This is a genomic window from uncultured Eubacterium sp. (assembly GCF_934561735.1).
Lineage (GTDB): Bacteria > Bacillota > Clostridia > Oscillospirales > Acutalibacteraceae > Eubacterium_R.
In genome coordinates, this window is sequence record NZ_CAKTGT010000009.1 from 1 (window position 1) to 55,502 (window position 55,502).

Genomic DNA, 55,502 nt, shown 5'->3' on the forward strand with positions numbered 1-55,502 from the left:
TTGTTCTTATAACATACCAAGAACAATTGGGTTACTACAAAAAGGTAGAAAACCGAAAAGCTCTGACGGCTCCTTTTTGGAGCCGTTATCTTTTTCTATCAAAAAGGAGAAACATTATGAAGTACGGTATCGGATTGGATTGCGGAATTGCATCTGTTGGCTATTGTGTAACAGAACTTGATTCAAATGATGAGCCTAAAAGAATTGTTCGTCTTGGTTCGAGAATTTTTGACAAAGCCGAGAATCCAAAAGACGGCAGTTCACTTGCAAAGCCGAGGAGAGAGGCGAGGGGACTTCGCCGAAGAATAAGACGCCATCAACACAGGCTTCAACGCATTAGGCATATGCTTGTAAGTGATGGAATTGTGACTCAAGATGAACTTGATACAATGTTCCAAGGTCAACTGTCCGATATATATGAAATAAGAACAAGGGCTCTTGATGAACCGATAAGCAATGTTGAGTTTGCAAGGGTGCTTATTAATCTTGCACAAAGAAGAGGCTTTAAGTCAAACAGAAAAGTTGACGAAAACACAAAGGATAAAGAAACAGGTAAACTCCTTGGAGCTATTGAAAAGAATAGGGAAAACATTGCTCAAAACGGCTATCGCACAGTCGGCGAAATGCTGTATAAGGACGAAAGATATTCAAAGTACAAGCGTAACAAAGGCGAGGACTACCTCAACACGGTGTCTCGTGATATGATTGCCGATGAAATAAAAATGATTTTTTCTGCTCAACGCAGTTTCGGTATGCCTTTTGCAGCGGAAGAAATTGAAACAAAATACACGGATATAGTTATGTCGCAAAGACCGTTTGATTTAGGTCCGGGCGAGGGTAACGAAAAATCTCCGAGTCCGTATTCAGGCAACCAAATTGAAAAAATGGTTGGCAGATGTACTTTCTTCCCTGAAGAATATCGTGCGGTAAAAGCAAGCTATTCTTTTCAGCTTTTTTCGCTTTTGCAGGGAATAAACAATATCACCTTGATTGATGACGGAGGCAACGCATTTTTTCTTTCGCAGCAGGAGCGTAATGAATTAAAGGAATATTGTTTTAAAACTAAGTCGGTTACTTACGCTTCAATAAGAAAAAAACTGAAGATTTCGCCTGATTTCAAATTTAAGAACATTACTTATACCGAAAAAGGCGTTGAGGAGTCGGAGAAAAAGACAAAATTTCAACATCTGAATATTTATCATCAAATGAAAAGCATATTGGGCGATGCTATGAATTCGCTCTCACATGATGAACTTGATGAAATCGGCAGAATATTTACATTCTATAAAAACGATACAAAGATTATTGAAGCACTCCAAAAAACAGACATAGACAAGGGTCTTTATCCCGCACTTTTGAATCTTCCGTCATTTAGCAAAACAGGGCACATCAGTGTTAAGGCGTGCAAATTGCTTATTCCGTTTTTGGAAGAAGGTAAAACATACAACGAGGCTTGCGAATGTGCAGGTCTGGATTTCAAGGCACACGGCAATGCCGAAAAGCAAATGTTGCTTCCGCCAAAATCAGATGAACTTGATGACATCGTTAATCCTGTTGTAAGGCGTGCGGTGTCACAAACCGTTAAGGTTGTAAATGCAATAATCAGAGAAATGGGAGCTTCGCCTACTTATCTTAATATAGAACTTGCACGAGAACTTTCAAAGAGCAAGAAAGAGCGAGATGAGATTGAGAAAAATTATCTGCTTAACAGAGCTAAAAATGAAAAGATAAAGAAAGAGATTGTTGATAATTTTGGCTTTGAGCCAAAGGGTCAGGATATTGTTAAGCTAAAACTCTATCATGAGCAAGACGGAATTTGTCCGTATTCATTAGATCCTATTAAATATGACAGATTGTTTGAGGTTGGATATGTGGATATTGACCATATAATTCCGTACAGTGCTTGCTTTGACGACAGTTACAACAATAAAGTTTTGACTTTCTCTTCCGAAAACAGACAAAAAAGAAATCGTGTTCCGCTTGAATATTTGGCTGAAAATAAAAAATCGGATTATCGTGTTTGGGTAAACAGCAATATCCGAAATTACAGAAAAAAGCAGAATTTGCTTAAAGAACATTTTACCGAAAAGGACAAAGAGGACTTTAAGCAAAGGAATCTTAACGACACAAAATATTTGAGCAGAGTTCTTTATAATTACATAAATGACAATTTGATTTTTGAGGATTTTGCAAACGGCAGAAAACGACATGTTATTTCTGTTAACGGTGCCGCAACGGCTTATATGCGTAAATGTTGGGGTATTGACAAAATCAGAGAAAACGGTGATTTGCACCATGCTGTGGACGCTGCGGTTATTTCTTGCGTAACTCAAGGAATGGTGAACAAAATTTCAAAATATTCGTTTGACAGAGAGACTATGTTTGATGTTGATTATCGCACAGGAGAGGTCAAAGAGCGTTTCCCGCTTCCGTATCCGAACTTCAGGAAAGAACTCGAAGCAAGAAGCGAAATTGAAGATGAAAAGCGACTTAAAAGTGTGCTGTTGTCATTTTCAAATTACAGCTATGACGATGCCGAAAGTGCAAAGCCTGCTTTTGTTTCTCGTATGCCTCGCCGAAAGGTTACGGGCCCTGCACATAAGGACACAATTCGTTCGGGCAAGGTTGACGGATATAAAATTTCAAAGGTTGAGTTGACATCACTTAAACTCAAAAACGGTGCTATCGAGAATTATTATAATCCCGAAAGTGATACTTTGCTTTATAATGCACTGTTGCAACGACTTGTTGAGTTTGACGGAGATGCAAAACAAGCATTTGCAGAGGAGTTCCACAAGCCAAAAGCAGACGGAACGCCGGGTCCGATTGTAAAGAAAGTGAAAATTATTGAGCGTTCGTCGTCAAGCGTTAAGGCAAGAAATGAAAACAAACTCGGAATTGCAGATAACGGCTCAATGATTCGTATAGATGTATTCTATGTTGAAAATGACGGCTATTATTTTGTGCCGATTTATGTTGCCGATACTATAAAGCCGACATTGCCTAATTTGGCTTGTGTTCAGGGTACAAAGCCGTGGAAAGAAATGGACGATAAAGACTTTGTGTTCTCGTTATATCCAAATGATTTAATTCGTATAACGGCTAAAAAAGATATGAAATTCAATGTGGCTAATAAAGACAGCACTTTGCCGGCAAATAAATATGGAAATGAGTTGTTGTTGTATTATGGCGGAGCAGATATATCCACCGCAAGTATAAATGGAATAACTCACGATAACTCATATAAGTTTAAAGGCTGTGGTGTTAAATCATTGGTTAATATTGAAAAGTATACCGTTGACCCGCTTGGAAATGTTAACAAGGTAAACAAAGAAAAGCGAATGTATTTTAATTAATTATGGCTTACAGAAATATTTTTATTGCCAACGAAGCAAAATTGAAATTAAGAAATAATCAGTTGATAGTTTTCAATGGCGAGGAACTTTCGTTCCCTATTGAGGATATTCGTTCAATCGTGGTCGACAATCCGTACACTTCGCTTACGGGTAAGTTGATGGCAAAACTTGCTGATGACGGAGTATGTGTGATTATATGCAACGACAAGCACATTCCGTCTTGCGAGCTTTTGCCGATAGGCTCATATTGTCGAATGAACAAGCGAATAAACCTTCAGTTTTCTCAATCGAAGCCACGGCTTAAAAAGATTTGGCAAAAAATTGTGCAGGCAAAAATCAATAATCAAGCAAAATGCCTTGAACTTAATGAAATTGATGAGGCACAAACTCTGTATTCGATTTCAAAAAATGTTGCATCGGGAGATACAACAAACAGAGAGGGCTATGCTGCAAGATTGTATTTTAAATCGCTTTTTGGTGATGATTTTAAACGAGATGACGAAACCGGCATAAACGCCGCACTTAATTACGGATATGCGATTTTGCGTTCGTTTATTGCCAAAACAATTGTTGCTTACGGGCTTGAGCCGTCACTCGGCATACATCACAAAAGCCAGCTTAATCAATTTAATTTGGCAGATGATATTATTGAGCCGTATCGGCCGATTATTGACAATTTTGTTTATCAAAATTATGTTGACTGGGGCGAAGAATTCTTTACTCCGCAAAAAGCCGAACTTCAACTTTTGCTAAACTGTGCGACCGAAATTGACGGCAACCGTCACAGCGTGGCAAATGCAATAGAACTTACAGTTCAAAGCATAATTTCTTCGTTTGAAAATGAAGAAATTGCATTGAAATTACCGAATTTGATTGATATATCATATTTTAATTATGACTAAGTTTATGAGGATGATTGTATTCTTTGACCTGCCGGTTACAGAAAAAGCCGCACAAAAGGCGGCAACTAAATTCAGAAATTTTCTTATCAATGATGGCTATTTAATGGTTCAGTATTCAGTTTATTCAAGAGTTTGCAATGGATATGATGCGGTTAAAATGCATGAAAAACGGCTGAAACAGCATTTGCCGCCAAACGGCTCGGTGCGATTGCTTACTATTACCGAAAAACAGTACGAATCTATGCAAATTTTGCTCGGCGAATATATCCAATCGGACATTCCCGTTGCATATGAGCAGTTAACTTTATTGTAAAAAAGAGAAAAAGCGCAGCAGAAAATTAATTCTGTTGTGCTTTTTTATCTCGAATTTTTCTCGAAATGCCCTAATTTACTGTGCCTTTTGTTCCCATATTATAACATACCAAGAAAAATTAGGGAACTACAATTTCCTCGAGAATGGTAGTTATCATTCATCGATTATAACATACCAAGAAAAATTAGGGAACTACAATCTCTGCGATACAGTTGGCACTACGCCGAACAATTATAACATACCAAGAAAAATTAGGGAACTACAATTATTGTAAATTGTCTTCCGGAAATGTCACTATTATAACATACCAAGAAAAATTAGGGAACTACAATGCCTCGAATACCTTATCTACCTCACTAAGCATTATAACATACCAAGAAAAATTAGGGAACTACAATGTTAAAGGATTCCATTGCCCAATTCACAAATTATAACATACCAAGAAAAATTAGGGAATTACAATTGTTTTATTTGTCATAGGTTAGCGAAAAAACTATTTTGTGCCTAATGATAGTATTTTTTCAATTACTAACTGTTCGCACCATTCAGGACATTTACGGGTGCCGTTTTCCCAATTCTGTAAAGTCCTTAAAGGTATTTTTGTAAGTTCGGAAGTTTTGGCTTGCGTTAATTTAACCGATTTTCTCGCCTCTTTTATTGTCATTTGTCTAACTCCTTTCGTTTATACTATAATTTATCCAAATCAATAAATTTAGTCAGGCTTTGGTTTTTGTTGAGAATTTGCCGAGGAGTTTGGTGCTCAGCAGCAGGATAATCGGGAAGATTGTGGCGACGAGGATGCCGACTTTTAGGTTATCCTCTGCCATTGACGACACGAAGCCGACAAGGCTTGGGCCTGCACTGCATCCGAGGTCGCCGCCGAGTGCGAGCAATGCAAACATTGCCGTGCCGCCTTTGGCGAGCATTGCCGATGAAATCGAGAATGTTCCCGGCCACATAATTCCCACGCAGAAGCCGCAAATCGAGCAGCCTATCAGCGACAGTGCCGGTATCGGTGAAAGTGATACAACTAAATACGCTCCGATACACACAATGCACGAAACAGGGATTAATTTCTTTTGCGGAATTCGGTCGCCGAATTTGCCGTAAAGTGCTCGTGATGTGCCCATCAGCAATGCGAACGAAAGCGGACCTGCAAGGTCACCGACCGTTTTGGAAATTCCCAAGCCCTCTTTTGCAAAAGTTGACACCCATTGCGAAATTGCCTGCTCGCTTGCACCTGAGCAAACCATCATTATAAACAGAATTATGAACACCTTTGATGTGAACAACTCTTTTATGCTCATACCTTTTTCGTCGGTATCAATAAGATTTGCTATTGGTACTTTTGCAAAAACAATGCCGTTGATTATTGGTAATATTGCCCAAATTACAGCTACAATTCGCCAATTTTCGATGCCGAAAATATTGAAAAACACGGTGCTTAACAGCACGACCGCCATATGTCCCCAGCAGTAAAACGAGTGCAAAAGGCTCATTGCTTTTTCCTTGTTATCGGTTGGGCACGCTTCAACTATCGGGCTGACCAAAACCTCTAAAATTCCGCCTCCGACAGCGTAAATCATAACCGAAATCAGCAGTCCGACAAACGGACTTGGTAATACAAACGGCAGTACGGCAAGGCTTGCCAAACCGAGTGCCGACAGAAAATGTGCCAAAACCATTGATGTGCGGTAGCCGACTTTGTCGATTGCCTTTGCCGACAGCAAGTCAACCAAAAGTTGAACCGTGAAATTGAAAGAAATCAGCAATGTAATTTGCGACAGCGGAATGTCGAATTCTTTTTGAAAAGTAACAAACAGCAATGGCGCAAAATTGTTGACTATTGCCTGAACTATGTATGCTGTGAAGCAAGCGTTGACGGTTGACTTGAAATTCTGTTTCATATTTTTACCTTTTTTTTAAAAAATAATGCGTGAATTTGTCATACACACATCAATTCTATTATATCATAAAAAAGGAATTTTACAATACTTTTATTAGTTCGCAATACAGGGTATAATGATTGTAGGGAGAAAAGATATTTCTCTCACTATTGTTCGAATGGAGGCATAAGTATGATTAACATTACAGCAAGAGGCTTCGATTTGAAGCAGGGCGCAAAAGACGGCATTGAAAAGGAACTCAAGAGAATTGAAAGAATGCTGCCGGATAACGCAACATTTGATGTTACGCTCAGCAAGGAGCGTGGAGAATACGAATGTGATATTACGGTGAAAAATGTCGGCTCTTTCATCAGAGGTGAAGCAAGAGCAGACCGCATTGAGCCGGTTGTTGATATGGCGGTTGATGATTTGAAGCGTAAACTTCGCAAACTCAAGACCTTCTTTGTTGACAAAAAACGCAAAGGCGGAATTGATGAAATCGCAACTGCATTTGATGATTTGGATGAAGATGTTACAATGGACGATTTTGACCAAGTTTATTACGATTCGGTCGATGTCAACAGAATTAAGCACATCACACCAAATACAATGACGGACGATGAAGCAATCGTTCAGATGGAAATGCTCGGACACACATTCTTCGTGTACATCGGCATAGACGGCGAAACAAAGATAGTTTACAAGCGTAAAAACGGTTACGGCGTTCTCGTTTGTGACTGATTCATAATGATTAACTCAAAAAATACGATGTCCGTGAGGGCATCGTTTTTTTGTTGACTTATGATAGCATTTGTGCTATCATAAGTATAGATTAGGAAAGAAAAAAGAGAAACATAAATATGTTCAATGTTGAGTTTTATGAAAATCAAAGTGGCGAAAGTGAACTTTGGAATTTTTTAGAGGAGTTGCGAGATAAATCCGCAACAAGCAAGGATTCTCGCATACAATATAAGCAAATAGTTTTTTATATTGAATTGTTACAAAATAATGGTACAAATTTGGGGGACAATATTACAAAGCATCTTGGTGACGGAATTTGGGAATTACGACCGGGCAACAACAGAGTTTTTTATTTCTTTGCACAACAAGATACTTTTGTCTTGCTGCATCATTTTAGAAAGAAATCACAAAAAACTCCTAAAAGAGAAATAGAAAAAGCAAGGGCAGAACGAACTGATTACCTTAACAGAAGAAAGGGTGGTTGATATGAAAAATTGGAACGATTACAAAAATTATGCAAAAAGCGTTGACGAGCAGGCTAAAAGTGATATTGAACAAATGGAAGAACTTGCCTCAATAGTCGGTGCAATAATTGATAAAAGGAATGAACTGGGCTTATCTCAAAGGCAGTTGGCTGAAATTTGCGGAATTCCTCAATCCTCGGTTGCACGAATTGAAACATTAAAAACTACTCCGAATTTGGATACATTATTAAAAATAATGCAACATTTGGGATTGAAATTAACCGTGTCTGTTGCATAAAAAAACGATGCAGTCACTCGACTGCATCGTTTTTTTGTTTGTGTATTTATTTTGAAGAAATGATGAGTTTGAGGACTTCCTGTGCGGCGGAGCAGGCAGGGCAATCGCAGAATTTTTCGCCTTTTGCCTGAAGTTCTTTTGCGTGTGCAAGGAATTCTTTTGCGGTTTCTTCACCGAATTCCTCTGTTGCCTGCGGTGAAGCCATAAATTCAACCATTGCGTCAACGGGGATGATGTCTGCCTTAATTTCGTCAACAAGTTCTCTGAACTTTTTGTCCTCTCTTGTTGTGCCGACTGCAACGAGGTATTCCTCGGCTTTTTCTTTAAGTTCCGCACAGCAGGACGGTGCGGCTGCCATTTCTCTGATTTTGTCGATAATTTGATATTTAAGCTCTTGTGTCATAATGATTACTCCTTTTATACTTTATATTATAATTGTAACATTACATTTATCGGTTGTAAAGGTTGAAAATCATTTTTTACTTTGGTATAATAAAATATAAATTATATGAAAAAGGGGAATTGTTGTGAGAAAGTTAAAGAAGTTAACGGCTGTTGTGCTCAGCGGTGTTATTGCCGCAGGCTTTGTCGGTTGCGGTGCGTCAAAAAATCAAACTGCCGCAGTGCAGGAATTATTTACGGACAGCACAAAAATTTCGTACAGTCTTGACTATAAAGAATTAAAAGAGAACAGTAAGAATAAAACCAAAACATGGCGTGAGGGTATGGTTTCGGGCAACGGCTTGCAGGGATTTATCGAGAGTGGTTCGCCATACGAGGACACATTTATTTTTCAAAATATGCACTTCATTATGCCTAACAAAAATATTCGTACCTGTCCCGATACCTCAAACGAACTTGAAACAGTTAAGCAAAGCATCGTTAAAGGTGAAGATATAACGGACGATGCGTCTTACGATGAAGTATACAGCTTTCATCCGGGCGGCCAACTCCGTATTTCTATGGACGGCAAAGGTGCAAAAGATTACATCCGCTACACTGATTTTGAATCTTCGCAGGTCGGTGTGAGATTTACGGATGAAAACGGCACTTGGGACAGAACTTCGTTTACTTCAATGGCAGACGGTGCGGTTATAACAAAGTTGTCGCAGTCGTCGGAGGCGGCTCAGCTTAATGTTACATTGACGCTTGATGACCTTTCGACCATGGCGAATTTCGGCGACGGCGGCGAAGCGGATATGGAATACAAAAAGGTTGTTGACATTAACGCCAACACGATTTCGCTTGTTGCACATTATCCAAATTACGAAAACAGCGAACTGAAAAACGGCGGATATGTTACAACTACTTATGTTGTGACCGACGGTACAAAGGAAAAGGTTGAACTTGAAAAGAAGAACAAGGAAGACATTTTCCGTGGTCAAAACAGCGGTATCAAAATTACAAATGCCGAAAATATTTATCTTATCACAATAAGCGACAGAACCTATAATATGGGAAGCCTTGATGAATTTGAGAACAAGGACAGCTACGAACTTGTTGATGAACTTACTGATAAGGCAAAAGCCGTTGAGGACAAATATGACGGCAAAGACGGTTTTGACTACGAAAAAGCACTCAAAAAGCATCTTGAAATTTATCAGCCGCAATTTGATGCAGTTACTCTTGAACTTGAGGACAGCGACGAGTCAAACGAAAAACTCCTTAAAGAGCAAAAGGGCGAGGACGAGCTTTCTGCCGCACTTGCACAGCGTTCATATTATGCAGGCAGATACGCATATCTCTGCTGTTCGGGTTATTCCACAAGCAGACTTTACGGAATGTGGACAGGCGAGTTCAACACCGGTTGGGGAAGCAAGTACACAATGGACGCAAATGTGAATTTGCAGACTTCGTCAATTAACACGGGTAACATTTCGTCATCTCCGATCGGATATACATATTTTATTCTCCGTCAGCTTCCCGATTGGGAGGAAAACGCAAAGGCAACTCACGGCTTTACGGACGCTATCCAAGCACCCGTAAACACCGACGGCGACAAGGCGGTTATCACAGAAACTTGTTATCCTTATCCGTTCAGATATTGGAATGCGGGCACATCGTGGATGATTGAACCTCTTTACGAAACCTTGCAAACCTACGGAAATATTCAAATTCCGCTTTCCGAAGAGTTTGATTTGAACAAGCTGAAATCCGTGCTTTCTATTGATGAAAACGATATTGCAAAATACAAAAAGCAAGGCTATATGATGCTTGAAGAGGACATTTTGTTGCCTCTTCTTACAAAGTCGGCAAATTATTGGGCACAGCTTTTGACTCCTGAATATTACACCGATAAAGACGGTGGAATTCATTATGAAAAAGGCAAAACAAAGCTGAATGACGGCGAAACATATTGTATTCTTCCGTCATATTCGCCTGAAAACAATCCGTCAAATTACGACAGTCCGTCAGACGCAAACTGTGCTATTGACATTTCGGCTTGCAGAAATAATCTTGAAATGTTAAAGGCTGTTATGGCTGATGTAACGCCGGACAACAGCTTTGCAAAATGGCAAAATCTTATGGACAAGTTGCCGCCGTATATTTATGACGAAACAGGTGCTCTCAAAGAGTGGGCAACCACAAGTTTTGAAGAAAACAACGAGCACAGACATTTGAGCCATCTTTATTGTGCATGGCCGCTGTTTGAAACACAGCATAACGAGGAACTTACAAAGGCTTGTGAGCAGGCTATCGCAAACAGAGAAAGCGAAAACGAGGCTTCGCATGCGCTTGTTCACCGTTCGCTTATTGCCGCAAGATTAAAGGACAGAGATGCACTTACCGACGCACTATTGAAGCTTCAAAATCATAAAATAAGATATGATTCTTTGATGACAAATCACGATTACGATAAAGGCAGTTGCTATTGCACCGACTTTGCAATCGGTTATCTCGGAATAGTTAACGAAGCACTTGTTTATTCAAACGAGGGCGAAATCGGACTTCTTCCCGCACTCCCGACTTCCGGTTTTGACAAAGGCACGGTTAAAGGCATTAAGGCACGAACAAGAGCAACGGTTGACAGTCTTTCGTGGGATATGAACGCAGGCAGCGTTGAAGCAACAATCACTTCCGACATTGACCAACAAATCAAAGTCACATACGGCGATACGGAAAAGACACTCGACTTTAAAGCCGGAGTGCCGCAAACAGTTAATTTTTAAATTTTTATATTTGGAGGACATATTATGAACATCGTTTGTTTGGATATGGAGGGCGTACTCGTTCCTGAAATTTGGATTGCATTTGCAGAGGAAACAGGTATTCCCGAACTTAAACTTACAACCCGTGACGAACCTGATTATGACAAGCTTATGAATTACAGACTTAAAATTCTTAAAGAGCATGGCTTGGGACTCAAAGAAATTCAAGAGGTTATCGCAAAAATCGACCTTATGCCGGGTGCAAAGGAATTTTTGGACGAACTCAGAAGTATCACACAGGTTATCATTTTGTCAGACACTTTTGAGCAATTTGCAACACCGCTTATGAAAAAGCTTGACTGGCCTACAATTTTCTGCAACACTCTTGAGGTTGCCGAAAACGGCGAAATCACAGGATTCAAGATGCGTTGTCCGCAGTCAAAACTCACAACGGTTAAGGCACTTCAGTCAATCGGATACGACACTATCGCAAGCGGCGACAGCTTCAACGACCTCGGTATGATTCAGGCAAGCAAGGCAGGATTTTTGTTCAAATCCACCGATGCAATCAAAAAGGATTATCCTGATATTCCTGCTTATGAGGAATACAGCGACCTTCTTGACGCAATCAAAAAAGCATTATAAGATAAAAACGGTGTATCATCTCGATACACCGTTTTTAATTGTATATCAGCAAATCGGTTTATAAGTAATTGAAAGATATTTTGGTTAAAATGATTGTTTATTGGTTATAAAATCCATTAAATTAACATGATTTATACCGTTTCGATGTTGCAGTAAATAATCTGTTGTAATCACATATTTTGGATAATTGTCTTTGATTTTTTCAAGAGGCTTGTATTCTCTGTCTTCGGTGTCTTTACTTTCGTTAATAGTGTAAGATACCTGCACATAAGCGTAATTTAGGTTGTTGTCTCTTAAAATAAAATCACATTCCAGCTTTCCGATTTTGCCAATGCTTACTTCATAATTTCTGCTTCTTGCATAGATGTAAACAATGTTTTCAAGAGCGGGACCGTAGTTAATTCTGTTGTCGGTATTGGTTGCAAAATAAAAGGAAGTGTCTGCCAAATAGTATTTTTTCTCACCCGTAAGTGATTTTTTTGATTTCATATCAAATCGTTTGCATTCGTATAGGATTTTTGCATCAGTAAGTGCCTTAATATACCTGTCAAGAGTGGTACGCTTTATTTTTATGCCATCTTTTTCAAGAGCGTTTTGCAAGCTCGTAATACTCATAGTTGCACCGTAGTTGTTGATTATAAAATCTCTTACTTTGACAAACGCCTCTCGATTATTAATTTTGATTCGAGTCTTTATGTCTTTGTCGAAAATCTCGCTTATAACGGATTTGACATAAGTTCTTTTATCCGCAAGATTGTCATATTGAATTGCCAAAGGGAAACCGCCTTCGAGCAAATAGTTGTTGAGTTCTATTGTTAAGTTGGCATTAATCGGTTTGCCATAAAACTTTTTTATGTCAATATATTCTTCAAAGCTAAGCGGAAACATCTCAAATTCAATATATCTGCCTGTTAATTTGGTTGCAAGCTCACCGCTGAGCAAATATGAATTGGAGCCGGTAATGAAAATTGAAAATTCTCCGTCACCACGGTATGCGTTTATTACTTCTTCAAAATTCTTGACATTTTGTATTTCGTCAACAAATACATATTTCAAACCGTCAGCTTTAGACTTCGATTCCAATAATTCGTCAAGTTGATCATCGGTTTTAACTTTTCTATATTTACGGCTGTCTAAATCTAAAAAGATAATGTTTTCGTCTTTAACGCCTTTAGCGGTCAATTCTTCTATAATGGTTTTCATAAGAGATGATTTTCCGCATCGTCTTACACCGGTTATAACTTTTATGATTTCCGCATCATCATAAAAAGCTCTGATTTTGTTCAAATAGTTTTCACGCTTGAAAAGTGTCATATTATTCACCTCAACATAATTATATGCAATAAAACACAAAAAATCAAGTTAAGGGGACAGAAAATGCAAAAATGATAAAAAATGTCCCCTTAACTCGATTAAAAATTGTTTTGATTGCAGTTTTGTTGAAATCAGAATGGCTTTTTATTGAACAGAATAAAATTTTTATAATTATACTCTTGAAAATCTCATTTAGTGTGTTATAATAACAACCGTTAATCTATATAAGCGATTTAGCCGATAGTGGTTAAATATAGGGGTTAACATTGCGGTACTTGGCACAAACCCGCAATATTAGTGGTATTTTCGCTGTACTACTCGTAAAAACAAAACTAAGGAGAATTTGATATGAGTATCAAAAAGAAGAACGCTTTTATTGCACAAACGGCAATAATTGCGGCAATGTACGCTGCGCTTACTTATGCGCAAAATCTTATTTTACCCGGCACAACAACCATGGCTGTGCAGTTCAGAGCATCGGAGGCACTCAATGTTTTGGCATTGTTCACTCCTGCCGCTATTCCGGGGCTTACGCTCGGATGCGTTATCTCAAACCTCGCAAGTATCGGACAGGGCTTGCCGCTTGATATGATTTTCGGCTCGTTGGCAACTCTCGGCTCGGTTACTTGTATGTATTTTTTGAGAGAGGTTAAGGTCGGCAAATATCCGCTTCTTGCAATGCTTATGCCGGCAATTTGGAACGGTGTTGTCATCGGCTGGGAAATTGAGCATTTCTTTATTGAAGGCAAGTTTGAATTTGTAGGCTTTCTCACACAGGGCGGATGTGTTGCCCTCGGTGAACTTGGCGTTATGGCTGTGCTCGGCACTGCACTTTATTTTGTGATTATCAAAAACAATCTTCACAAAACAATTATCAAAAAACCACAATAAAATAAAAATAATGCGTATGCTTGGAGCGAACAGGCATACGCATTTTTTTATTAGTCTTTTTTCTGCTTTGCACCGAAAATGTCGGCAACTTCGGTGATGGAGATGTATGCTCCGGGGTCAACCGAATGTATGATTTCTCTCATTTTACCGATTTGAAATCTGTTGAGCACAAAGTAAATAACGGTTTTGTTGCTGTCGGAATAATAGCCTTTTGCGTCAAAAAATGTAATTCCGTTTTCAAACTCTTTTGAGAGTTTTTCGCAAATTTCTTCGTGCTTTTCCGTGATAATCATTGCCGATTTTGAACGGTCAAAGCCCTCAACTATGTAGTCGATTACCTTGAGTGCAACAATATATGTTACTATGGAATACAGCGGCAAAATCCAGCTGTGATATATAATTCCGCACACGATATACAAAATAACATTGTATATCATTACGAAAGTTCCAACCGTGAGTGACAGCTTCTTTGCAAAGATAACTGCCAAAACTTCGATGCCGTCCATAGCTCCGCCGTAGCGGATTGCAATACCGCTTCCCGCACCGGAAATGAGTCCGCCGAACACCGCACAAAGGAACAAATCGTCTTTTGCAAAAGGCGACAAAAACGAAACATCAACGGGGAGCACATCCGTTATCAGCCATGCAGACAGCGAATAAATCGCAACTACATACACGGCATAAACGGTGAAAACCCAACCTTGTTTTTTTGCACCGAATAAAAATATCGGAATGTTCAGCACGGCAAGGAACAGCGAAAGCGACATCCAATCGGGCGTCAACTGACCCAAAAGCATTGATGTGCCCGATATTCCGCTGTCGTACAATTTAACGGGCGCCAAAAACATCGTGACGCCTATTGCATTGACTATTCCGGCAACGGTGAGCATGAGAATGTTTTTTATTTTGATTTGCTTTAAAAATTTCATAATCCGTCCTTTATGAGTCGTGGTGATCGTGCTTGTGGTTGCAATTCGCCTTGCTGTTTTGCTCCATTTCTCCGTGCAAAAACTTGATTACGGCAGAATCGCAGTTGCCTGTATTGCCTGCATAAATTGTAATTCCTGCGGCTTCAAGCGAATCAACGGCTCCTTGACCGAGATTGCCGCAAATGAGGGTGTCAACGCCTATTTCCTTGATGTAGCCTGCAATTCCGTGATGAGAGTGCTTGCCCATACTTTCAAGGTGAACCTTTTGAATTTCGCCGTCGGTGCTTGTTTCGTACACCTTCATATACTGTGTTTTGCCGAAATGCTGATTTATTATTCCGTTGTCATATGTTACTGCTATTATCATAATTTTTCCTCGCTTAGATTATTTATTTGATTATACATTATTTTGCAACTTTTAACAAGGTGAGTAATTGTAAAAAAATTATATACGCTGTTTCATTTGTTAATTGTTTTGGTTATAATAGTTTTGTACAGAAAGGAAATTTGATTATGAGCATTGAAGAAGTAAACAAATCATTGGAAAAACTGAAAACCCTGCCTAAGGTTGATTATTCAAAAAAAGACGAGCTTGCACAAAAATTGATTAATACCGTCGGTCATCCGCTTTATACTCTTAACAAAGAAAACGAGGCACTTAAAAGTCTTATTGAAAAAGCACACAAGGCACTTGACAACGGTTGGGAACTTGACGAGGTGTTTAATGACATTCGTGATGTGTCAATCCATTATGCCGAAAAGGGAGATTTGCTCTATCCGCTTTTAAAGGTGAAGTATGAAATTTCCGGTCCGAGCGATGTTATGTGGACCACGGATGATGAAATCAGGGACGATATTAATGCTCTTGCAAAAGATGTTGAGCGTGGGGAAGAATGGAAAGAAAAATTCAAAATACTTCTCGGCAGGCTCACCCAAATGATAAGGCAGGAGGAAAAGGTGCTGTTCCCCGTGTCTGCGGTTAATTTTACCGACGAGGAGTGGCACGGCATTTACCGTGACCGATTTTCTTATGACTCGGCGTTCGGAATAAAGGAAGAAACTTGGGATGAGGTAAAGGATTTGCCGAAGAGTGCGGTAGGCTTTACCGATAAAATCAATATGCCGACAGGCAGTCTTTCGCTTGAACAAATTGAAGCACTTATGGACACAATTCCGATGGAGATAACCTTTGTTGATGTTGATGACACAAATGCTTATTACAATGATAACGGTGAAAAATTCTTTAAGCGTCCGCAAATGTCACTCGGACGCAAGGTTTATTCGTGTCATCCGCCCAAGGTTGAAGCAATGGTTAGGGCCATTATTGCCGATTTTAAATCGGGCAAACGCAATGAAGTTCAGGTTTGGAGTGAGAAAAAGAGTATGCCTATGTGCATAACTTATCGTGCGGTGCGTGACAAAAACGGTAATTATCTCGGTACTGCGGAGTTTGTGCAAAATATGACCTTTGCAAAAAATTATTTTACAAAAGGAGAATGAAAATGAGTTTATTTTTGGGCCCCGTCCATTTTTGGCTTTATGATAAAATAAAAAATCAGGAAGCGTTAACTTCGTTGATTGCCGAGCATTTCGGCAAAGGTGCCGAATATACAAAGCAATTGCCGCCGCTTGAAGAAGTTATAGATGAGGGCAACATTCACGGTTGGCTGCAATCGCAAATTACGGATGCCGAAACAAGATATGCAAGTCTTGTATCTGTGATTTTGAACGAAAATGAAAATGCCCTTGATGAAATAAAAAAAGTCGCCTATGATTTCGGCAGGCAAAACAGCCTGAACGAAAACACAGACGCAGAAAACGCATATCAAGCGTTTAATGATTTTTTTGTAAACGGTATGCCGTGCGACAGAGTGAATATGATTGTACGCAGTGATGTTAATTCGCTCAGATTTAAGGAAACAGCCGATGTTCACTCGCAGTATTGGAACGGTGACAGCTCAGTTTATTATCAAATCAGAAACGAAATTATGCGTGGAATGCTGGACGGCACAAGCATTAAATTGAAAGTTGACACAGACAGCTATGTGTTGATTAAAGAATGAATATATATTTTAATCATTTAAAAATGCTTTTATTTCATCGGCACGGTCAAGACCTTGCTTGTAGCCGAGCTGATATATTGACTCAAGTTTTGAAACATCCTTTTCAAGCGTAGAAACATTAAGCGGTGCTGCCGGTTGAATTACAAGTGCGGTGCCGTTTTCTTCGCATTGTTTTACAAACTCAAGCTGGGTATTGTACATAATGTGGCGGTTGACTGCCGCTTCACCGATTTTCGGAAATTTTTTAAAAATCTTTTTTACTTTTGGATTCATAGGACTTTTTGCATATCCCTTGCATTGCGTTAGAATTACAACTGCCTTTTTGCAGCCGTCGTCAAATGCACGCTCAAGCGGAATAGAATCTACAAGACCGCCGTCAAAAAATGTTGTTCCGCCGATTTCAACTCCGTTTGTAACGCCCGGCAGGGAACAGCTTGCTTTCAGTTCGTCACAGCCGTTTCGCATACTTTTAGGATAAAAATATTCCGGCTTACCTGTCAAACCGTTTGTTGCCACAGCACAAAGAACGGTGTTGCTTTTGTCAAATTCATCTTGATTAAGCGGAGAAATATCGTATGCAAGCTCACCGAAAATCCAGTCGGTGTTCAAAAACGAATGACCCTTTAATATGTTGCCGAGGCCCATATAATGTTTGTCGTTTGAGTAATTTACAATTATATCATGCTGACGGCGGTAGTCTTTTGCAATGTACGAGGTTGCGTTGCAACTGCCTGCCGACACCCCGATAACATACGGGAACTCAATTTCTTTTTCAATAAAAGCGTCAAGCACGCCGCTTGTGTAAATCGAACGGTTGCCGCCGCCCTCAAGTACCAATCCTGAACTGTACATATTTTTTATCACCTGTTGTTACCTATTAAAAAAGAGCAACGCACGGTTGCTCTCTTTATTGTTATGTAATGTTTAATCGATTATTCGGCGTCTGCCTTTTTCTTTGCAGCCTTCTTTTTAGGAGCAGTCTTTTTTTGTTCTGCCTTTGGTGCTTCCTCTTCAGCCTTTGCTTCTTCGGCGGCAACATCTACGATTTCAATATCGTTGTCACATTCAAAGAAATCGTTGTCGTCAAAATATTCAGGCTCTTTTTTAGCTGTGAGCTTTTGGATAGCAACATATGCGGCAGCTGCAAGAGCTACAAGAGCAGCAATTACGCTGATAACTTTAACAAATTTTTTAAATTTCATGGGTGAACCCTCCTTGATGTCATATATTCATTATAATATTTGCAAATCGTAAAGTCAATAGCAGAATTTTAAATTAATTGTCTGTTCATTATTAAAATCTGTTCAGGCTGTTGAGAAAGATTCTGAATTTCGTTTTCTTGCGAACTTTGCTGTACGATGGTACCGCTTGTGAGCAAAAAACGAAAAACGCCAAAAGTGTTGCAAACTCGATGTTTGCGACACTTTTACAATCCCTCCGAGTGCGATAAATCGCACCCACCGTCTCACCTACCGGTTCGGTCGGTGCTTCTGCATTAAAATGCAGAGGTCTCCACAGGAGACCCGCACCCTTTAAACAAGGGAGGCATTAAGCGGTTAGTTTATTTTATTGGCGTGATTCAGGGTCTTTATCGACAGTCTGAATTTTTGCTTTTGGTGTATGTAAACTTATTTTGATGTGATGTAAAAGACTTTTGGATAGACTTTTATCTATCGATTTGGTAGAATGAGGACAAGAAAGGAGATGGTTAAAACGGAAATAGGCGACAAAATACTTAAAGCGAGGAAAAATGCCGACCTTACCCAAAATCAGTTGGCAGAAATGCTCGGCGTATCGAGGCAATCGGTTTCAAATTGGGAAAATAATCGTGCATATCCCGATATTATAAGTGTTATAAAAATAAGTGACATTTGCAAAATCAGCCTTGATTCATTGCTTAAAAATGATGAAAAAATGATTAAGCACCTTGAAGAAAGTACAAATACCGTTAAAACAAAAAGCAAATACATTAAAATTGTTGAAATTGTATTTTTTGTTATTGCGTGGGCGGTGAGTCTTGTTGTTTTGTATTTTACAAGGTACGAATATCAATCGGTTGTCAACATAATTTTATATTGCGTTATGCCGCTTGTGATTATTGTTGTGTCAACATTAATCGGCAATAATTCCTGGGGGCGGGAAAAAACATTTATGCCCTATGTTTTCGGCGTGATGTACAGCACGCTTACGCTGTTTGAATATGTGTTTATTCCCGACAGCATAGGAGATAAGCACGATATAATGTATGTTGTGTTCAATTCTGCCGGTCCGCTTTTGATTTGGGGCATAGCACTTTCGTATTTGGGCATATTATTCGGAAATAAAATAAGTAAGAAGTGATTTATAAAAAGATTTACGACAAACTGCAGGCTTTATTGACAGGTTTGGATTAACGGTTTTTGTGAATCTTTTTATTATGTCTATACATTTTTATGTTTTGATGTTATAATAACCTTGGTGATGTTATGACAAACGAACAGTATATCGAAGCGATAGAAAAGCGACACTCACGCAGAGCGTACAAGCCGAAGCATTTGTCGCAGGAAATAAAAGATGTAATAAAGCAAATGGTTGATGTTGTTAACGAAAGTGCAGACCTTGATTTTTTGTTTATTGATGACGCAACCCCGTTTTTTAAGATTTTCAGCGGCAAGTTCAGTATGATTGTAATTGCCGGACCTGACAGTCAAAAAGCGAGAGAGGATTGCGGATATTACGGCGAGAGCATTGTGCTCCAATGCGTTTATCACGGGCTCGGCACTTGCTGGGTAAGCGGAACATACAATGAAAACAAGGTGTATGAGGCTATAAACCTTGCACCGGAAAAGCGAATTTATGCCGTTATTACAATCGGCTATGCAAAGGACAGTTATTCGCTTGTTGAAAAAAGCATGTACAAGGCAACGCACAAGAAAAACAAATCGTATCAGGATATGATTGAGGTGTGCGACGAAAAGTTGCCCGAGGCGTACAGTTATGGGCTTTCGCTTGTTGAAAAAGGCCCGTCTGCGGTTAACAGGCGACCTGTAAAATTCAGATACGAAAACGGCGTTTTCAGCGGTCATGTTGATGAGCCGTATTCGGATAAAAGCGTGGATTTCGGCATTGCGAAGCTTCATTTTGTTATCGGTGCAAAGGCTAAGGGCGTAAACGGCAAGTGGAATTTTGAAAATGTGTTTGAACCGATTGACAGTCGGCGTTTGAAATTTGAACCTAAAAATAATGAGGAGGATGAAATCAATGGAAGCACAGAAAAAGAAAATGAGTAAAGGCAAAAAAATATTAATTATCGTTCTTTGCATCATAGCATTTTTGCTTGTGGTTGTTGTGACGGGCGGAGCGGTTGCACTTAATAAATATTGTCAGGTTAAGGATTACACGGTTTCGTCCGCGGGAGATATTGCCAACGATCAAACCGTGATGATTGCACACAGAGGATTCAGAGCCGTTGCTCCCGAGAACACCGCTCCGGCGTTTGAAGAAGCAGGCAAGGCAGGCTTTTCGGCAATAGAGTGCGACATTTACCGCACAAAGGACGGCGTGTGGGTTATTCAGCACGACAGGCATACCTATCGTATGATGAACACAAACAAGTTTGTTGAAAAGGCAACATACGAGGAACTTAAAAATGCCGACACGGACAACGGCGTTAATATCGACAAGTATCCAAATCTTAAAATCTGCACGCTTGAAGAGTATCTTCAAATTTGTGAAAAGTACGGTATGCAGGCTGTGATTGAATTTAAGGAAGAAAACAATCACGAATATTACGGCGAAGTAATTGATTTGTGCAAAAAATATCCTGATGTAAAGGTGACATTTATTTCCTTTAAGTTCAGCGATTTGCAGGAACTTCGCAAGTTGTGTGACAATGATATGATGTACCTTGTGCAAAAAATCGAGGACGAGGACATTGAACTTGCAAAGTCGATTGACAACTGCGGAATTGATTTTAACGGCAACAAGGAAGAAAATTTTGAAAATGATGCGGCTCAAATCAAAAAGTGCCTTGACGAGGGTATGCTTGTGGGTGCATGGACAATCGATGATCCGGCGGTTATGAAAAAACTTGTTGATGTGGGCGTAAATCTTATAACTACCGATTGCATAACATATTAATATTGCAGACAAAACTTCGGTGCGTTAAATAAGCTTATGTATATAGTGGGGTGCTCGTTTGAGTGCCCCTTTATATTGTGGTTGAATGTCGGGCAATTTTTTGGTAAAATATTTAGTATGTTTAGTGAAACGAGGTGAGCAAAAATGCAGTATCAAATTGTGCCTGTGGGCAGCATTTGGCAGGACGGAATGGTTGCCGTGCCGAAAAGGGCGGTAAGCGATTACATAAAACTTGCAAGCGAATATCAATTAAAGGCATTGTTGCTCATTTTGGCAAACAACGGTCCGTGCGACGGCAAATTTGTTGCAAAGTCACTCGGTTGCACCGAGGCGGACGCAAACGATTTTTTGGAGTTTTGGGTAGAAGAAGGTGTGCTCTCGTGTGACGGTGCAGTTAATGCCGCACCTGTGAGCGAAACGGCAACCGTTCAGCCTGAGCCTGTCGAAGTTAAAACCGTTGAAGTTAAAGAGGCTATCCCTGTTCCGAAACTCAATCCGAGCGACATTGTTACGATGTGCAGGGAAAACAGCGAACTTACCGAGCTTATTCAGCACGCACAGGAGGTTTTCGGCAGAACGATAAGCCATGTTGAGCAGGAACTTGTTATAAATATGGCAACATATTACGGACTTCCGAGCGATGTTGTGCTTGTGATTTTGCAGTATTACAAAACCGAAAAATCCAAGGGCAGGGCAATCGGTACCGCATATATAGGCTCTATGGCGAAAAATTGGAGCGAAGAGGGAATTGTTACCCTTGAAGCGGCGGATGAAAAACTCCGTATGCTTGAGGCGTCCGACAGGTTGTGGAGCGAGATTGTGGCTGTCAGCGGAATTAAACACCGCAGTCCTACCGTTAAGCAACGAGAGATGATAAGTCGATGGAGCGAGGACTTTGATATTCAAATGATTTCTATCGCTTGCGATATTATGAAAGAAAATACGGACAAGCCAACGCTTAAATATGTTGATTCCGTACTTAAGAATTGGAAGAAAAAAGGAATATTTACTCCCGAAGCCGTTGCCGAGGAAGAAAAAGAATTCCACGCAAAGAAAGAACAAAAATCCAAATCGGCTATTGACGAAACCTATGACATTGACGAGATTAACCGCCGTGCAATGCTCAATGATGATTATGATATATAAAGGATAACTATGGCATATTCAAACGAGATATACAACAAGGCAAAAAGAATACTTGAAAAACGACACGATACAGCCGTTATGGAAGCCGACATTCGCTCTGCACAGATAAAAGAAGAAATTCCCGAAATCAAAAAAATTCAGGCAGGGCTTCAGCAGGTCGGACTTGAAATAAGTCAGCTGTTTTTCTACAAGCAAAACACCGATGAAAAAGTGGCGGAACTCCGTGCAAGAAGTGAGGCTCTTGTGGAGGAACGCTCAAGACTTCTCAAGGCAAACGGCTACCGTGAAAATGCAATGAAACTGCAGTTTGTTTGTGAAATGTGTGAGGACAAGGGCTTTATCAACGGTAGAATGTGCACCTGTCACAAGCAGTTGTTAAAGGACTTGATGCGTAAAGAGGTGTCCCGTTTTGCACCGCTTGACAAATGCACATTTGACAATTTTGTGCTTGACTATTACAGCGAGCAACCGATGGAAAATGCGATTATTCCCCGTCAAAGAGCGGAAAAAATCTTTGATACATGCAGAAAATACGCACAGAACTTTTCGCTTAACAGCAAAAATCTTATTTTTTTCGGCGGTGCGGGACTCGGCAAAACGCATTTGAGCCTTGCAATAGCCAATGTTGTTATCAATAAAGGATTTAATGTTTGCTACGGCACAAGCCAAAATATTTGTGACGATTTGCAAAGCGAGCAGTTCGGCAGAACGGATAATATCAATTATACAAAAAATCAGGTGCTCGGCTGTGACCTTTTGGTGCTTGATGATTTGGGAACGGAAATTGACAATCAGTACAGCATTGCCACAGTTTATAACATAGTTAACTCCCGACTTCTTGCCGGCAGACCTACGATTATTTCAACAAACTACACTTTTTCAAAGCTTGAAGAAAAGTACGACAAGCGTATTACAAGCCGCCTTACAGGTGAATATGTGCCGTTTTATTTTATCGGCAACGATATCAGAAATCTATAATATAAAATAAAAAGCCTGCTTCAAAGAAAGCAGGCTTTTAAATTTGGAAAGCGGTTAGTCACTTGTCTTTTTTCTTCTTGATTTGATTTTTTCAATCAGCTTTTTTATGCCGAGGGTGATTGCAATGCACAACGGAAAATAAGGCGTGAACGGACCTGCCCAGAAAGCGAGATATGCCGTTGCCATAACACTGCCCCACGATTTTTTGAATATCAGGTGGATGAGATAACCGCCCCACACAGGTGTGTACATAACTACAACAACAATTATAAACAGCACAAGCGTATGCCAATCTTTGCATTCGCTCCATACCCATTTGCAAAACTTTTTGAATTTTTCAATAAGGTTTTGCATTTTTTCTTTCACGGGCGTCACCTCCTTTTTTATGATTATAGCATTTGGATTTTTACATTACAACAGGCTTGTATAAAATTTTGCTAAATTCTTTACAAATCTTTGAAATCAATGTCTACCGTTTTGCAGGAATATACGGCTTGATTGAATAAATGATGAAAAATAAATTTATTTTTGCTTTTTTTGAGCGAAATATACATAAAAGGTGAATAAAAACGCCGTTTTCAGCCTATAGGTGAAAGGGTTTGTTGATGACAAGTCAAAAAACGCTTTCAATTTATCGACTTGAGGTGAAAGAATGGCAAAGAAAAAGATGTCACTTGAAGAACAGATTGAAAAAGGATTAACGGACCTTGCATTCGGTTCTTGTTGTGATGCGGTAAAGCTCCTCTTTATGACGGAGGAGGAAACGATGCAAAAACTTCCGAAATTGAAACTTATCAATGTAAGCGAGATTAAACGACCAAAGGGCGGCGGAATGGAAATAAAGTTTTTTGACCGTATAAAAGCTTTTGAAAAACTGATTGAGCGTGACGGAGAAAAGCAGGAAAACGGCTTGAGCTTTTACGAAGCACTTGAAAAGAGTGCACAAAGTAATATGGGAGAAAACAACGATGGTTAAGTTTTTTCCGTTTTCGCAAAAGCAGCTTCAAACACTTAATTGGTGGTGCAAAGGCAGCAAATACAGCACAAAAAACGGCATTATATGTGACGGTGCCGTAAGGTCGGGCAAAACGCTTTGTATGTCGTTGTCGTTTGTGTTTTGGGCGTTTTATTCGTTTGGTGAAACATCGTTTGCACTGTGCGGCAAAACAATATCGTCGCTCAGGCGAAATGTTGTAACGCCTATGATACCTATGCTCAAATCACTCGGGTTCAATGTAACGGAAAAAATCAGCAAAAATTTGATTGAAATTCAAAGAGGAAGCGTTAAAAACAGATTTTATATTTTTGGCGGCAGGGACGAAAGCTCAGCCGCTCTCATCCAGGGTATGACCTTGGGCGGTGTCCTTTTTGACGAGGTTGCACTTATGCCTCGCTCGTTTGTTGAACAGGCACTTGCAAGGTGTTCGCTTGAAGGTTCAAAATTTTGGTTTAACTGCAACCCGGAGCATCCTTTTCATTGGTTTTACAATGAGTGGATTGAAAAAACGGATGAAAAGAATATGCTTTATCTTCACTTTACCATGGATGACAATCCTTCTCTTTCACCTAAAATCAAGAATCGATACCAAAAACTTTACACAGGTGCGTTTTATGAGCGTTTTATAGAGGGCAAATGGGTTGCCGCAGACGGCTTGGTTTATCCCATGTTTTCTGCCGAAAGGCACATAAAAACGGCAAACTCTTTCAGTGAATATTACCTAAGCTGTGATTACGGCACGGTCAATCCTTTTTCACTCGGGCTGTGGGGCAAAGGTAATGACGGCTGGTACAGAGTAAACGAATATTATCACTCGTCAAGAGATAAAGGCGTTCAACTGACGGACGAGGAATATTACGGTCATCTGAAAGAGCTTGTCGGGGACAAATCAATAACGGCTCTGATAGTTGACCCGTCAGCCGCTTCGTTTATCGAAACGGTTCGCCGTCACGGTGAATTTACTGTTATCAAGGCGGATAATGATGTTCTTACGGGTATAAACAGAGTTTGCACGGCACTTAGGCAAAATGAGATATTTATATCTCCGGTTTGCACGGATGCGATAAGAGAGTTTTCGATTTATCGCTGGGATAACGATATAAAGCGTGACGCACCTAAAAAAGAAAATGACCATGCAATGGATGACATACGGTACTTTGTCAACACGGTTTTGGATGCAGACAGAGAGGACTGTTCGTTTTCCGTTGCGGTAGAAAGGAAGTGAAGTCTTGAGTATATTCGGCAAAAACAAGAGTGCCAAATCTTCTGCCGCACTTGAAACCGCTTCGGTGCAAACTGCGGGTAATAATTGTCATCCGTTCAGAAATCTCGGAGGATACAGTCCGCTTGTCGAAGCCAACGGCAGAATTTACCGCTCTTTGCGAGAGGGCGTTCCCATTATAGACAGTGCGATTAACAAAATTGTAAGGCTTATGGGCGGTTTTGAACTTGATTGCGGTGACGACAAAATCAATGAGGATATGAACAAATTTCTTGATTATGTTAATGTCGGCGGAAATCAGCGAGGTATACAGTCTTTTGTTGATAATTTTATGAATCAACTTTTGACCTACGGCTCTGCAATAGGCGAAATTGTGGCGGATGAGTACGGATTTTATGCTTTGTACAACGGCGAACTCGGTTGCGTAAATGTAAAAAGAGCAGATGATGATTTGAGCCTGATTTTTTGCTCGGGTCATATGAACGGTTCTGTGCCGTTTAAATATCAGGACAGAATTTTGTTTTCGGTTTTAAATCCGGAACCGGGCGAGATTTTAGGTACAAGTTTACTCAGAGGTTTACCGTTTGTATCGGACATTTTGCTGAAAATTTACAACACTATAGGTACAAATTGGCAACGGCTCGGTAACTTGAGATATGCCGTAACATATAAGCCGCAGGGCGACGGAATGGACAAGGCGTTTGCAAAAGAGCGTGCCAATCAAATGGCAAGAGCGTGGAAAGACGCTATGAGCAGTACCGATACGATTAAGGATTTTGTTGCCGTCGGTGATGTTAAGGTCAGCGTTATCGGTGCGGACAATCAAATTTTGGACAGCGAAATTCCCGTTCGCCAAATGCTTGAACAGATAATTGCAAAAACGGGGCTTATGCCGTATATGTTCGGTCTTTCGTGGTCCACCACGGAGCGTATGAGCCAGCAGCAGGCGGATATTTTGACAACGGAGCTTAAAGCGTATCGCAGAATTGTAAGTCCGATTATCAAAAAAATCGGCGAAACTTATCTTTCAACTGTAGGAGTTTACAGAGATGTTGATGTTAAGTGGACCGATATTACCTTGCAGGATGAAATTCAGATGGCACAGGCTCGACTTTACAATGCACAGGCAGACAATATTTTAAAGGAGGAAAAGTGATGACAGATGCTTTTATTCAAAAAAGTGCCGCTACTGAAGATGATATGAAAAAAATCAGCACTTTTACAAGGCGTGAGATGTCGGCGGACGAGGTTTATACATTTAATGTGGACCTTTGCAATAATGATGTTGACAGAGATTTTGAAAAGTTTTCGGTACAGACACTTAATCGACTTGCCAAGTTGTTTGTCGGCAAAACGGGAATATTTGACCATTCTATGAAGGCAAATGACCAAAAGGCGAGAGTTTTTGACGCTTATGTTGAAAAAATTCCGGGCAGAAAAACCGCTGACGGCGAGGACTTTTATACCCTCAAAGCAAAGGCGTATATGCTGAATAACGAAGAAAACAAGACGCTTATTGATGAAATTGACGCCGGTATTAAAAAGGAAGTGTCGATATCTTGCAGTGCCGACAAATCTTATTGTTCGATTTGCAATACCGACAATCGTCACGGCAGATGTGAGCATATAAAGGGCAAAACCTACGGCGGTAAGCTGTGTTTTAATATTTTGAGTGACGCTACGGATGCTTACGAGTTTTCTTTCGTTGCAGTGCCGGCACAACGCGAAGCCGGAATTACAAAATCTTTTTTGAACACAAAGGAGAGAAAAATGCAGGATATTATTAAAACTATTTCTTCGGGCGAAAATGTTACGCTGACTAAGTCCGAAGCGGACAGGCTTTATTCTTATATTGAAAATCTTGAGGGCGAGGCCGCACTCGGTGAGGAATATAAAAAGAGCCTGTCAAAGGAAGTTGTGGATTTGTTTAAGTCTGCATTTCCGGATATGGATGCAAAACTTTTTTCGTCTGTTACTGCCGTTATGACAACAAAGGAATTGCTCGGCTTTCGTGACGGAATGAAAAAAAGCAATGCAAAATCAAAAATTAAGCCACAGCTTGCGACTGAGGCAAACAACAAAACAAACGATTTTTCACAATTTAGAATTTAGGAGGAAATAATATGGTTTCTTATAACGGATTTGACGCAAAGTACATCACAATGCAATGCATTCATACAATACCGGAAAAAATTTCGGTAGGCGATTTTGTATCGGTAAACAATTACGGAGATGTTATTCTTACAAAGGGCAATGAAACTTTTCTTGGTATTGTAACCGCAATAAACGACGGCTATTATACCGTTCAGGTCGGCGGCTATGTAGAAGTTAAGGCTTCGAGTGACGATTTGCCGATGTTTTCAAAACTTGTTATTAATCAAAACAAGGCGGTTATGCACAGCACAACCGTGGACGCTCCGCCTCGCAGAGTTCTTTGGTCTGACAAGGAAGCAAAAAGAGCAGGCATTATTCTTTAATAACAAATTGATATACATTCTATATGACCGCGTAGGGTGTTAAAAAATAATTTTGCGGTCGGAAAGGTAAGAAAAATATGACATTTGATACATTAAAACTTGACAAGGGACTTTATACATCCAACAAGGGCTTTTCTAAATCCCTTGAAGAAATTGACCCAAGTGAAAATTACAAAGGTACCGAACTTGAAGGCCTTGACGCTTTTGAAAGACAGCTCAAGCGTTTTGATATTAAGGTAAAGGGACAGAATTCCGACAGTATTTCAAAGTTTTTCCAAACTTCAAATTCTGCTGTGTTGTTCCCTGAATTTATCAGAAGAAGCGTTGCGGCTGTTGTTGAAACAAACAATGTTGTTGATGACATTGTTGCCACAACAACCGTGATTGATTCAACGGATTATCGCTCTGCTCAATGCCCGGCGATTGAATCAAAGTACACAGTTGACTCGGCTATTGAAGAGGGTACATTTATTCCGGAAATCGAAATTAAACTTAATGACAAGCTCACAAAGCTTTACAAATCGGGCAGATGTCTTATTGCCTCATATGAGGCTATCAAGACTCAGCGTATTGACCTTTTTGCCGTTATGCTTAAGCAAATCGGTAATTACATCAATGCCTGCCAGCTTAATCAGGCACTTAAGGTTTTGAGTGCCGAGGGCAGTATTGACATTATCGCAACAAATCTCAACAAGGTTACATTTAGCGATTTGCTTAATATGTACACTTCGATTAACCCTTATGAATTTAATACAATCGTTGCCGAAACCGAACAGTTTAAGAGCATCGCTTCAATTGCCGAAATGCGTGATTCCGAAGCAGGTCTTAATATTCATGCAACCGGTAAAAACCTTACTCCGTTTGGAGCAAAGTTGATTCATTGCAACACAAAGGTTCTTGACGGTGCGGTTGTCGGCTTTGATAAAAACTTTGCAATTGAAAAGGTTCAGCTCGGTGATATTGTTACCGATTTTGATAAACTCATCGACCGTCAAATTGAAAGAGCCACAGTTACAAGTACGGTCGGCTTTAACAGAATCGTTGACAATGCCGTTATTTATCTTGAAAAGAAAGAGTAATTTATGAATGTTGAAAAAATTGTTGATGTTCTTTGCACAATAGGTAATTTTTCAAAAGAGGAAGCGGAGAAGTATATCTATTTGATAAAAGTCAATTGCTATCCGTTTTCCGACAGAAAATACGGCGAAGATGAAGAAAATTTGCTTGAGTACTATGTTGCGGCAAAAACAAATTATCAAATTTCTCTTATGCAGAGTGACGGAGAAATATCTTCATTTACCGCAGGAGATGTCAGCGTTTCAACTTCTTCAAACGGCAATGTTCAAAACAATGCAAAAATCCTTTTTGAAAATGCTTTTGCCGATGTTGCACATTTGGCAGAGGACAAAGGATTTTATTTCAGAGGGGTGTAAATATGCTTGTTAACAATCTTGCAAAAACAACAGCCCGATTAATTGATAAATATGCCAAAAGCTGTACCGTCACAACAAAAGACGGAAAGGTCATCACCGCAAAGGTGATGACCGAACAGCTTTGGAAAAAGGACAAAGTAAGGTTTGAAACAAATCCCACACAAATCGGCTATAATCAAAAAAATTATATAAAATGTATTTTTACTCTTGATGTTACATCTTTCGGAAAAGATGACATTATGAATCTTATGGGTAAGAGGTATTTTTTTGTAAAATCAAGTCCTGTATGTGTGGGAGAAGAAGTTGTTTACTTTTCTGCGGTGCTCAGAGAAGTTATAAAGGGGGATGAGGATGTATTTGGATAACGAAACGGATGAACTTCTTGATATATTGAAATCGGCAGAAAATCTAAAAGGGATTGAATTTATTAAGGCGTGCCCGTATGCAAAAAAACCGACAAGGCTTTTGAAAAAAGTGTGCACGCTGGCACCTGCCGAATTGGATTTGGAAAGCATAAGCGTTGACAATGAAGATTTTTACGGAAAATATGCCGTAAATGTTGATTTGTTTGTGCCGTATGAATTCGGTTCACCCGTCGCTTTTGATGATATGGAAAACATTGTCAGGTGTGTTATGGATGAGCGTGTTTGTGCAATCAAGCTTTCGTCCGTGAGCAGACAAACCGATGCCGAATGCTACAAAATCAGGGCAACATTTACTTTTTCTCTTGCGTATTCAAAGGAGGCTTAGATTATGGAAAACGAAAATATGTTTGTTTTTCGTGATGAAGCGGACAGGCTCAGCGATTACATAATGCTTGATTCAAGACGATACGACAATAATGTGAGGGGTGATTGATGTGCAATGTATGAAAATGAAATACAAAGGGTTTGAATTCGATGTGAACCCCCAAAGTTTTAAGATTTCAATGAATAAAAATTCCGTAAAATACGACACCGTTTATTCCGAACAAATTTGCGTTGAGAACGGCAGAAATTGTGTTTCTGTTTCGGGCAAGGGCTGTTTTGTAGGCGAAAATGCGGCAGATAAAGCGTTTGAAATGGTGCGTGTTTATAACAAAAAGGGCGGCGACTATTTGTTTTTGCCAAATTCCGTGCCGCTCAAAATGCACTTCATTTCATTAAATATATCGTATTCAAGCGGTAACGACAGGGTGGATTATTCGTTTGTTTTTACTCAGGAAAGCAATACAAAGAGTGAAACAAAAACGCCTCGTTTTACCTATGCTCTTGAAGAAGAAAATCTTTTTGATGTGGCAAACCGAACAGGCGTTGAAATAGAATCGCTTGTAAAATGCAATGATATAGGCAATATTTTTGCACTAAAAGAGGGTGACAAAATATGGCTGATTTAAAATTTGTGCTTTATGATTTGGAAGAAAACGAGGTCGCCGTCGGCAAACTTTTATCATACGAGTTGTGCAGAGAATCAGACGCTCCGTGTGACGGACTGAGGCTTAATTTTATAAACGGCAATATTTTACCTGAATTATATAAGGCAAAAGCGTATATCGGCAAAAAGTGCGTGTTTAACGGCTATGTTGATACTCAGCGTGAAACCGTGCATAAAAATTCGGTTGAATGTTTTTTGTACTGCCGCTCAAGTGCGTGCCTTTTGACCGACAGCGAGGCTAAGCCGTTTGCGTACACTTCGCCGAGTGCACGGGCTTTGTATGAAATAAATATCGGCAAAAATTTTAAGTATAATTTAGGAGAAGTGTTCAGCGATAAAACTTATCAGGTGAGCAAGGGCACTTCGCTTTTCGGTGTGCTGAACGGCTTTGTGTACTCCGTTACAGGTGAAAATATAAGAGTTACACCAAATGATGAAATTGTGCTTTTGAAAAGCGATAAGGCGGTTGAACTTGATAAATCAAAGATTGTTACGCTTAAAAGGATAATCAACAGAGGCGGAGCAATTTCCAAAATTGATTATAAAATAAACAACGCAACAGATTACATTTATCATCGCATAAGTAAGGTTATGAATGATAAGAAAATAACCGCTTCAAAAGTAAGTAATATTTCAATCGTTCCCGATTGGCAGAGAGAAACAACACTCAAGTCGGCTTTTTTAACGGCAAACTCGGATTACTGCGGATGGAAAATTACAATGTGCGGTTATGTTGATGTTGATTTGACAAACAGGTTAATCGTCGATATTGACGGCTTTGACAGTTACGGCGATGTTGTTGTAAACGGAGTTACACATATTTTTGATTCAAACGGTGAGCGTACCGTGATTGATGCAAGATGTGTGCTTGATTTGGAGGAAATGAGTTATGTGGATGAGTAAAAAAATCACTTTGTCACAAAACGGAGAGATTGCCGAAAAAGGTAAGGTTACATTGTCCGAAAATCAGATAGAAGCCGGTGCAACGGTTACAAGGCGAAATATAGATTGCTACGCACCGTATGGTTATCAAAGTGTGCCGCCTGTTGATGAAGATGTGCTTATGCTTCCGTCAAATGACGGCAGTGTTGTGCTTGGCACATTAAATAAGTGCAACGATATTGAAAGCGGTGAAATAAAAATCATCTCAAAAGGCGGAGCCTATATAATTTTGAAAAACAACGGCGATATTGTTCTCAACGGTTTGGTGATTAACGGCGGGGGAGTGATACAAAATGAATGATTTTGATATTATTGAAGAGATTTTGAAAAATGCCGTAAAGTGTTTAACGGTTAAAAGAGGCAGGTTTTATGCCGATAAAAACTTCGGTTCAAAAATCCGAGCAAGTCAAAGCAACGCTGAAATTTTGGCTTATGCAAGGCAAAGCGTTGACGAACTTGACGGAGTGTTTATAAAATCTGCCGTAAAAAATAAAAATTCCGTAACCTTTGTTTTAACGGTTAACGGAGAGGAAAGGTCGGTGATTGCGGATTTTGATTAGTTACAACGATATTATTGAGAACATCAGAACCGCTTATTTTGAACAGTCGGGTGAAGTCCTTGATATGCACGGCGAATCGGGTATAAGAATAAAGGCAATAGCCACCGAGCTTTACAATTTGTATGTTGAGGGCGAATACTTGCTCAGGCAAGCCGGATGGACGAGTGCAACGGGAGAATATCTTGACCGGATTGCCGCCGAGTGCGGTGTTGAGAGAAAAACGGCAAGCAAGGCAAACGGCGAAATTACATTTTTGATTGATGAGGCGAAAACGGATGACACGGTTATACCGTCGGGAATTATCTGCTCGAAAAAAGGACACAAGTACATTCAGTACAAAACTCTTGAAGAGGGCACCATCACTGCGGGCGAAAAATCCGTTACGGTAAAGGCACAGGCTCTTGCCGACGGCGAAGAATACAATGCCGCATACGGTGAGGTTTGTGTTATGGTTAATCCTCCGAGTTCGATTGCAAGAGCTGAAAACAGAGTTAGTTTTATCGGCGGCTGTGACAATGAGGATGACGAAGCGTTGCGTTTGAGAATAAAAGATGCCCTTCGTTATCCTGCAAACGGCGTAAATGTTGAATTCTTGAAAGGCAGAATTATGAGTTTTGACGAGGTTGCGGACTGTGACATTATCAGAGAGGGCGACAAGCCGGTTTGTGTATTGAAAACAAGGGACAAAACTCTTTCTGAGAGTTTGAAAGAGAAAGTAAAAGATGTGCTGTCGCTTTTTACTTTGTTCGGTATTGCTTTTGATGTGAGGAATGCGGATGAAAACGGTATTTGAACGAATTAAAAAATTGTACGGCATTGCAAAAATCGACACGGCGGATGTGCTTACTTTGGCGGAAATCGGAGCCGTAAGCGGAGAAATAATGAAGCTAAACGAGTATCTTCAGAATATCAAAGGTGCAACGGCAGTAAATATTTTTACCGCACCGAGCCGTGCAAATATTACCAAAGCCTTTGAAAATATTGAATACAGAATTGACGGCAGAAAAATTTATATTTCAAAATATGATATTGAAACGGTAGGCAAAATCTTTAACGCTTGGTTTGGGATAATTTTTGATTTTTATCTTGGCGGCAACGGAAAAGATTGGGACTTTATCGATGGTGAAAAACTCACTTGGGACAATATTGCAAACCGTGATCTCAGGTGGACAATGGCAGAAAGCAGGTGATTTGTGTTTATGAGCAGTACAAACAAAACCGAAGAATTGGAACTTAACAAATGGATTGGCTCGGATATTCCGCAAATGGAGGATTTTAACCGAGATAACGAGATTATCGACAAAACTCTCGGTGAACATATATGGGATGTGTCAAAACATGTAACGACGGAGCAAAAGAAAGTGTGGAGCAATCCTTTGGGTTGTGCATCATATATAGGCAACGGCAGTGACAGCAGAAGCATAAAGCTTAATATGGGCTTTGAACCGTCGGTATGCTTTGTGTTTGCAACAAATTATGCCGTCGGTCTTTCGGATTTCGGCAACAATGTGCATTACAATTATTTCGGCATCGCAACCGTAAACGGCAGTACATACGGCTTGAATATTGACGGAGAAGTGCTTGAAGTTAAAAATGCGGCAGCCACCGCTTCGTTTGAAATGACAAATTTCAATCAAGTGGGTAAAAGTTATCTTGTTGTGGGCTTTAGATAAATAGACAAAGAGTAAAAAGATATTAAAGAGTAAAAAGTTATCACAACTTTTTGCTCTTTTTAGACTGCCGATAAAGCCCCTGAACCACGCCAAAATATAATCAACCGATCAGCCTCCTCTTATTTATAAGGGGAGGTGGCAACACGAAGTGTTGACGGTGGGGTTTTAAAAATGCTGTAAGCATCGAACTTACAGCATTTTTGGCGTTTTTCGTTTTTTGCTCAGTCGAGGTACCATCGTACATCTTCCTTCGCAAGAAAACGAAATTCAGAACCTTTCTCAACAGCCTACGGCGTGTCGAAAATATTTTCCCGATTTTTTATATTTATATTGCATAAATTTTACAATAATGGTAAAATAAATACAGCTATTTTTTTGAAAAGCTATGGAGGTAAATTTGTATGAAAGAAGAAAACAGAAAGTATGCCCGTGAAGCTATGAGCATTGTTGAACATGCGGCTCACAAAATCGGCTCTCGTTTGCCGGGCACAGATGGTGAAATCAAACTTCACGAATATATGGGCGACAAGCTCCGTGAAATCGGAATTGAACCGAAAACAGAAGAATTTGCAGTGTCACCTCGTTCATCAATCGGCGGCTTGTCATATGCAGGTTGGTCGGGCGTTATTATAAGCATCGGTGCAATCATCGCAGTTGCTTGCGGATTCGGTGATTTGTGGTACGCACTTGCGGCTCTCGGTCTTATCACTATAGTTTGGCTTGTAATGAGCTGCTTTTTCTACAAAACTTGGTTTGATATGTTCTTCCCACAGGAAATCAGCCGTAACACTCTCGGTGTTTTGGAACCTGAGGACGGCAAATATGATTATACAATCATTCTTTCGGGTCACACAGACACATCTTGGTGCTGGCGTCACAGCGAGCACGCTTATAAGTATAAGGACACAAAGCCGGTTATGGGACTTATCGCTACATACGGTAAGGTAGGTTTCGGTGCAATTTGCTTTTTCTTTATTGCACTTTTCTCAATCTTTATGGCTGTTGCAAATATTTGCAATTATGCAGGTGCCGCTTGGACAGAAACGATGTTTGCTTCTCAAGGTTTTGAAAACTTTATGTTTGCAATGAACTTTGTTCCTATCGTAACTGCAATCGGCTCACTCTTTGTTGTTATGTGGGGCGACCCAAATCCTCGCAACGCTTCCCGCGGTGCTATGGATAATGCAACAGGTATCGGCCTCAGCTATGCAGTTATCAAGTATTTTAAGGAACATCCTGAAAAGATGCCTAAGAATTGCCGTATTATCGATGCAAACATCGGTTCGGAAGAAGCAGGTCTTCGCGGTTCAATGCACTTTGCACAGGAACACCGCTTTGATGATATGACAAAGAACGCTTGGAATATCAATATCGACTCCGTTGCCGATGAAGATTACTTTGAAGTTGTAATCAAGGATGATTGGCAGGGCGTAAGATTTGATACCGATATGGAAAAGATGTTTAAGGATACCTTCAACGAAATGGGTATTGAGTCAAAAACAAACGGTTGTATCCACAACCCGGTTGGCGGTTGCGACTCAACTCCTATGACAAGAGCAGGTATCAAGTCGGTTACATTTGCCGCTCAAAACCCAATGCTTACATATTATTATCATACTTGGAGAGATATGCCTGAACGCTTCTCCGAAGATACGGTAGGTCAGGGCTTTGATGTTGTATTGTCGGTAATTGATAAGATTGCCGCTTTCCAGGAAGCAAACGGCTACAACGGTCCTCAAAAGAAAGCAAAATAAGCAGTATAAATAATAAAAACACCACGGCGGTAGGATTTTCTACTGTCGCGGTGTTTTTGATTTATTATTGTAGTTTTATAAGTCTTGCACCGTGAGGTTCAACCTCTAATGTGAGTGAATTTTTGGCTGTGCCGATTGTTTGCTTTTGCCAAATGTCGTACACGGTGTACTCTGTGCTTGGCATAAGAATTTGTGTGAGGTCGGCTTTGATTTTTTTAGCCTTGGTGTCGGTGTTGAAAACGGCAAGGTATTTGCAGTTTTTGCCGTGTGACGCCCAAATTATGTAACCCTTGTTGTTCTTTTCTTCTCTTGCTATGCAGTGAGGGTTTGCCGATTCTTTTTGCATTTTCATATAGTCGCTGTTTGTGAGAAGTGAGAGCGTAAACTCGTCGTTTTCAGGCATATTGCCGCCGATGAAAAGCGGACTGCCGAAAATTCCCCAAAGCGACATCAAAGTATAATGTTCCGGCTTTGTGAAGTTTGACATTCTGTTTTGCTTGCCGTGGTATGAGCAAAGTTTTGAAATTCTGCCGATAGGGAGCATATCACAGTCGGGATAATTGCCCGTTTTGCGTACTCCCTGCCATTCTTCGCATTTGTCAAACATAACATAAAGATGTTCCCACAAATCCCAAAAGTCGCCTGTCATTCGCCACATATTTGCGTTTTTGCAAAGGTGGTCTGCTTTGTCACGAAGAGCCGGACCCGGAGAAAGTGAAAGTACAATTTCTCTGCCGCAGTTGTCAATAGCTTTGCGGAGCATTTCAATTTCGTAATCGGCTGTGTACGGATTGTCCCATTTTCTGAACTCGGTAACCGCAATGTCATCACATTTGATGAAATCAACGCCCCATTCGGCATACATATTGATGATGGAGTTGTAGTAATCTTGTGCTCCCTCGCAGTTTTTCATGCCGTACATATCGGTGTTCCACGAGCACACGGAAAAGTGGTGTGCAACATCTCTTGCGGTGTATTTGCTGCCGAAGATAGGCAAATTTTGATGAACTGCCTGCCTCGGAATGCCACGCATAATGTGGATGCCGAATTTTAGCCCGAGTGAGTGAACATAATCGGCAATCGGCTTGAAACCTTTGCCGTCTTTGGCACTCGGAAATCTGTTTTCGGCAGGCATAAGTCTGCCGTATTTGTCTGTGTTAAGTTCGGTAAAATTGTGATAGTCGTTGCTGTCTGCGGTAGGCTCGTACCATTGAATGTCGCAAACAACATATTCCCAGCCGTATTGCTTGAGATTTTTTGCCATATAGTCGGCGTTTGCTCTTAATTGTTCTTCGTTGACGCCTGCACCGAAACAGTCCCAGCTGTTCCAGCCGCACGGCGGAGTCTTTGCCCATTGCTTAAAATTGCTCATATTTGCCCTCGTAATTTATTAATTTAAGATTTTCGAGATTGATAGGGGTAATGCCTAAATCGTTTAGGTATTCGTGTGCCTTTTGCAAGTCTTCTTTGTCCGAATATACTTCGGGCTTGTGTGCATCAAGTCCGATAACAACCCTGTTGCCGACCTCTGCAATGATTTTCCACACATCGGGATTTGGATAATTGCGATGTGATGTGTAACCCAAAAAGTTAAATTCAAGCGGAATGTTAAGCTCTTTGAGCGTTTCAATCATATTCCTCATTTTTTTGAGATAAACCTCTTTGTCACCCGTAAAATTGATGAGGTCGGGATGTGCAATGTAGCTGAAACAGCCTGTTTTTGCACCGATGATGACTTGCGAAATGTATTTGTCCAAAACTGCAACCGAATCGGTTTCGTGACCCGAATAGTGTGCAAAAGGCTCGTACTCGTTGTCGGTGTAGTGCTGACCGAGAATCAAATAATCGTACTCAAAGCCCTTTAGGTATTCGATTTCTTCGTTCCAAAGAGCAGGGAAGTATTCAAGCTCATAGCCGAGTTTGATGTCTATCACGCTTTTGTATTTCTCTTTCAGTGCCTTTATTGAGTTTGCATAGTCCTGTGCTTTGTCAAGCTGAATTCTGTATCCGCTGTGGTGACTTTTTGGGAACAAATACGGTGCGTGGTCGGAAAATCCCATCACGTCGTATCCGTTTTTGATTGCCTCAAGCACATATTCTTCGTCCGTGCCTGTTGCGTGGCCGCAACGGTAGGTGTGGTTGTGAAAATTATACATTATCTCACACTTTCAATAAATCTCAAGAAACCTGCTTTGCCTTCTTCGTCACGGGAATACACGCCGCATTGACCGAGAATTGAGGTGAATACAATGCCGATTTCTTTTTTGAGAATGTCGTCAATGTTGCTTTCGTTGATGTCGTATTTTTGCATAATCATCTCTGCCCATTCCTTATGAGCGGCGATGGTTTCGTTTGCGGAAATGTCCTCGCCGTTCACCATTGCCTTGCCGAGAACAGCCATTTCGTTTTTAAGTCTTGACGGCAAAACGGCAAGACCCATAACCTCGATAAGGCCGATGTTCTCTTTTTTGATGTGGTGGTATTCAGGATGCGGATGATAGTATCCGAGCGGACAGTCTTCTGTTGTGATGTTGTTGCGAAGAACGAGGTCAAGCTCGAATTTGCCGTTTCTCATTCTTGCAATAGGCGTGATTGTGTTGTGAGGTGTGCCCTCTGTTTCCGCATAGATGAATGAGTCTTTGTCGGTGTAGCCTCTCCAAGTTGTGAGCACCTTGTCGGCAAGCTCAACAAGTCTTGCCTTGTCTGTGCCGATAATTCTGATAACGCTCATAGGCCACTTAACAATGCCTGCCTGAATATCTTCAAAGCCTGCAAATGTAACTTCTGTTTCAATCGGAGCTTTTGCCATTGCAAATTCGTAGTTACCGCCCTGGAAGTGTTCGTGTGTGAGAATAGAGCCGCCTACTATCGGCAAATCTGCATTTGAACCTACAAAGTAGTGAGGGAACTTTTCAACAAAATCAAGGAGTTTAACAAAAGCGGCTCTGTCTATCTTCATAGGTGTGTGCTCTGCGTTAAACACGATGCAGTGCTCGTTGTAATATACATACGGTGAATATTGCAAGTAGAAATTGTCGCCGCCGAGGGTCATAGGGATAATTCTGTGATTTTGTCTTGCCGGGTGGTTGATTCTGCCCATGTATCCTTCATTTTCTTTGCATAACGCACATTTAGGATATGATGTTGTTTTCATTTTAAGAGCGGCGGCAATAGCCTTTGGGTCTTTTTCAGGCTTTGAAAGGTTGATGGTAATGTCAATGTCGCCGTATTCTGTTTTTGTAATCCATTTGAGGTCGTTTTTGATTCTGTATCTGCGGATATAGTCGCTGTCTTGGCAAAGTTTGTAGTAATAGTCTGTTGCCGCTTTTTTATCTCTGCTGTAAAGGAAGTGGAATTTTGAGATAACCTCGCTCGGCTTAGGAGTGAGAAGTCCCATAATCTTTGTATCAAACAAATCACGGTAAACCACGCTGTCCTCGCAAAGTCCGTTTTCAACCGCATAGTCAAGAATTGAAGCCAAAATATCTTCAAGCTCTGCATTTTCTGCCTCGCAGTCCTCGAAAGAATCCATATTGAGTGCTTGGCAAACGGTGTTGATTGCCCAAATTTCGTCCCATTTTTCAATCATTCCATTGCTGATTGCATATCTAACCAATGATTTTACTGCCACATTAATATTCATAATTCGACCTCTTTTTCAAATTTTCGCTATTATTATATAGGTTATTTCTGTTTATTGCAATACAAATTATTACTAAAATTATATAATTTTTTATTAATTTTTATGTAAAATACTTTACCCGTTTGAAATTTCGTGATATTCTTATCATATAATCAGTATAGTAAACCAAAGGAATGATATATATGAAAATTTGCGTTTTTGGTGCGGCAAGCAAAACCATTGACGAAAAATACATAACACCTGTTGAGGATATGGGCGAATATTTGGCTCGTCACGGTCACAGCCTTGTGTTCGGTGCAGGCAGTACGGGAGAAATGGGTGCCGCTTCAAGAGGCTTCAAAAGAGGCGGCGGAATTATCCACGGCGTTGTGCCGAGATTTTTCAAGGAAAATCTTGACGAATTTGTAAATTGGGATTGCGATGAAATGACTCTCACCGAAACTATGCGTGAACGCAAGGGAATTATGGAAAGTTTGGCAGATGCTTTCATCATCACTCCGGGCGGTGCAGGCACATTTGAGGAATTTTTTGAAGTGCTCACCTTGAAGCAACTCGGCAGACACAGAAAGCCGATTGCAATTTACAACATAGACGGATATTATGACCATATGATTGATGCGATTAATTATTCTATCAAAACGGAGTTTATCAAGCCTAATTGTTCACAGCTTTTCAAGGTGTTTGATGAAACTCAGTTTGACGAAATGATTGATTATATCGAAAATGACGATATGGGCAATTTGACAGTTAAAGATTTAAAATAATACAGAACAAGGAGGAATGTTCTATGAAAAAATATGCAATTTGTATCGGCAGAGAATTTTGTTCCGGTGGTAGAGAAATCGGCAAAATGCTTGCCAAAAGGCTCGGCATAGCTTATTATGACGAGATTGAACTGCGTGACAGATCAAGGGATTTGGGCGTTGAGGACGGAATTTTTGAAATGTTTGATGAACAGCCAACCCGTTCGTTCCTCTTTTCCGTTGTAATGGACCCTTATTCAATCGACAGTGCCGTAAATTCGGGCAGAGTGCTTGAGGCTCAACGCAGGGTTATCGAATCTGCAACGGATGAAGGTCCGTGCGTTATCGTAGGCAGAAGAGCGGATAAAATCCTTGAGGAAAAAGAAGATGTAGAGGTTATATCTGTATTTATCGGTGCGGATATGGAGGACAGAATTGACCGCTTTATGCATAGCGATCAAGAGGATAAGCCTCGTAATGTTCGCCGCTATATCGAACAAAAGGACAGAGAACGCTCATCTTATTACAATTTCCTCGGTGACGGAAAATGGGGCAGAGCGGCAAACTATACAATGTGCTTCTCAACCTCAAAAATGGATAAGGAAAAGATTTGTGACATAATCTGCAATTATGTAAAGGAACTCTGATGGAAAAGAACAATAAAATTTCGATTAAAAAGAGGCTGATTATAGCCTTGTGCGTAATGGTGATGATTGTTCTGTTTGTGCCGAGAGTTGCGATTTTAAAAGACGGCGGCAGTAAAGAGTTTACCGCACTAACATATCGCATAACAAAGGTGCATTCGCTGAATCCTGTTGAAGCGGAGGAAGAATTTACCACAGGCACGATTATTGAAATTTTCGGCAGAGAAGTTTATAACAGTGTAAATTAATAACATTATATACCGCATATACCGCAGTTTTGCACTGCGGTCAGACTGTCGATAAAGCCCCTGAACCACGCCAAAATTATATTAACACACATTAAGTAGGGGATAGGCTTGCCTATCCCGAAATATATTGTTTTAATAGCACTAATTAAAGAAAAGTGCCGCAAACATCGAGTTTGCGGCACTTTTGGCGTTTTTCGTTTTTTGCTCAGTCGAGGTACCATCGTACATCTTCCTTCGCAAGAAAACGAAATTCAGAACCTTTCTCAACAGCCTCCGGCGTGTTGAAAAACGGATTAAAACCTGCTCTAATTGCAAAGTTTTTTATGACAAATGTAAGAATTTTGAAAAGTTTAAAAAAGTTATTGACATATGTCGATAAAGTGGTATAATGCCATTGAAGCAAAAAAAGGCATTGTCGTTACGGAGGTGTTTTTATGGCAAGACCAAAAAAACGCAGACGCATTTGTGCCTATCCCAAAACAATGGGATTCAGGCCGTTTGGCGATTATGCCGATGTGGTTGATTTGGCCCTCGATGAATATGAGGTAATGCGACTTATGGACACGCTCGGATATTCCCAAGAGGAATGTGCAAAGCAGATGGATGTTGCAAGGTCTACAATTGCCGCCATATATGAATCGGCAAGGCTTAAAACCGCAGATGCTATTATTAACGGAAAGTCACTTGTTATCCACGGCGGAGATGTGGAGCTGTGCAAAAGCTATTCTTTATGTTGCCACAGATGCGGTCAAAAGGCTTGCATAGATTGTGAGCACGGTACAAATCCGCAGTGCAAGGACAATGTGACTCGATGATACAACAAGTAATTTACGGAGGAAAACAAAACATGGAAGCATGGAGAAATTTTAACACCGGCGTATGGTGTGACCAAATCGATGTATCGAACTTCATCAAAATGAACTATACCCCTTATGATGGCGACAGCTCATTCTTGCAGGGTCCTACAGAGAGAACAGAAAAGACAATGAAGAGAGTTAATGAGCTCCTTATCGAAGAAAACGAAAAGGGCGGCGTACTTGATGTTGATACAGAAAGAGTACTTTCAATTCTCTCTCACGATGCAGGTTATGTAGTTGACAAGGATACAGATATTATTGTAGGTTTGCAGACAGATGCTCCTCTTAAGAGAGGCGTTTCACCTTTTGCAGGTCTCAGAAACACAGTTCAGGCTTGTAACGCTTACGGCTATGAACTTTCGGAAAAAATCAAGGATGAGTTCACATACAGAACAACTCACAACACAGGTGTATTCCGTGCATACACAGACACAATGAAGGCTGCTCGTCACGCAGGTATTCTTACAGGTCTTCCTGATGCTTATGCTCGTGGCAGAATCATCGGTGACTACCGTCGTATTGCTCTTTACGGTATGGATTATCTTATCGAGCAAAAGAAACTTGACAAGAAAAAGATGGGCGAAAGCGAAGTTCTTGATGAGGATACAATCCACAATCTTGAGGACCTTTCAAAGCAACTCGACTTTATGAATCAGCTCAAGGGTTTGGCTCTTCGTTACGGCTATGATATTTCAAAGCCTGCTACAACAGCTAAGGAAGCTATCCAGTGGCTCTACTTCGGTTACCTTGGTGCTATCAAGGAGCAAAACGGTGCGGCTAACTCAATCGGCAGAATTGCTGAATTTATGGATATTTACATTCAGAGAGATATTGAAGAGGGTGTTCTTGACGAAGTTCACGCTCAGGAACTTATCGACGACCTTGTTGTAAAACTCAGATTAGTTCGTCACCTTCGTACTCCTGAATACAACGACCTCTTTGCAGGCGACCCTGTATGGGTAACAATGGCTTTGGCAGGTGTTACAGGCGAAGGCAAGCACATGGTATCAAAGACTTCATTCCGTGTACTTCAAACTCTTTACAACCTCGGCTCATCTGCAGAACCAAACATCACAGTATTGTGGTCAGACAGACTTCCTGAAGGCTTCAAGAAGTTCTGTGCTCAGGTTTCTATCGATACAGACTCAATCCAGTATGAGAACGACGATGTTATGAGAAGAATGTACGGCGATGACTATTCAATCGCTTGCTGCGTATCTGCTATGAAGACAGGTAAGCAAATGCAGTTCTTCGGCGCAAGATGTAACCTTGCAAAGGTTCTCCTTATGGCTCTCAACGGCGGTAAGGACGAAATCGAAGGTCACCAAATCGCACCTGTAGGCGAAGTATTTGAGGAAAAAGAACTTTCTTATGACGAAGTTTATGCCGCTTACAAGAAGTATCTTTCATGGATGGCTCGTTTGTATGTAAATACAATGAACATCATCCACTATATGCACGACAAGTATGCTTATGAAAGACTTATGATGTCACTTCACGACACAGATGTTGAAAGACTTATGGCTTTCGGTGTATCTGGCTTCTCAGTTGCTATCGACTCACTTTCAGCTATTAAGTATGCAAAGGTTACTCCTGTAAAGGATGACCGTGGCATTATCACCGACTTTAAGGTAGAGGGCAAGTTCCCTAAGTACGGCAACGATGATGACAGAGCCGACCTTATCGGTAAGGACCTTATCGAATACTTCTATCACGAACTTTGCAAGACTCCTTGCTATCGTGGTGCAAGACACACATTGTCTATCCTTACAATTACATCAAATGTTATGTACGGCAGAAAGACAGGTTCAACTCCTGACGGCAGAAAAGCAGGCGAACCGTTTGCTCCGGGTGCAAACCCAATGCACGGCAGAGATTGCGAAGGTGCTTTGGCTTCTCTCAACTCTGTTGCAAAGCTCAACTATGCTTGCTGCCAAGACGGTATTTCAAACACATTCTCTATCACTCCTGATGCACTCGGTACTGATGAAGATGACAGAATTGAGCACCTCACAACTATGCTTGACGGTTACTTCGAGCAGGATGCTCACCACCTCAATGTAAATGTTTTGAACCGTGAAAAGCTTATTGCTGCTATGGAAGACCCAACCCTTTACCCATCACTTACAATTCGTGTATCGGGTTATGCAGTAAACTTCAACAAGCTTACAAGAGATAAGCAAGAAGAAGTTATTGCCCGTACATTCCACCAGTCAATGTAAAATCTTGATAAATGGCTTAAAATGTGCCGAAAAAAGTCCCTGTTTCGTTACAGGGACTTTATTTTAAATCTGAATTGTGTTATTATATATCCAATATAAAAATTGCGGAGAGTATTATGGAATTACAAAAGGGCAGACCTGCCGATGTGACAGGCAGAGAAGAAAAAGAAATCAGAGTTTATGACCTCTTGGATAAACTCGGAATAGAATATTATCGCACCGACCACGAAGAAGCAAATACTATGGAAAAGTGTAACGAAATTGATAAGGTTTTGGGCACAATCATTTGCAAAAATTTGTTTTTGTGCAACCGTCAAAAAACAGATTTTTATATGCTTATGATGCCGGGCGACAAGGTGTTTAAAACAAAGGACATCACAAAACAACTCGGTTGTTCAAGGCTTTCGTTTGCCACTCCCGATTTTATGGAAGAATTTTTGGATATAAAGCCGGGTGCTGTTTCAATTATGGGGTTGATGAACGATAAGAATAACCGTGTTCAACTTGTCATCGACCGCCCTGTTGTTGAAAGCGAAACTCTCGGTTGTCATCCTTGCGTGTGCACTTCATCACTCAAAATGCAAACCAAAGATGTGCTTGAAAAGTTTTTGCCGGCAGTACATCACGAGCCGATAATTGTAGATATGCCTGATTATGAGGAGGAAAATAATGGCTAACATTCATTCATTTGAGTCGCTTGCCGCTGTTGACGGCGAGGGATTGAGATTTGATATATTTTTTACGGGTTGCCCGTTGAGATGCGCTTATTGTCATAATCCTGACACTTGGCACAAGGGCGAAATTGATATGGAAGCGCCTGAAGTTTTTGCGAAGGTTAGACGATACAAACCGTATTTCAAGAACGGCGGAGGCGTAACTTTTTCTGGTGGCGAACCGCTTTTGAACGCAAAGTTCATCAACGAGATTTATCCGCTTCTCAAAACGGAGGAAATCGGCTATTGCCTCGACACATCGGGTTCTGTTGAACTCACGGATGAGGTCAAAACTGCGATTGACAATGCTGATATGATTATCCTTGACATTAAGTTTTACGAGCCTGAAGCATACAAAAAATGGACAAAGGGCAATTTTGCGCTTCCCGAGGCTATCGGCAGATACGCTTCCGAAAAAGGCAAGAGATTGTGGCTTCGTACCGTTGTTGTGCCGGGTATAAACGATACCGAGGCGGATATGGATGCGTATGCGGAATACACAAAGCAGTTCAAGTTTGAAAAATACGAATTGCTTGCGTTCCACACAATGGGCTTCTTCAAGTATGAAGAAAGCGGAATCGAAAATCCGTTGAAAGATTATAAAGCGCTTGATAAGGGCAGATTGATTGAATTGCAAAATTATTTGAACGAAAAAATCAAGAACTCTAACTAAAAAAACCGCTGTGATGCGTTTGCACCACGGCGGTTTTCGTTTATTTTACCTTGTAAATGTTGCCCTCAAACGGCTTCAAAATGTCGGTTTTGTTTTCGTTTGTGGAAAGAATTAAATCGTAATTATAGATATTCGTTGGCTTTGGTTGCGGTGTTTTGCCGAGGTTAAGCTCAACATAATACTTTTCGCCCTCGTACTCTCTGAAATAGCAGTAAACGGGTGATTTGTTTGCCTTTGCAGGGGTGAAATCGCCGTAAACGAGAACTTTTGTTTCCTTGCGGAGCTTAATTGCTTTTTTGAAGAAATTGAGCACGCTGTCGGCTCTGCTTGCTTCGTCCTCTGCGTTGTAGCGTCTGTAATCGTCGCATACTTTAAGCCACGGCTTGCCGGCAGTAAATCCTGCGTTTTCGCTGTCACTCCATTGGAACGGACTTCTTGCGTTATCTCTTGAACCGATTGCGGCAAGTTTGAAATATTTTTCTTTATCCTTGCCTTTTTCAACCGCTTCTTTGTAGAAATTAACGGATTGCACATCGTTCATTTCGTCAATGGAATTGAAGTTTACATTGCCCATTGCGAGCTCTTGACCTTGGTAAACATACGGAGTGCCGCGGAGTGTCATTTCGATAAGTGCACAAACCTTTGCTATTTCCTCACGGTACGCACCTGTTCTGTCGGTTCTTGAAACTACTCTCGGATTGTCGTGATTTTCAAAGAAAACAGCCGGCCAACAATGGTTTGTGTAGCCTGTTTGGAACACTTCAAAACTTTTCATCACCTTGTACATATCCTGCTCGTAATGGTCGTATGCGGTGTGACCCTGATTTGCCAAAAAGTCAAAGTTGAACACGGTGTCGAGTTCGCCTCTGAAATCTGCGGTGAGCATTTTGTCCATTTCGATTCCTGCTCCGCCGCATTCACCGACGGTGTAAACATCGTAGTTGCCGAATGTTTTTTCTCTCATTTCGTGCAAAAATTCGTGCAGACGCGGACCGTAAAAATAGTATTCCGCACCTTTGAACCCTGTGAGCGTACCCAAAAATGCGTTTGCTTCAGGAAGACCTTGAGTTTTACTGATGAAGTTGATAACATCCATTCTGAATCCGTCAACGCCCTTGTCGAGCCACCACAACATCATTTCGTAAACGCTTTGGCGAACTTTCTCGTTTTCCCAGTTCAAGTCCATTTGCTTTTTCGTGAACAGGTGAAGTGCCCATTGGTTGAGATTTTCGTAGTAGTTCCACGCAGACCCCTTGAAAAGAGAAATCCAGTTGTTCGGCGGAGTTATGCCTTTGTCGGTTGCGTCACGCCATATGTAGTAATCGTGATACGGATTGTCCTTGCTCTTCAGTGCTTCTTGAAACCATTTGTGCTCATCGGATGTGTGGTTTACAACAAGGTCGATGATAAGCCTCATGCCTCTTGCGTGAATTTCGTCAAGCAACTTGTCAAAATCCTCCATAGTGCCGAATTCTGCCATAATTTTTTGGTAATCACGGATGTCGTAGCCGTTGTCGTCATTCGGACTGTCGTAAAACGGACTGCACCAAATTGCCGTAACGCCTAAATCCTGTAAATAGTCGAGCTTTTGGCGAATGCCGTTCAAATCGCCTATGCCGTCGCCGTTGCTGTCATAAAACGAGCGTGGATATATTTGGTAAATAACGGCTTCTTTCCACCACTTTTCGGTCAATTTACCTTGGTCGGTGATAACTTCGTCTTTTTCGAGATTGAGCATATCGCAAACCATTTGCACGGTCTTTTTGTCAAGTAACCCGGCTGTTGCGGTTGTGAGTGTTTTGAATTTCAGTTTGCCCATAATCCCCGAATTGATTAAATCTGTCGGCAAACGCAAAACGAGAAAGAGTTTTTCTATAATATCTTTTGCCATAGGGTTAACCATGGCGTCTTTTAATGTTGTGTTTGGCGTGATTTTTATCATGCCGACACCCCCCTTTTATAAATTGTATATTTTATACATCTTTATAGTAGCACACGGCAATGCTCATTTCAAGAGTGATGTAAATAAGCACTCGGAGTGTTCAAATGCTAACAAAATATGAATTTTAATTATTTTTTTGAAAAAAGTGTTGACAAATGAACTTTTGGGATATAATATAATAAATGTAGTTAGCACTCAGGCACAAAGAGTGCTAAAGCAAAAAGGAGGAGTTAAGATGATCGGCAACAGACGGTCGGATATATTGAATTTGATAATAAATCATTATATCCAAACAGGCGAGCCTATGGGTTCAAAAACATTGTGTCAGTTGCTCCCTTATGCAGTTTCCTCCGCTACAATACGAAATGAGATGGCGGCACTCGGTGAACTTGGATTTTTGCAACAGCGTCACACGTCGGGCGGCAGAATTCCGACAAAGGCTTCTTACAGATATTATGTAGATAATTTGCTTGTGCCAAAGCCGCTTACACCGTTTGAAAAGCAAAAGATTAATCAGGTACTCAGCGTAAATGCGTCCGACCCCGAAAGATTGCTTGCGGATGCGGCAAAACTTTTGGCTGACGCAACGGGTTGCACATCATTCTTTTCAACGGTTAAGGATGAATACGATTGCGTTCAGGGCGCGGATTTGATTCCTGCGGGCGAGAAAAAAGCGATGCTTGTTATGCTCACCGTCGGCGGCAAGATTAAATCTTCGGTTATTCAAATGCCGTGCAGAATAGATGACAATTTCAGGCGGCTGTTTTATGTGCTTGCAAGGGAATTTTTCATCGGTGTTCCCGTGAACGAAATCAATATGTCGCTCATTCAGTCAACCGCACCGGTGCTCCGTGACAGATTGTTTGATATGTTGCCTGTGCTATCGTCGTTTTGTTCTCTTTGCAAAGAGGCAAGCGAGGGCACGCTCCAAATTTACGGTCAAAACAATTTGCTCACGCAGGAGGAGTTCGGTGAGTCGGTATTCGGGCTTCTTACATTCCTTGCGGAAAAGACGAAACTTGAGGAAATGCTTACAAGCATTGCAAACAGTAACATTCAAAGCGTTCTTTTCCTCGGAGAAGAAAATCCCGTATATGAGCTTAAAAACACCGCAATGGCTGTTGCAAAGTTTAAGTATTATGACGATCAGCTTGCAACGCTCGGTATTATAGGCTCACTCAGAATCGATTATAGTTCTATTCTCCCGAGAATAGATTATATAGTTAAAACCTGTTCTAATTTGTTAAAGGAGGGTGGAGTTATTTATGAGTAAAAAAGAAACAAAACCGGAAAAAAATACAGAACAAGAAACGGTAAACGAAGCAGAAGATACCGCAGTTGATACAGAGGTTGAAGAAAAGAAAGAACCTACAGTTGAAGATCAGCTTGCGGATATGAAAAAACAGCTTGCCTACACGGCGGCGGAATATGCAAATTTCAGAGCGAGATCGGCAAAGGAAAAGGAGCAAACCTATTCCAATGCAAAGGGCAATGTAATTGCCGAGATTTTGCCTGTTATTGATAACCTTGAAAGAGCAATCAATCAAGACGGCGAAGATTTTGAGGCACTCAAAAAAGGTGTTGAAATGACGCTTGACGGTTTGATGACAACTCTTTCAAAAATCGGCGTTGAATCTTACGGCGAAAGCGGTGACAGCTTTGACCCAAATCTTCATCACGCAGTTATGCATATTGATGATGACGGGCTTGAAGAAAATGTAATCGTTGATGTATTCCAAAAGGGATATAAGATCGGCGACCGAGTTATCAGACCGGCTATGGTAAAAACAGCCAACTGATAACAAATCAAATCAGTAATTATTCAGAAAAGGAGATATTTTATTATGGGAAAGATTATCGGTATTGACTTAGGTACAACAAACAGCTGCGTATCCGTTATCGAAGGCGGTGAACCGGTTGTTATTTCTAACGCAGAGGGTGCAAGAACAACTCCTTCTGTTGTAGCATTCACAAAGGACGGCGAAAGAATGGTAGGCGCTGTTGCAAAGCGTCAGGCTATTACAAACCCGGACAAAACAATTTCATCAATCAAAAGACATATGGGTTCTGATTACAAGGTAAACATTGACGGCAAGGATTACACTCCTCAGGAAATTTCGTCAATCATCCTTCAAAAGCTTAAAGGCGATGCAGAAGCTTACCTTGGTCAAAAGGTAACAGAGGCTGTTATCACGGTTCCTGCATATTTTACAGACTCACAGCGTCAGGCAACAAAGGACGCCGGCAAAATCGCAGGTCTTGATGTAAAGAGAATTATCAACGAGCCTACAGCTGCCGCTTTGGCTTTCGGTATTGACAAGGAAGACGACCAAAAGGTTATGGTTTACGACCTCGGCGGCGGTACATTCGATGTATCTATCATCGAAATGGGCGACGGCGTTCAGGAAGTTCTTGCAACAGCAGGTAACAACCACCTTGGCGGTGATGATTTTGATAAGAAGATTATGGATTGGCTTGTTGCAGACTTTAAGGCACAAAACGGCATCGACCTTTCAACAGATAAGATGGCTATGCAGCGTGTTAAGGAAGCCGCAGAAAAAGCAAAGATTGACCTTTCCGGTATGACTCAGGCTCAAATTTCACTTCCGTTCATCACAGCAGATGCAACAGGCCCTAAGCACCTTGAAGCAACTCTTACAAGAGCAAAGTTTAACGAAATGACAGCAGACCTTGTTGAAGCAACAATGGGTCCTGTTCGTCAGGCAATGAAGGATTCGGGTCTTTCAATGAACGACCTTGACAAGATTCTCCTTGTCGGCGGTTCAACCCGTATTCCTGCTGTTCAGGAAGCTATCAAGAAGTTCTCGGGCAAAGAACCTTTCAAGGGCATTAACCCTGATGAATGTGTTGCTATGGGTGCCGCAATTCAGGGCGGTGTTCTCAACAACGATGTTGACGGCTTGGTACTTCTTGATGTTACACCTCTTTCACTCGGTATCGAAACAATGGGCGGTGTAAACACAGTTATTATTGAGCGTAACACAACAATTCCTACAAAGAAATCACAGATTTTCTCAACAGCCGCAGACAACCAAACTTCTGTTGAAGTTCATGTTCTTCAGGGTGAGAGAGAATTTGCAAAGGATAACAAAACTCTCGGTATGTTCCACCTTGACGGTATTATGCCGGCTCGCCGTGGTGTTCCGCAGATTGAAGTTACATTCGATATTGATGAAAACGGTATCGTTCATGTAAGCGCTAAGGACCTCGGCACAGGCAAGGAGCAGAATATCTCTATCACAGCTTCTTCAAATATGTCAAAGGACGATATTGACAAGGCTGTAAGAGAAGCAGAGCAGTTTGCAGAAGAAGATAAGAAGAAGAGAGAAGCCGTTGACATCCGCAACAATGCAGACCAGATGGTATATCAAACAGAAAAGATGCTTTCCGAAGATGCAGACAAGTTCTCGGCAGATGACAAGACTGCTCTTGAAACAAAACTCAACGACCTTAAGGAAGCTTTGAAGGGCGACGACACAGACGCTATCAAGGCAAAGCAGGAGGATCTCACAAACAAGTTCTATGAGGTATCTCAAAAGGTTTATGAAGCTGCTCAGGCAGCACAGAATGCTCAGGCAGGTGCTCAGCAGCAGGCAGACCCTAATGCACAGCAGCAGGGCGGCAATGCAGGTTATACAGATGCCGATTATACAGAGGTTGACGATAACTGATACAAATACTAATAGAATGGGGCGGCGTTTGTCCGCCCATTCTGTGATATAATAGGAGGGCAATCAATTTATGCCTGAACAAAAGAGAGATTACTATGAAGTGCTCGGTGTACAAAAGGGCGCTACAAATGACGAAATCAAAAAGGCGTTTCGTCAGGCGGCAAAAAAATATCATCCCGATTTGAACAAGGATGACCCGTCTGCCGCAGAAAAATTTAAGGAATGTAACGAGGCATACTCTGTTTTGTCCGACGCAGATAAAAGAGCAAAGTACGACCAGTTCGGTTTTGCAGGTGTTGACCCTAATTATGCGGCAAGCCAAGGCGGATACGGCGGCGGAGCAGGAGGCTTCGGATTTGACGGCGATATAGACCTCGGCGATATTTTCAGCAGTTTCTTCGGAGGCGGCGGAGGATTCGGCGGCTTTGGCGGCGGCAGAAATCCAAACGCTCCGCAACGAGGCAGAGATATTCAAACAACCGTTACCATTTCTTTTGAGGAAGCGGCAAAGGGCTGTAAGAAAACCGTTGAAGTGTCAAAGGTTGAGGATTGCTCACAGTGTCACGGCACAGGCTGTGCAGAGGGCACAAGCCCTAAAACCTGTACGCAGTGCGGCGGTAGTGGTCATATTACCGTTCAGCAAGGCTCCGGATTTTTCCAAGTCAGCTCAACAAGACCGTGCCCAACCTGTAACGGTACGGGTAAAATTATCGATAAGCCGTGTACAAAATGTGCCGGCAGAGGCAAGGTACGCAGAAAAACAAAGGTTGACATCAACATTCCTGCCGGTATTGACAACAATCAGGTTGTTACGGCAAGAGGCTTGGGCGATGCCGGTGTAAACGGCGGACCTGCGGGCGACCTTAGAGTCGGTGTTATCGTTCAGGACCACAAGGACTTTATCCGTGACGGCTACGATATTCATTACGAAAAACACATCAGCATTGTTGAGGCTTGCCTCGGCGTTAAGGTGCGTATTCCTACCCTTGACGGCGATGTTGAATATTCCGTTCCGTCGGGAACACAGCCAAACGAAGTGTTCCGCCTCAAGGGCAAAGGTGTTCAGCGACTTAACAGCGTTGCAAAGGGCGACCTTTATGTTCATATCGTTGTTGACATTCCAAAGTCACTCACCGAGGAACAAAAGAAGTTACTTAAGGAATTTGACAAATCCTATGTTGCCAATAAGGGCAAGGAAGGCTTCTTTGACAAATTCAAAAAGAAATAATATTGCAAAGCAAAAGACAGAGCCGAATTTTCGGTCCTGTCTTATTTTATTTGCTGTTCAAGATTTTTAAATTCTTCGGTGTCAAAAAATTCCGTTAATGAAATTCCAAGTCCGTCGCATAACATCTTTATTGTTACAATTCCGGGATTGTTACTTTTGCCGTACAAAATGTTTTTTAGAGTCGACGGTGGAACTGCGGCTTCGGTTGAAAGCTTATTAATTGACATATTTTTTATTTCGCACAGTTGATATATTCGGTTTTTTACTGCTGTGTATGTATCCATAACCAAGCTCTTTTCACGATATTTATAATTTAATTATAAATAATCGTTATTGACAAAATAGGCTATATATGATACTATTAGGCTATAAATAGACTATTGCTATTTTGCGATTAATTAACAAATTTATAATTTAAACAGAGGAGAGTATAATATGAGGTGTAATAAATGTGGAAAAGAAATTAAAAATGATGAAAGGATTTGCCCTAATTGTGGTTCTTTAGTTGAGAATCAGTGTAAAAATTCAAGTAATCAATTAATTGATAATAATATTGAGGGGAATTTTGAAAAAACATCTGATGATAATTTAAATAATGGTGAACAAACGAGAAACTTGTTGACTGATAAAAAGAACCGTACTATATTAGTAATAACTTTATGTGTATTAGTATTTGTAAGTATAATTGTTGCAATTATTACCTCAACTTTGAACAGCGTTGAAGTAGAAAAAACAAGTAAAAATGTACCAATTACCAAAGAAAGCGTGTCCATAAGTTCTACAGAGAAAGAAACAACCGAAGTTACGACAAAAGTTACAACTGAAACTACGCAAGATAATTTGCCGTCTAATGCTATTACTTTTTCAGATTTTAAATATCGAACAAATGGTACACCAATAATGAATCTTGTTTATGATGGATTCAATCCTACTGAAAACGCTGGTGAATATAATGGTAATATAGTTTATCGTTCTCAAAGCGGAAATCAAGTTGATTATGGTAGATTTCTTATAGTTGAAGAAAATGAACGTGTTATCTTTAATTATGGTCGTATGGAATATGCAGAATATATTGACTTGATTGAACCGTCTGAAATATATGATTTTTTTGTTTTGAGTGCGTTATCTTGTTGTGCACCGTTAATATTTGGTGACACATATGTTAGCGAAAATGATTTATCAGAATTAAAAAATTCCCTTAATAGTAAAGCGGACAGCAGTGATCCCTATAAATTTATTCTATATGGTGAAAAAAATGATGTTGAATATAAAATAAATATTAATTTAAGATATTCTTCTGTGGTGTTTTCCTGTTATCCTGCAGAGTATAGTTCTCGATTTAGTGAATAGGATACATTTATGTAAAGTATATATGTGTGTTGAATAGATAAGACAGAACTTTATGCTCTGTCTTATTTTTTTGTAAAATCTGTGATTTTTGAGAGTTTTATATGCTTCTTTGCATCGGATATGTTGCGGTAAACGGTTAAATCTTCGCTTTCAATTTGATTATTTAATTGCTTTTTGAAGTTGCCGTTATTGATTGAATTTACAAATTCCGTAAGGGTGTATTGCAGGTCGTAAGCCGTTTGCAATTCGGTATTAATATAGCATATATGTTTGTTTGATTCAGTATCGGGGAAGTCGTTTATAACGGCGTAAACGCCGTTTTCGTCGGATGCAAAAATGTTTATATAAGGTATGGCATAAATTTTCGTTGAGCAGTCCTGTTCATCAAGAAAAAAGTTTATGCCGTATTTTTCTTTTGCCGTGTTTATAAAATGTGAATCGTCCCCGTCTGCAATCGGTGTTGCGATTTTTCCGCAAGTTATAAATTCGTCATTCTTTGAATTTATGAAATAAGCGGAGCAATCATCAAAAAATATTTCACTTGTATCAATGTAGTAAATCATAGGTTTAACATCCTTGTATCGTTGTGATTTAATTATAAATTTTATTGTGATTAAAAGCAAGTTTAAAATTTTTTTGCCGTTTTGGGCGTTTTTATAGGCTTTATGCTCTATATGTTAAATACCTGTTGTCCGCAAAATAACACGCTTGGTTGCAGGGGCATATTATGTAGTGTAATATGGAAGTTGTCCCCGGAGGTGCAAGGCACCTTTAGTTAAGAAAGGAGCGAAAGCGTGAACGGCTTGGCACAAACAATTATAACCGCTGGTGCGGTGGTGACAGCCTGTCTTACGGTTTTCGGCGTGGGGAGGTCGTTTGCAAAATATCTTTGTTCCGTTAAGGATAGGGCACGCACCCGTGCCGAACATTCCACGGCTCAGGACAAAGACATTGCAAGGCTGAAAGAAGAAAATCAGCTTATTTGCTACGGACTTTCCGCCGCACTTGACGGTTTGGAGCAACTCGGTGCAAACCACTCCGTACCGATTGCAAAAAACAAATTGCAAAAGTATTTAAACGAACAGGCACATAAGTAATATTATCAGCCTGACAACTTGAATTTTATTTTACGGGAGGCAAACAATGATTTGTACCAAAACAACACTCAAAAGGGCGGCAAGAACCTTTGTTCAGTCCGCTCTTGCATACATCACGGTTAATGTGGTGTATATTAATTTTACAGATGATAAGGTAAGCGTAAAATCCGCTGTAACCGGTTTGGTTGTAGCCGCCGTGTCGGCAGGAATTTCCGCTGTTATGAATCTTGAAAAGAAAGACGGTGATTGCAAGTGACCTTTAATAAATGGGTAAAGGAAAACCTCGGCAAAGGCATTGACTACGACGGCACATACGGCGTGCAATGCGTTGACCTTGCTAAGCATTATATTAAAAATGTGCTTGGCGTAACACCGCAAAGTATCGGTAATGCCATTGAATATTACAACAAGCGTAAAACGAGCGAATACCTCACAAAGAATTTTAAGTGGATTGACAACACGGCGGAGTTTATCCCGAAAAAAGGCGACCTTTGCGTGTTCACATCAAAAAGCGGCAACGGTCACATTTCCGTTGCAACGGGCGAGGGAACGACCTCGTATTTTTATTCTTACGACCAAAATTTTCCAAAAGCAAAGCACGAGCCTATGACTAAAATTAAGCACAGCTACACTTCGTTTTTGGGCGTTCTTCGTCCTAAAAAGAAGAAAAACACATCTTCAAAATACTTCAAAGCCTATAAGGGCGACAGCGAAAGTATTGTTGACGCACTTGAAGCAATAGGTGCAAAAAGTGATTTTTCTTATCGCAAAAAGATTGCACAGGT

At 40.6% G+C, this 55,502-nt stretch carries 63 protein-coding genes and 1 CRISPR repeat array (1 of these 64 running past the window's edge); of the genes, 48 read left to right on the top strand and 15 right to left on the bottom strand.

Annotated elements, in window-relative coordinates; genetic code table 11:
• The first annotated feature begins 116 nt into the window (after positions 1–116).
• Genes cas9 through cas2 form a run of 3 tightly spaced genes read left to right on the top strand, consistent with a single transcriptional unit; the run spans position 117 to position 4,571 of the window.
• A complete protein-coding gene (gene cas9, locus Q0E08_RS07400) occupies positions 117–3,356 on the top strand; it encodes a type II CRISPR RNA-guided endonuclease Cas9 (RefSeq protein ID WP_294778488.1) in 3,240 nt (1,079 codons plus the stop codon).
• Between the two features lie 2 nt (positions 3,357–3,358).
• Entirely contained in the window at positions 3,359–4,258 is a 900-nt protein-coding gene (gene cas1, locus Q0E08_RS07405) for a type II CRISPR-associated endonuclease Cas1 (protein WP_294778489.1), read from the top strand.
• Positions 4,251–4,571, top strand: a complete 321-nt coding sequence (gene cas2, locus Q0E08_RS07410) for a CRISPR-associated endonuclease Cas2 (protein WP_294778490.1) — start codon at positions 4,251–4,253, stop codon at positions 4,569–4,571. Before cas1 ends, cas2 begins: the two co-directional genes overlap by 8 nt.
• A gap of 97 nt (positions 4,572–4,668) precedes the next feature.
• Positions 4,669–5,034: direct repeats of the CRISPR family, unit length 36 nt; unit sequence ATTATAACATACCAAGAAAAATTAGGGAACTACAAT.
• Between the two features lie 30 nt (positions 5,035–5,064).
• Here the strand turns inward: cas2 and Q0E08_RS08895 are convergent.
• On the bottom strand, positions 5,065–5,235 hold the full coding sequence (locus Q0E08_RS08895; protein ID WP_366775102.1) for a helix-turn-helix transcriptional regulator: 171 nt from the start codon (positions 5,233–5,235) through the stop codon (positions 5,065–5,067).
• Between the two features lie 52 nt (positions 5,236–5,287).
• Complete coding sequence (locus Q0E08_RS07415) at positions 5,288–6,478, bottom strand: sugar MFS transporter (protein WP_294778491.1); 1,191 nt, start codon at positions 6,476–6,478, stop codon at positions 5,288–5,290.
• Between the two features lie 171 nt (positions 6,479–6,649).
• On the opposite strand from Q0E08_RS07415, the gene raiA reads away from it, so the two are divergent.
• From raiA to Q0E08_RS07430, 3 genes are all read left to right on the top strand, one after another.
• Positions 6,650–7,198, top strand: a complete 549-nt coding sequence (raiA, locus tag Q0E08_RS07420) for a ribosome hibernation-promoting factor, HPF/YfiA family (RefSeq protein WP_294778492.1) — start codon at positions 6,650–6,652, stop codon at positions 7,196–7,198.
• 119 nt (positions 7,199–7,317) lie between these two features.
• Positions 7,318–7,683 carry a type II toxin-antitoxin system RelE/ParE family toxin gene (locus Q0E08_RS07425; protein ID WP_294778493.1) on the top strand — a complete coding sequence of 122 codons (366 nt, stop codon included), beginning with the start codon at positions 7,318–7,320 and terminating at the stop codon, positions 7,681–7,683.
• A gap of 1 nt (position 7,684) precedes the next feature.
• A complete protein-coding gene (locus tag Q0E08_RS07430; protein WP_294778494.1) occupies positions 7,685–7,960 on the top strand; it encodes a helix-turn-helix domain-containing protein in 276 nt (91 codons plus the stop codon).
• 46 nt (positions 7,961–8,006) lie between these two features.
• Here Q0E08_RS07430 and Q0E08_RS07435 read toward each other — a convergent pair whose 3' ends face one another.
• Complete coding sequence (locus Q0E08_RS07435; protein ID WP_294778495.1) at positions 8,007–8,363, bottom strand: molecular chaperone Hsp90; 357 nt, start codon at positions 8,361–8,363, stop codon at positions 8,007–8,009.
• A 124-nt stretch (positions 8,364–8,487) separates the two neighbouring features.
• Between Q0E08_RS07435 and Q0E08_RS07440 the strand changes: the two genes are divergently transcribed.
• Positions 8,488–11,130, top strand: coding sequence for a glycosyl hydrolase family 95 catalytic domain-containing protein (locus Q0E08_RS07440; RefSeq protein WP_294778496.1), 2,643 nt, complete (start codon positions 8,488–8,490; stop codon positions 11,128–11,130).
• Between the two features lie 24 nt (positions 11,131–11,154).
• Positions 11,155–11,754 carry a bifunctional phosphoserine phosphatase/homoserine phosphotransferase ThrH gene (thrH, locus tag Q0E08_RS07445; RefSeq protein WP_294778497.1) on the top strand — a complete coding sequence of 200 codons (600 nt, stop codon included), beginning with the start codon at positions 11,155–11,157 and terminating at the stop codon, positions 11,752–11,754.
• An 84-nt stretch (positions 11,755–11,838) separates the two neighbouring features.
• Here thrH and Q0E08_RS07450 read toward each other — a convergent pair whose 3' ends face one another.
• Positions 11,839–13,068 carry an ATP-binding protein gene (locus tag Q0E08_RS07450; RefSeq protein ID WP_294778498.1) on the bottom strand — a complete coding sequence of 410 codons (1,230 nt, stop codon included), beginning with the start codon at positions 13,066–13,068 and terminating at the stop codon, positions 11,839–11,841.
• Positions 13,069–13,416: 348 nt separating this feature from the next.
• Between Q0E08_RS07450 and Q0E08_RS07455 the strand changes: the two genes are divergently transcribed.
• Positions 13,417–13,959 (top strand): QueT transporter family protein, encoded by a 543-nt coding sequence (locus Q0E08_RS07455; RefSeq protein WP_294778499.1) that lies wholly within the window; start codon positions 13,417–13,419, stop codon positions 13,957–13,959.
• A gap of 50 nt (positions 13,960–14,009) precedes the next feature.
• On the opposite strand, the gene Q0E08_RS07460 is transcribed toward Q0E08_RS07455, so the two are convergent.
• Positions 14,010–14,888: a YitT family protein gene (locus Q0E08_RS07460; RefSeq protein ID WP_294778500.1), complete on the bottom strand. Its 879-nt coding sequence runs from the start codon at positions 14,886–14,888 to the stop codon at positions 14,010–14,012.
• 10 nt (positions 14,889–14,898) lie between these two features.
• Positions 14,899–15,255, bottom strand: coding sequence for a NifB/NifX family molybdenum-iron cluster-binding protein (locus tag Q0E08_RS07465; RefSeq protein WP_294778501.1), 357 nt, complete (start codon positions 15,253–15,255; stop codon positions 14,899–14,901).
• 146 nt (positions 15,256–15,401) lie between these two features.
• Here Q0E08_RS07465 and Q0E08_RS07470 point away from each other — a divergent pair, with 146 nt between their 5' ends.
• Together Q0E08_RS07470 and Q0E08_RS07475 are read left to right on the top strand one after the other, a co-directional pair.
• Positions 15,402–16,388 (top strand): PAS domain-containing protein, encoded by a 987-nt coding sequence (locus Q0E08_RS07470; protein ID WP_294778502.1) that lies wholly within the window; start codon positions 15,402–15,404, stop codon positions 16,386–16,388.
• 2 nt (positions 16,389–16,390) lie between these two features.
• Complete coding sequence (locus tag Q0E08_RS07475; RefSeq protein WP_294778503.1) at positions 16,391–16,951, top strand: hypothetical protein; 561 nt, start codon at positions 16,391–16,393, stop codon at positions 16,949–16,951.
• A 9-nt stretch (positions 16,952–16,960) separates the two neighbouring features.
• Here Q0E08_RS07475 and Q0E08_RS07480 read toward each other — a convergent pair whose 3' ends face one another.
• Both Q0E08_RS07480 and Q0E08_RS07485 read right to left on the bottom strand, forming a co-directional pair.
• Positions 16,961–17,803, bottom strand: coding sequence for a patatin family protein (locus Q0E08_RS07480; protein ID WP_294778504.1), 843 nt, complete (start codon positions 17,801–17,803; stop codon positions 16,961–16,963).
• An 80-nt stretch (positions 17,804–17,883) separates the two neighbouring features.
• Positions 17,884–18,153 carry a hypothetical protein gene (locus Q0E08_RS07485; RefSeq protein WP_294778505.1) on the bottom strand — a complete coding sequence of 90 codons (270 nt, stop codon included), beginning with the start codon at positions 18,151–18,153 and terminating at the stop codon, positions 17,884–17,886.
• Positions 18,154–18,655: 502 nt separating this feature from the next.
• On the opposite strand from Q0E08_RS07485, the gene Q0E08_RS07490 reads away from it, so the two are divergent.
• The 5 genes from Q0E08_RS07490 to Q0E08_RS07510 all read left to right on the top strand — a co-directional run bounded on the left by Q0E08_RS07490 (position 18,656) and on the right by Q0E08_RS07510 (position 23,194).
• Complete coding sequence (locus Q0E08_RS07490; protein ID WP_294778506.1) at positions 18,656–19,291, top strand: helix-turn-helix transcriptional regulator; 636 nt, start codon at positions 18,656–18,658, stop codon at positions 19,289–19,291.
• Positions 19,292–19,416: 125 nt separating this feature from the next.
• Positions 19,417–20,220 carry a nitroreductase family protein gene (locus Q0E08_RS07495; protein ID WP_294778507.1) on the top strand — a complete coding sequence of 268 codons (804 nt, stop codon included), beginning with the start codon at positions 19,417–19,419 and terminating at the stop codon, positions 20,218–20,220.
• Complete coding sequence (locus tag Q0E08_RS07500; protein ID WP_294778508.1) at positions 20,192–21,070, top strand: glycerophosphodiester phosphodiesterase family protein; 879 nt, start codon at positions 20,192–20,194, stop codon at positions 21,068–21,070. Before Q0E08_RS07495 ends, Q0E08_RS07500 begins: the two co-directional genes overlap by 29 nt.
• A gap of 144 nt (positions 21,071–21,214) precedes the next feature.
• The gene (locus Q0E08_RS07505) at positions 21,215–22,216 is read left to right on the top strand and encodes a DnaD domain protein (protein WP_294778509.1); all 1,002 of its coding nucleotides are present in this window, start codon (positions 21,215–21,217) and stop codon (positions 22,214–22,216) included.
• Positions 22,217–22,225: 9 nt separating this feature from the next.
• Complete coding sequence (locus tag Q0E08_RS07510) at positions 22,226–23,194, top strand: ATP-binding protein (RefSeq protein ID WP_294778510.1); 969 nt, start codon at positions 22,226–22,228, stop codon at positions 23,192–23,194.
• 54 nt (positions 23,195–23,248) lie between these two features.
• Here Q0E08_RS07510 and Q0E08_RS07515 read toward each other — a convergent pair whose 3' ends face one another.
• A complete protein-coding gene (locus tag Q0E08_RS07515) occupies positions 23,249–23,560 on the bottom strand; it encodes a hypothetical protein (protein ID WP_294778511.1) in 312 nt (103 codons plus the stop codon).
• A gap of 286 nt (positions 23,561–23,846) precedes the next feature.
• On the opposite strand from Q0E08_RS07515, the gene Q0E08_RS07520 reads away from it, so the two are divergent.
• The 17 genes from Q0E08_RS07520 to Q0E08_RS07600 all read left to right on the top strand — a co-directional run bounded on the left by Q0E08_RS07520 (position 23,847) and on the right by Q0E08_RS07600 (position 35,665).
• Complete coding sequence (locus Q0E08_RS07520) at positions 23,847–24,170, top strand: hypothetical protein (protein WP_294778512.1); 324 nt, start codon at positions 23,847–23,849, stop codon at positions 24,168–24,170.
• Complete coding sequence (locus Q0E08_RS07525; RefSeq protein WP_294778513.1) at positions 24,163–25,416, top strand: PBSX family phage terminase large subunit; 1,254 nt, start codon at positions 24,163–24,165, stop codon at positions 25,414–25,416. The genes Q0E08_RS07520 and Q0E08_RS07525 overlap by 8 nt, the downstream gene beginning before the upstream one ends.
• A 4-nt stretch (positions 25,417–25,420) precedes the next feature.
• Complete coding sequence (locus Q0E08_RS07530; RefSeq protein ID WP_294778514.1) at positions 25,421–26,569, top strand: serine/threonine protein phosphatase; 1,149 nt, start codon at positions 25,421–25,423, stop codon at positions 26,567–26,569.
• Positions 26,569–27,525 (top strand): hypothetical protein, encoded by a 957-nt coding sequence (locus Q0E08_RS07535; RefSeq protein WP_294778515.1) that lies wholly within the window; start codon positions 26,569–26,571, stop codon positions 27,523–27,525. Before Q0E08_RS07530 ends, Q0E08_RS07535 begins: the two co-directional genes overlap by 1 nt.
• Before the next feature lie 11 nt (positions 27,526–27,536).
• Positions 27,537–27,890, top strand: coding sequence for a hypothetical protein (locus Q0E08_RS07540; protein ID WP_294778516.1), 354 nt, complete (start codon positions 27,537–27,539; stop codon positions 27,888–27,890).
• A gap of 77 nt (positions 27,891–27,967) precedes the next feature.
• Positions 27,968–28,969 (top strand): phage major capsid protein, encoded by a 1,002-nt coding sequence (locus Q0E08_RS07545; protein ID WP_294778517.1) that lies wholly within the window; start codon positions 27,968–27,970, stop codon positions 28,967–28,969.
• 3 nt (positions 28,970–28,972) lie between these two features.
• Entirely contained in the window at positions 28,973–29,323 is a 351-nt protein-coding gene (locus tag Q0E08_RS07550; RefSeq protein WP_294778518.1) for a hypothetical protein, read from the top strand.
• A gap of 2 nt (positions 29,324–29,325) precedes the next feature.
• Positions 29,326–29,688, top strand: coding sequence for a hypothetical protein (locus tag Q0E08_RS07555; RefSeq protein WP_294778519.1), 363 nt, complete (start codon positions 29,326–29,328; stop codon positions 29,686–29,688).
• Positions 29,675–30,073: a hypothetical protein gene (locus tag Q0E08_RS07560; protein ID WP_294778520.1), complete on the top strand. Its 399-nt coding sequence runs from the start codon at positions 29,675–29,677 to the stop codon at positions 30,071–30,073. Before Q0E08_RS07555 ends, Q0E08_RS07560 begins: the two co-directional genes overlap by 14 nt.
• Before the next feature lie 118 nt (positions 30,074–30,191).
• Entirely contained in the window at positions 30,192–30,698 is a 507-nt protein-coding gene (locus Q0E08_RS07565) for a hypothetical protein (protein ID WP_294778521.1), read from the top strand.
• Entirely contained in the window at positions 30,686–31,639 is a 954-nt protein-coding gene (locus Q0E08_RS07570) for a hypothetical protein (RefSeq protein ID WP_294778522.1), read from the top strand. The genes Q0E08_RS07565 and Q0E08_RS07570 overlap by 13 nt, the downstream gene beginning before the upstream one ends.
• Positions 31,632–31,979, top strand: a complete 348-nt coding sequence (locus Q0E08_RS07575) for a hypothetical protein (RefSeq protein WP_294778523.1) — start codon at positions 31,632–31,634, stop codon at positions 31,977–31,979. Before Q0E08_RS07570 ends, Q0E08_RS07575 begins: the two co-directional genes overlap by 8 nt.
• Positions 31,972–32,238: a hypothetical protein gene (locus tag Q0E08_RS07580; protein ID WP_294778524.1), complete on the top strand. Its 267-nt coding sequence runs from the start codon at positions 31,972–31,974 to the stop codon at positions 32,236–32,238. Before Q0E08_RS07575 ends, Q0E08_RS07580 begins: the two co-directional genes overlap by 8 nt.
• Positions 32,231–33,031, top strand: a complete 801-nt coding sequence (locus Q0E08_RS07585) for a baseplate J/gp47 family protein (RefSeq protein WP_294778525.1) — start codon at positions 32,231–32,233, stop codon at positions 33,029–33,031. The genes Q0E08_RS07580 and Q0E08_RS07585 overlap by 8 nt, the downstream gene beginning before the upstream one ends.
• Positions 33,015–33,428 (top strand): hypothetical protein, encoded by a 414-nt coding sequence (locus tag Q0E08_RS07590; protein ID WP_294778526.1) that lies wholly within the window; start codon positions 33,015–33,017, stop codon positions 33,426–33,428. Before Q0E08_RS07585 ends, Q0E08_RS07590 begins: the two co-directional genes overlap by 17 nt.
• A 9-nt stretch (positions 33,429–33,437) precedes the next feature.
• Positions 33,438–33,911 (top strand): hypothetical protein, encoded by a 474-nt coding sequence (locus tag Q0E08_RS07595; RefSeq protein WP_294778527.1) that lies wholly within the window; start codon positions 33,438–33,440, stop codon positions 33,909–33,911.
• A 401-nt stretch (positions 33,912–34,312) separates the two neighbouring features.
• Positions 34,313–35,665, top strand: coding sequence for a M28 family metallopeptidase (locus Q0E08_RS07600; RefSeq protein ID WP_294778528.1), 1,353 nt, complete (start codon positions 34,313–34,315; stop codon positions 35,663–35,665).
• A 64-nt stretch (positions 35,666–35,729) separates the two neighbouring features.
• On the opposite strand, the gene Q0E08_RS07605 is transcribed toward Q0E08_RS07600, so the two are convergent.
• Genes Q0E08_RS07605 through galT form a run of 3 tightly spaced genes read right to left on the bottom strand, consistent with a single transcriptional unit; the run spans position 35,730 to position 39,308 of the window.
• Positions 35,730–37,037 carry a glycoside hydrolase family 27 protein gene (locus Q0E08_RS07605; RefSeq protein ID WP_294778529.1) on the bottom strand — a complete coding sequence of 436 codons (1,308 nt, stop codon included), beginning with the start codon at positions 37,035–37,037 and terminating at the stop codon, positions 35,730–35,732.
• On the bottom strand, positions 37,024–37,821 hold the full coding sequence (locus Q0E08_RS07610) for a histidinol-phosphatase (RefSeq protein ID WP_294778530.1): 798 nt from the start codon (positions 37,819–37,821) through the stop codon (positions 37,024–37,026). The genes Q0E08_RS07605 and Q0E08_RS07610 overlap by 14 nt, the downstream gene beginning before the upstream one ends.
• The gene (galT, locus tag Q0E08_RS07615; RefSeq protein ID WP_294778531.1) at positions 37,821–39,308 is read right to left on the bottom strand and encodes a UDP-glucose--hexose-1-phosphate uridylyltransferase; all 1,488 of its coding nucleotides are present in this window, start codon (positions 39,306–39,308) and stop codon (positions 37,821–37,823) included. Before galT ends, Q0E08_RS07610 begins: the two co-directional genes overlap by 1 nt.
• Before the next feature lie 182 nt (positions 39,309–39,490).
• Here galT and Q0E08_RS07620 point away from each other — a divergent pair, with 182 nt between their 5' ends.
• The 7 genes from Q0E08_RS07620 to Q0E08_RS07650 all read left to right on the top strand — a co-directional run bounded on the left by Q0E08_RS07620 (position 39,491) and on the right by Q0E08_RS07650 (position 45,408).
• Positions 39,491–40,072 carry a TIGR00730 family Rossman fold protein gene (locus tag Q0E08_RS07620; protein WP_294778532.1) on the top strand — a complete coding sequence of 194 codons (582 nt, stop codon included), beginning with the start codon at positions 39,491–39,493 and terminating at the stop codon, positions 40,070–40,072.
• 23 nt (positions 40,073–40,095) lie between these two features.
• Complete coding sequence (locus Q0E08_RS07625; RefSeq protein WP_294778533.1) at positions 40,096–40,698, top strand: AAA family ATPase; 603 nt, start codon at positions 40,096–40,098, stop codon at positions 40,696–40,698.
• Entirely contained in the window at positions 40,698–40,943 is a 246-nt protein-coding gene (locus Q0E08_RS07630; protein WP_294778534.1) for a hypothetical protein, read from the top strand. The genes Q0E08_RS07625 and Q0E08_RS07630 overlap by 1 nt, the downstream gene beginning before the upstream one ends.
• 434 nt (positions 40,944–41,377) lie before the next feature.
• Positions 41,378–41,758 carry a DUF134 domain-containing protein gene (locus Q0E08_RS07635; protein WP_294778535.1) on the top strand — a complete coding sequence of 127 codons (381 nt, stop codon included), beginning with the start codon at positions 41,378–41,380 and terminating at the stop codon, positions 41,756–41,758.
• A gap of 32 nt (positions 41,759–41,790) precedes the next feature.
• On the top strand, positions 41,791–44,022 hold the full coding sequence (gene pflB, locus Q0E08_RS07640; RefSeq protein WP_294778536.1) for a formate C-acetyltransferase: 2,232 nt from the start codon (positions 41,791–41,793) through the stop codon (positions 44,020–44,022).
• A gap of 116 nt (positions 44,023–44,138) precedes the next feature.
• Positions 44,139–44,699 carry a prolyl-tRNA synthetase associated domain-containing protein gene (locus Q0E08_RS07645; RefSeq protein ID WP_294778537.1) on the top strand — a complete coding sequence of 187 codons (561 nt, stop codon included), beginning with the start codon at positions 44,139–44,141 and terminating at the stop codon, positions 44,697–44,699.
• Positions 44,692–45,408 (top strand): radical SAM protein, encoded by a 717-nt coding sequence (locus tag Q0E08_RS07650; RefSeq protein WP_294778538.1) that lies wholly within the window; start codon positions 44,692–44,694, stop codon positions 45,406–45,408. Before Q0E08_RS07645 ends, Q0E08_RS07650 begins: the two co-directional genes overlap by 8 nt.
• Positions 45,409–45,448: 40 nt before the next feature.
• On the opposite strand, the gene Q0E08_RS07655 is transcribed toward Q0E08_RS07650, so the two are convergent.
• Positions 45,449–47,350: an alpha-glucosidase gene (locus Q0E08_RS07655; protein WP_294778539.1), complete on the bottom strand. Its 1,902-nt coding sequence runs from the start codon at positions 47,348–47,350 to the stop codon at positions 45,449–45,451.
• Positions 47,351–47,585: 235 nt separating this feature from the next.
• Here Q0E08_RS07655 and hrcA point away from each other — a divergent pair, with 235 nt between their 5' ends.
• The 4 genes from hrcA to dnaJ all read left to right on the top strand — a co-directional run bounded on the left by hrcA (position 47,586) and on the right by dnaJ (position 52,270).
• On the top strand, positions 47,586–48,623 hold the full coding sequence (gene hrcA, locus Q0E08_RS07660) for a heat-inducible transcriptional repressor HrcA (protein WP_294778540.1): 1,038 nt from the start codon (positions 47,586–47,588) through the stop codon (positions 48,621–48,623).
• The gene (gene grpE, locus Q0E08_RS07665; protein WP_294778541.1) at positions 48,616–49,149 is read left to right on the top strand and encodes a nucleotide exchange factor GrpE; all 534 of its coding nucleotides are present in this window, start codon (positions 48,616–48,618) and stop codon (positions 49,147–49,149) included. Before hrcA ends, grpE begins: the two co-directional genes overlap by 8 nt.
• A gap of 45 nt (positions 49,150–49,194) precedes the next feature.
• Positions 49,195–51,042, top strand: a complete 1,848-nt coding sequence (gene dnaK / locus Q0E08_RS07670; protein WP_294778542.1) for a molecular chaperone DnaK — start codon at positions 49,195–49,197, stop codon at positions 51,040–51,042.
• A 70-nt stretch (positions 51,043–51,112) separates the two neighbouring features.
• Positions 51,113–52,270, top strand: a complete 1,158-nt coding sequence (dnaJ, locus tag Q0E08_RS07675) for a molecular chaperone DnaJ (RefSeq protein ID WP_294778543.1) — start codon at positions 51,113–51,115, stop codon at positions 52,268–52,270.
• Between the two features lie 41 nt (positions 52,271–52,311).
• Here the strand turns inward: dnaJ and Q0E08_RS07680 are convergent, their stop codons facing one another.
• A complete protein-coding gene (locus tag Q0E08_RS07680; protein WP_294778544.1) occupies positions 52,312–52,554 on the bottom strand; it encodes a helix-turn-helix domain-containing protein in 243 nt (80 codons plus the stop codon).
• Between the two features lie 151 nt (positions 52,555–52,705).
• Between Q0E08_RS07680 and Q0E08_RS07685 the strand changes: the two genes are divergently transcribed.
• On the top strand, positions 52,706–53,620 hold the full coding sequence (locus tag Q0E08_RS07685; RefSeq protein ID WP_294778545.1) for a zinc ribbon domain-containing protein: 915 nt from the start codon (positions 52,706–52,708) through the stop codon (positions 53,618–53,620).
• Between the two features lie 62 nt (positions 53,621–53,682).
• Here Q0E08_RS07685 and Q0E08_RS07690 read toward each other — a convergent pair whose 3' ends face one another.
• On the bottom strand, positions 53,683–54,183 hold the full coding sequence (locus Q0E08_RS07690) for a hypothetical protein (protein ID WP_294778546.1): 501 nt from the start codon (positions 54,181–54,183) through the stop codon (positions 53,683–53,685).
• Positions 54,184–54,414: 231 nt separating this feature from the next.
• Between Q0E08_RS07690 and Q0E08_RS07695 the strand changes: the two genes are divergently transcribed.
• The 3 genes in view from Q0E08_RS07695 to Q0E08_RS07705 are tightly spaced (at most 46 nt apart) and all read left to right on the top strand, a layout consistent with a single transcriptional unit that may run on beyond the window.
• The gene (locus Q0E08_RS07695; protein WP_294778547.1) at positions 54,415–54,717 is read left to right on the top strand and encodes a branched-chain amino acid ABC transporter permease; all 303 of its coding nucleotides are present in this window, start codon (positions 54,415–54,417) and stop codon (positions 54,715–54,717) included.
• Positions 54,718–54,763: 46 nt separating this feature from the next.
• Positions 54,764–54,973, top strand: coding sequence for a hypothetical protein (locus tag Q0E08_RS07700; protein ID WP_294778548.1), 210 nt, complete (start codon positions 54,764–54,766; stop codon positions 54,971–54,973).
• Positions 54,970–55,502 carry the 5' portion of a CHAP domain-containing protein gene (locus tag Q0E08_RS07705; RefSeq protein WP_294778549.1) on the top strand. It continues 88 nt past the right edge of the window, so 533 of the gene's 621 nt are visible here — the first part of the coding sequence; its start codon is at positions 54,970–54,972; the stop codon falls past the right edge of the window. The genes Q0E08_RS07700 and Q0E08_RS07705 overlap by 4 nt, the downstream gene beginning before the upstream one ends.

Bases quoted from the DNA above. Each gene is read 5' to 3' on its own strand.
- Q0E08_RS07580 (WP_294778524.1), top strand. From the start codon at position 31,972: ATGAATGATTTTGATATTATTGAAGAGATTTTGAAAAATGCCGTAAAG.
- Q0E08_RS07470 (WP_294778502.1), top strand. From the start codon at position 15,402: ATGAGCATTGAAGAAGTAAACAAATCATTGGAAAAACTGAAAACCCTG.
- Q0E08_RS07590 (WP_294778526.1), top strand. From the start codon at position 33,015: ATGAAAACGGTATTTGAACGAATTAAAAAATTGTACGGCATTGCAAAA.
- Q0E08_RS07650 (WP_294778538.1), top strand. From the start codon at position 44,692: ATGGCTAACATTCATTCATTTGAGTCGCTTGCCGCTGTTGACGGCGAG.
- Q0E08_RS07550 (WP_294778518.1), top strand. From the start codon at position 28,973: ATGAATGTTGAAAAAATTGTTGATGTTCTTTGCACAATAGGTAATTTT.
- Q0E08_RS07570 (WP_294778522.1), top strand. From the start codon at position 30,686: ATGGCTGATTTAAAATTTGTGCTTTATGATTTGGAAGAAAACGAGGTC.
- Q0E08_RS07510 (WP_294778510.1), top strand. From the start codon at position 22,226: ATGGCATATTCAAACGAGATATACAACAAGGCAAAAAGAATACTTGAA.
- Q0E08_RS07555 (WP_294778519.1), top strand. From the start codon at position 29,326: ATGCTTGTTAACAATCTTGCAAAAACAACAGCCCGATTAATTGATAAA.
- Q0E08_RS07475 (WP_294778503.1), top strand. From the start codon at position 16,391: ATGAGTTTATTTTTGGGCCCCGTCCATTTTTGGCTTTATGATAAAATA.
- Q0E08_RS07495 (WP_294778507.1), top strand. From the start codon at position 19,417: ATGACAAACGAACAGTATATCGAAGCGATAGAAAAGCGACACTCACGC.
- Q0E08_RS07460 (WP_294778500.1), bottom strand. From the start codon at position 14,888: ATGAAATTTTTAAAGCAAATCAAAATAAAAAACATTCTCATGCTCACC.
- Q0E08_RS07415 (WP_294778491.1), bottom strand. From the start codon at position 6,478: ATGAAACAGAATTTCAAGTCAACCGTCAACGCTTGCTTCACAGCATAC.
- thrH (WP_294778497.1), top strand. From the start codon at position 11,155: ATGAACATCGTTTGTTTGGATATGGAGGGCGTACTCGTTCCTGAAATT.
- grpE (WP_294778541.1), top strand. From the start codon at position 48,616: ATGAGTAAAAAAGAAACAAAACCGGAAAAAAATACAGAACAAGAAACG.
- hrcA (WP_294778540.1), top strand. From the start codon at position 47,586: ATGATCGGCAACAGACGGTCGGATATATTGAATTTGATAATAAATCAT.
- cas2 (WP_294778490.1), top strand. From the start codon at position 4,251: ATGACTAAGTTTATGAGGATGATTGTATTCTTTGACCTGCCGGTTACA.
- Q0E08_RS07450 (WP_294778498.1), bottom strand. From the start codon at position 13,068: ATGACACTTTTCAAGCGTGAAAACTATTTGAACAAAATCAGAGCTTTT.
- Q0E08_RS07490 (WP_294778506.1), top strand. From the start codon at position 18,656: ATGGTTAAAACGGAAATAGGCGACAAAATACTTAAAGCGAGGAAAAAT.
- Q0E08_RS07485 (WP_294778505.1), bottom strand. From the start codon at position 18,153: ATGAAATTTAAAAAATTTGTTAAAGTTATCAGCGTAATTGCTGCTCTT.
- Q0E08_RS07430 (WP_294778494.1), top strand. From the start codon at position 7,685: ATGAAAAATTGGAACGATTACAAAAATTATGCAAAAAGCGTTGACGAG.
- Q0E08_RS08895 (WP_366775102.1), bottom strand. From the start codon at position 5,235: ATGACAATAAAAGAGGCGAGAAAATCGGTTAAATTAACGCAAGCCAAA.
- Q0E08_RS07620 (WP_294778532.1), top strand. From the start codon at position 39,491: ATGAAAATTTGCGTTTTTGGTGCGGCAAGCAAAACCATTGACGAAAAA.
- Q0E08_RS07505 (WP_294778509.1), top strand. From the start codon at position 21,215: ATGCAGTATCAAATTGTGCCTGTGGGCAGCATTTGGCAGGACGGAATG.
- Q0E08_RS07600 (WP_294778528.1), top strand. From the start codon at position 34,313: ATGAAAGAAGAAAACAGAAAGTATGCCCGTGAAGCTATGAGCATTGTT.
- Q0E08_RS07685 (WP_294778545.1), top strand. From the start codon at position 52,706: ATGAGGTGTAATAAATGTGGAAAAGAAATTAAAAATGATGAAAGGATT.
- Q0E08_RS07690 (WP_294778546.1), bottom strand. From the start codon at position 54,183: ATGATTTACTACATTGATACAAGTGAAATATTTTTTGATGATTGCTCC.
- Q0E08_RS07630 (WP_294778534.1), top strand. From the start codon at position 40,698: ATGGAAAAGAACAATAAAATTTCGATTAAAAAGAGGCTGATTATAGCC.
- Q0E08_RS07455 (WP_294778499.1), top strand. From the start codon at position 13,417: ATGAGTATCAAAAAGAAGAACGCTTTTATTGCACAAACGGCAATAATT.
- Q0E08_RS07625 (WP_294778533.1), top strand. From the start codon at position 40,096: ATGAAAAAATATGCAATTTGTATCGGCAGAGAATTTTGTTCCGGTGGT.
- cas1 (WP_294778489.1), top strand. From the start codon at position 3,359: ATGGCTTACAGAAATATTTTTATTGCCAACGAAGCAAAATTGAAATTA.
- dnaK (WP_294778542.1), top strand. From the start codon at position 49,195: ATGGGAAAGATTATCGGTATTGACTTAGGTACAACAAACAGCTGCGTA.
- Q0E08_RS07425 (WP_294778493.1), top strand. From the start codon at position 7,318: ATGTTCAATGTTGAGTTTTATGAAAATCAAAGTGGCGAAAGTGAACTT.
- Q0E08_RS07545 (WP_294778517.1), top strand. From the start codon at position 27,968: ATGACATTTGATACATTAAAACTTGACAAGGGACTTTATACATCCAAC.
- Q0E08_RS07480 (WP_294778504.1), bottom strand. From the start codon at position 17,803: ATGTACAGTTCAGGATTGGTACTTGAGGGCGGCGGCAACCGTTCGATT.
- raiA (WP_294778492.1), top strand. From the start codon at position 6,650: ATGATTAACATTACAGCAAGAGGCTTCGATTTGAAGCAGGGCGCAAAA.
- Q0E08_RS07700 (WP_294778548.1), top strand. From the start codon at position 54,764: ATGATTTGTACCAAAACAACACTCAAAAGGGCGGCAAGAACCTTTGTT.
- pflB (WP_294778536.1), top strand. From the start codon at position 41,791: ATGGAAGCATGGAGAAATTTTAACACCGGCGTATGGTGTGACCAAATC.
- Q0E08_RS07595 (WP_294778527.1), top strand. From the start codon at position 33,438: ATGAGCAGTACAAACAAAACCGAAGAATTGGAACTTAACAAATGGATT.
- Q0E08_RS07465 (WP_294778501.1), bottom strand. From the start codon at position 15,255: ATGATAATAGCAGTAACATATGACAACGGAATAATAAATCAGCATTTC.
- dnaJ (WP_294778543.1), top strand. From the start codon at position 51,113: ATGCCTGAACAAAAGAGAGATTACTATGAAGTGCTCGGTGTACAAAAG.
- cas9 (WP_294778488.1), top strand. From the start codon at position 117: ATGAAGTACGGTATCGGATTGGATTGCGGAATTGCATCTGTTGGCTAT.
- Q0E08_RS07540 (WP_294778516.1), top strand. From the start codon at position 27,537: ATGGTTTCTTATAACGGATTTGACGCAAAGTACATCACAATGCAATGC.
- Q0E08_RS07500 (WP_294778508.1), top strand. From the start codon at position 20,192: ATGGAAGCACAGAAAAAGAAAATGAGTAAAGGCAAAAAAATATTAATT.
- Q0E08_RS07525 (WP_294778513.1), top strand. From the start codon at position 24,163: ATGGTTAAGTTTTTTCCGTTTTCGCAAAAGCAGCTTCAAACACTTAAT.
- Q0E08_RS07605 (WP_294778529.1), bottom strand. From the start codon at position 37,037: ATGAGCAATTTTAAGCAATGGGCAAAGACTCCGCCGTGCGGCTGGAAC.
- Q0E08_RS07610 (WP_294778530.1), bottom strand. From the start codon at position 37,821: ATGTATAATTTTCACAACCACACCTACCGTTGCGGCCACGCAACAGGC.
- Q0E08_RS07535 (WP_294778515.1), top strand. From the start codon at position 26,569: ATGACAGATGCTTTTATTCAAAAAAGTGCCGCTACTGAAGATGATATG.
- Q0E08_RS07655 (WP_294778539.1), bottom strand. From the start codon at position 47,350: ATGATAAAAATCACGCCAAACACAACATTAAAAGACGCCATGGTTAAC.
- Q0E08_RS07680 (WP_294778544.1), bottom strand. From the start codon at position 52,554: ATGGATACATACACAGCAGTAAAAAACCGAATATATCAACTGTGCGAA.
- Q0E08_RS07575 (WP_294778523.1), top strand. From the start codon at position 31,632: ATGAGTAAAAAAATCACTTTGTCACAAAACGGAGAGATTGCCGAAAAA.
- Q0E08_RS07520 (WP_294778512.1), top strand. From the start codon at position 23,847: ATGGCAAAGAAAAAGATGTCACTTGAAGAACAGATTGAAAAAGGATTA.
- Q0E08_RS07560 (WP_294778520.1), top strand. From the start codon at position 29,675: ATGTATTTGGATAACGAAACGGATGAACTTCTTGATATATTGAAATCG.
- Q0E08_RS07435 (WP_294778495.1), bottom strand. From the start codon at position 8,363: ATGACACAAGAGCTTAAATATCAAATTATCGACAAAATCAGAGAAATG.
- galT (WP_294778531.1), bottom strand. From the start codon at position 39,308: ATGAATATTAATGTGGCAGTAAAATCATTGGTTAGATATGCAATCAGC.
- Q0E08_RS07635 (WP_294778535.1), top strand. From the start codon at position 41,378: ATGGCAAGACCAAAAAAACGCAGACGCATTTGTGCCTATCCCAAAACA.
- Q0E08_RS07645 (WP_294778537.1), top strand. From the start codon at position 44,139: ATGGAATTACAAAAGGGCAGACCTGCCGATGTGACAGGCAGAGAAGAA.
- Q0E08_RS07565 (WP_294778521.1), top strand. From the start codon at position 30,192: ATGAAAATGAAATACAAAGGGTTTGAATTCGATGTGAACCCCCAAAGT.